General features: G+C 54.0%; 61 protein-coding genes and 5 pseudogenes (1 of these 66 only partly in view). 52 read left to right on the top strand and 14 right to left on the bottom strand.

Features of this window, described 5'->3' with window-relative positions; all coding sequences use genetic code 11:
• Positions 1-64 precede the first annotated feature (64 nt).
• The 15 genes and pseudogenes from IM304_RS12610 (at position 65) to dbpA (ending at position 15153) form a co-directional block, all read left to right on the top strand.
• Positions 65-700 (top strand): DUF6708 domain-containing protein, encoded by a 636-nt coding sequence (locus tag IM304_RS12610; RefSeq protein WP_370627940.1) that lies wholly within the window; start codon positions 65-67, stop codon positions 698-700.
• Between the two features lie 84 nt (positions 701-784).
• The gene (locus IM304_RS12605) at positions 785-2008 is read left to right on the top strand and encodes a hypothetical protein (RefSeq protein WP_193355261.1); all 1224 of its coding nucleotides are present in this window, start codon (positions 785-787) and stop codon (positions 2006-2008) included.
• A pseudogene (locus tag IM304_RS12600) lies at positions 2005-5474 on the top strand (ImcF-related family protein). Before IM304_RS12605 ends, IM304_RS12600 begins: the two are co-directional and overlap by 4 nt.
• 219 nt (positions 5475-5693) lie before the next feature.
• Positions 5694-5975 (top strand): annotated as a pseudogene (locus tag IM304_RS12595) (type VI secretion system domain-containing protein); the annotation flags it as partial.
• 27 nt (positions 5976-6002) lie between these two features.
• Positions 6003-6275, top strand: a pseudogene (locus IM304_RS12590) (PAAR domain-containing protein); the annotation flags it as partial.
• A gap of 105 nt (positions 6276-6380) precedes the next feature.
• A complete protein-coding gene (gene tssF / locus IM304_RS12585; RefSeq protein WP_193355259.1) occupies positions 6381-8135 on the top strand; it encodes a type VI secretion system baseplate subunit TssF in 1755 nt (584 codons plus the stop codon).
• Positions 8099-9184, top strand: a complete 1086-nt coding sequence (tssG, locus tag IM304_RS12580) for a type VI secretion system baseplate subunit TssG (protein WP_193355258.1) — start codon at positions 8099-8101, stop codon at positions 9182-9184. Before tssF ends, tssG begins: the two co-directional genes overlap by 37 nt.
• Positions 9162-9707 (top strand): type VI secretion system lipoprotein TssJ, encoded by a 546-nt coding sequence (gene tssJ / locus IM304_RS12575; RefSeq protein ID WP_193355257.1) that lies wholly within the window; start codon positions 9162-9164, stop codon positions 9705-9707. Before tssG ends, tssJ begins: the two co-directional genes overlap by 23 nt.
• 37 nt (positions 9708-9744) lie before the next feature.
• Positions 9745-10026 (top strand): annotated as a pseudogene (locus IM304_RS12570) (type VI secretion system baseplate subunit TssE); the annotation flags it as partial.
• A 23-nt stretch (positions 10027-10049) separates the two neighbouring features.
• Positions 10050-10274 (top strand): hypothetical protein, encoded by a 225-nt coding sequence (locus IM304_RS12565; protein ID WP_193355332.1) that lies wholly within the window; start codon positions 10050-10052, stop codon positions 10272-10274.
• A 14-nt stretch (positions 10275-10288) separates the two neighbouring features.
• A complete protein-coding gene (locus IM304_RS12560; RefSeq protein ID WP_193355256.1) occupies positions 10289-10777 on the top strand; it encodes a hypothetical protein in 489 nt (162 codons plus the stop codon).
• A 313-nt stretch (positions 10778-11090) separates the two neighbouring features.
• Positions 11091-12221 (top strand): methyl-accepting chemotaxis protein, encoded by a 1131-nt coding sequence (locus IM304_RS12555; RefSeq protein ID WP_193355255.1) that lies wholly within the window; start codon positions 11091-11093, stop codon positions 12219-12221.
• 90 nt (positions 12222-12311) lie between these two features.
• Entirely contained in the window at positions 12312-13295 is a 984-nt protein-coding gene (gene zntB, locus IM304_RS12550; RefSeq protein WP_148419714.1) for a zinc transporter ZntB, read from the top strand.
• A 280-nt stretch (positions 13296-13575) separates the two neighbouring features.
• Positions 13576-13722, top strand: a complete 147-nt coding sequence (locus IM304_RS12545; RefSeq protein ID WP_274857168.1) for a hypothetical protein — start codon at positions 13576-13578, stop codon at positions 13720-13722.
• Positions 13723-13779: 57 nt separating this feature from the next.
• A complete protein-coding gene (gene dbpA, locus IM304_RS12540; RefSeq protein WP_193355254.1) occupies positions 13780-15153 on the top strand; it encodes an ATP-dependent RNA helicase DbpA in 1374 nt (457 codons plus the stop codon).
• Between the two features lie 43 nt (positions 15154-15196).
• Here dbpA and ttcA read toward each other — a convergent pair whose 3' ends face one another.
• The 10 genes and pseudogenes from ttcA to IM304_RS12495 form a co-directional block, all read right to left on the bottom strand.
• A complete protein-coding gene (gene ttcA, locus IM304_RS12535; RefSeq protein WP_193355253.1) occupies positions 15197-16132 on the bottom strand; it encodes a tRNA 2-thiocytidine(32) synthetase TtcA in 936 nt (311 codons plus the stop codon).
• A gap of 49 nt (positions 16133-16181) precedes the next feature.
• On the bottom strand, positions 16182-17420 hold the full coding sequence (locus tag IM304_RS12530; RefSeq protein ID WP_063149584.1) for a site-specific integrase: 1239 nt from the start codon (positions 17418-17420) through the stop codon (positions 16182-16184).
• A gap of 1 nt (position 17421) precedes the next feature.
• Positions 17422-17634 (bottom strand): excisionase family protein, encoded by a 213-nt coding sequence (gene xisR, locus IM304_RS12525; RefSeq protein WP_022651304.1) that lies wholly within the window; start codon positions 17632-17634, stop codon positions 17422-17424.
• Between the two features lie 64 nt (positions 17635-17698).
• Positions 17699-17941 (bottom strand): DUF4060 family protein, encoded by a 243-nt coding sequence (locus IM304_RS12520; RefSeq protein WP_020882485.1) that lies wholly within the window; start codon positions 17939-17941, stop codon positions 17699-17701.
• Between the two features lie 38 nt (positions 17942-17979).
• Positions 17980-19065 (bottom strand): RecT family recombinase, encoded by a 1086-nt coding sequence (locus IM304_RS12515; protein WP_193355252.1) that lies wholly within the window; start codon positions 19063-19065, stop codon positions 17980-17982.
• Positions 19066-19074: 9 nt separating this feature from the next.
• Positions 19075-22212 carry a RecE family exodeoxyribonuclease gene (locus tag IM304_RS12510; RefSeq protein WP_193355251.1) on the bottom strand — a complete coding sequence of 1046 codons (3138 nt, stop codon included), beginning with the start codon at positions 22210-22212 and terminating at the stop codon, positions 19075-19077.
• A 140-nt stretch (positions 22213-22352) separates the two neighbouring features.
• Positions 22353-22517 carry a YdaE family protein gene (locus tag IM304_RS12505; RefSeq protein ID WP_193361517.1) on the bottom strand — a complete coding sequence of 55 codons (165 nt, stop codon included), beginning with the start codon at positions 22515-22517 and terminating at the stop codon, positions 22353-22355.
• Positions 22510-22664, bottom strand: a pseudogene (locus IM304_RS22275) (hypothetical protein); the annotation flags it as partial. The gene IM304_RS12505 and the pseudogene IM304_RS22275, both read right to left, overlap by 8 nt.
• 308 nt (positions 22665-22972) lie before the next feature.
• Entirely contained in the window at positions 22973-23872 is a 900-nt protein-coding gene (locus IM304_RS12500; RefSeq protein WP_193355250.1) for a hypothetical protein, read from the bottom strand.
• A 220-nt stretch (positions 23873-24092) separates the two neighbouring features.
• Positions 24093-24473 carry a helix-turn-helix domain-containing protein gene (locus tag IM304_RS12495; protein WP_126287727.1) on the bottom strand — a complete coding sequence of 127 codons (381 nt, stop codon included), beginning with the start codon at positions 24471-24473 and terminating at the stop codon, positions 24093-24095.
• A gap of 104 nt (positions 24474-24577) precedes the next feature.
• Here IM304_RS12495 and IM304_RS12490 point away from each other — a divergent pair, with 104 nt between their 5' ends.
• The 4 genes from IM304_RS12490 to IM304_RS12475 all read left to right on the top strand — a co-directional run bounded on the left by IM304_RS12490 (position 24578) and on the right by IM304_RS12475 (position 27044).
• Entirely contained in the window at positions 24578-24805 is a 228-nt protein-coding gene (locus tag IM304_RS12490; RefSeq protein WP_114519031.1) for a YdaS family helix-turn-helix protein, read from the top strand.
• A 2-nt stretch (positions 24806-24807) separates the two neighbouring features.
• The gene (locus tag IM304_RS12485) at positions 24808-25359 is read left to right on the top strand and encodes a toxin YdaT family protein (RefSeq protein ID WP_193355249.1); all 552 of its coding nucleotides are present in this window, start codon (positions 24808-24810) and stop codon (positions 25357-25359) included.
• An 84-nt stretch (positions 25360-25443) separates the two neighbouring features.
• A complete protein-coding gene (locus IM304_RS12480; RefSeq protein ID WP_193355248.1) occupies positions 25444-26361 on the top strand; it encodes a replication protein in 918 nt (305 codons plus the stop codon).
• Positions 26358-27044, top strand: coding sequence for a replication protein P (locus tag IM304_RS12475; RefSeq protein ID WP_193355247.1), 687 nt, complete (start codon positions 26358-26360; stop codon positions 27042-27044). Before IM304_RS12480 ends, IM304_RS12475 begins: the two co-directional genes overlap by 4 nt.
• A gap of 84 nt (positions 27045-27128) precedes the next feature.
• Here the strand turns inward: IM304_RS12475 and IM304_RS12470 are convergent, their stop codons facing one another.
• Both IM304_RS12470 and IM304_RS12465 read right to left on the bottom strand, forming a co-directional pair.
• On the bottom strand, positions 27129-28022 hold the full coding sequence (locus IM304_RS12470; RefSeq protein WP_193355246.1) for a dihydrodipicolinate synthase family protein: 894 nt from the start codon (positions 28020-28022) through the stop codon (positions 27129-27131).
• A gap of 20 nt (positions 28023-28042) precedes the next feature.
• A complete protein-coding gene (locus IM304_RS12465; protein ID WP_193355245.1) occupies positions 28043-28738 on the bottom strand; it encodes a B3/4 domain-containing protein in 696 nt (231 codons plus the stop codon).
• Between the two features lie 43 nt (positions 28739-28781).
• Between IM304_RS12465 and IM304_RS12460 the strand changes: the two genes are divergently transcribed.
• From IM304_RS12460 to IM304_RS12405, 13 genes are all read left to right on the top strand, one after another.
• Positions 28782-29384, top strand: coding sequence for an XRE family transcriptional regulator (locus IM304_RS12460; protein WP_193355244.1), 603 nt, complete (start codon positions 28782-28784; stop codon positions 29382-29384).
• Between the two features lie 76 nt (positions 29385-29460).
• Complete coding sequence (locus IM304_RS12455; protein WP_193355243.1) at positions 29461-29922, top strand: GNAT family N-acetyltransferase; 462 nt, start codon at positions 29461-29463, stop codon at positions 29920-29922.
• A 1131-nt stretch (positions 29923-31053) separates the two neighbouring features.
• Entirely contained in the window at positions 31054-31266 is a 213-nt protein-coding gene (cspA, locus tag IM304_RS12450) for an RNA chaperone/antiterminator CspA (protein ID WP_064910676.1), read from the top strand.
• A gap of 488 nt (positions 31267-31754) precedes the next feature.
• Positions 31755-31979 carry a DinI family protein gene (locus IM304_RS12445; RefSeq protein WP_193355242.1) on the top strand — a complete coding sequence of 75 codons (225 nt, stop codon included), beginning with the start codon at positions 31755-31757 and terminating at the stop codon, positions 31977-31979.
• A gap of 106 nt (positions 31980-32085) precedes the next feature.
• Positions 32086-32328, top strand: coding sequence for a hypothetical protein (locus IM304_RS22270; protein WP_224065701.1), 243 nt, complete (start codon positions 32086-32088; stop codon positions 32326-32328).
• Positions 32329-32367: 39 nt separating this feature from the next.
• The gene (locus IM304_RS12440; protein WP_193355241.1) at positions 32368-32970 is read left to right on the top strand and encodes a DUF1367 family protein; all 603 of its coding nucleotides are present in this window, start codon (positions 32368-32370) and stop codon (positions 32968-32970) included.
• Positions 32971-32974: 4 nt separating this feature from the next.
• Complete coding sequence (locus IM304_RS12435; RefSeq protein WP_193355240.1) at positions 32975-33181, top strand: hypothetical protein; 207 nt, start codon at positions 32975-32977, stop codon at positions 33179-33181.
• On the top strand, positions 33178-33540 hold the full coding sequence (gene rusA / locus IM304_RS12430) for a crossover junction endodeoxyribonuclease RusA (RefSeq protein ID WP_193355239.1): 363 nt from the start codon (positions 33178-33180) through the stop codon (positions 33538-33540). The genes IM304_RS12435 and rusA overlap by 4 nt, the downstream gene beginning before the upstream one ends.
• The gene (locus IM304_RS12425) at positions 33537-34370 is read left to right on the top strand and encodes an antitermination protein (protein WP_193355238.1); all 834 of its coding nucleotides are present in this window, start codon (positions 33537-33539) and stop codon (positions 34368-34370) included. Before rusA ends, IM304_RS12425 begins: the two co-directional genes overlap by 4 nt.
• 731 nt (positions 34371-35101) lie before the next feature.
• Positions 35102-35302 carry a hypothetical protein gene (locus tag IM304_RS12420; protein ID WP_193035758.1) on the top strand — a complete coding sequence of 67 codons (201 nt, stop codon included), beginning with the start codon at positions 35102-35104 and terminating at the stop codon, positions 35300-35302.
• A 287-nt stretch (positions 35303-35589) separates the two neighbouring features.
• Entirely contained in the window at positions 35590-35814 is a 225-nt protein-coding gene (locus IM304_RS12415; RefSeq protein ID WP_176610207.1) for a class II holin family protein, read from the top strand.
• Positions 35792-36286 carry a lysozyme gene (locus IM304_RS12410; protein ID WP_193355237.1) on the top strand — a complete coding sequence of 165 codons (495 nt, stop codon included), beginning with the start codon at positions 35792-35794 and terminating at the stop codon, positions 36284-36286. The genes IM304_RS12415 and IM304_RS12410 overlap by 23 nt, the downstream gene beginning before the upstream one ends.
• A complete protein-coding gene (locus IM304_RS12405; RefSeq protein WP_176610209.1) occupies positions 36283-36660 on the top strand; it encodes a DUF2570 domain-containing protein in 378 nt (125 codons plus the stop codon). The genes IM304_RS12410 and IM304_RS12405 overlap by 4 nt, the downstream gene beginning before the upstream one ends.
• A gap of 933 nt (positions 36661-37593) precedes the next feature.
• Here the strand turns inward: IM304_RS12405 and IM304_RS12400 are convergent.
• Both IM304_RS12400 and IM304_RS12395 read right to left on the bottom strand, forming a co-directional pair.
• Positions 37594-37902: a hypothetical protein gene (locus IM304_RS12400; RefSeq protein ID WP_193355236.1), complete on the bottom strand. Its 309-nt coding sequence runs from the start codon at positions 37900-37902 to the stop codon at positions 37594-37596.
• Positions 37874-38461, bottom strand: a complete 588-nt coding sequence (locus tag IM304_RS12395; RefSeq protein WP_193355235.1) for a hypothetical protein — start codon at positions 38459-38461, stop codon at positions 37874-37876. Before IM304_RS12395 ends, IM304_RS12400 begins: the two co-directional genes overlap by 29 nt.
• A gap of 72 nt (positions 38462-38533) precedes the next feature.
• Between IM304_RS12395 and IM304_RS12390 the strand changes: the two genes are divergently transcribed.
• The 20 genes from IM304_RS12390 to IM304_RS12295 form a co-directional block, all read left to right on the top strand.
• Positions 38534-39037 carry a DUF1441 family protein gene (locus IM304_RS12390; protein ID WP_193355325.1) on the top strand — a complete coding sequence of 168 codons (504 nt, stop codon included), beginning with the start codon at positions 38534-38536 and terminating at the stop codon, positions 39035-39037.
• Positions 39038-39040: 3 nt separating this feature from the next.
• Positions 39041-41158, top strand: a complete 2118-nt coding sequence (locus IM304_RS12385; RefSeq protein ID WP_193355234.1) for a phage terminase large subunit family protein — start codon at positions 39041-39043, stop codon at positions 41156-41158.
• Positions 41155-41370 carry a hypothetical protein gene (locus tag IM304_RS12380; protein WP_048221188.1) on the top strand — a complete coding sequence of 72 codons (216 nt, stop codon included), beginning with the start codon at positions 41155-41157 and terminating at the stop codon, positions 41368-41370. The genes IM304_RS12385 and IM304_RS12380 overlap by 4 nt, the downstream gene beginning before the upstream one ends.
• An 8-nt stretch (positions 41371-41378) precedes the next feature.
• Positions 41379-42899 carry a phage portal protein gene (locus IM304_RS12375; RefSeq protein WP_193355233.1) on the top strand — a complete coding sequence of 507 codons (1521 nt, stop codon included), beginning with the start codon at positions 41379-41381 and terminating at the stop codon, positions 42897-42899.
• Positions 42847-44949, top strand: a complete 2103-nt coding sequence (locus IM304_RS12370) for a ClpP-like prohead protease/major capsid protein fusion protein (RefSeq protein WP_370627125.1) — start codon at positions 42847-42849, stop codon at positions 44947-44949. Before IM304_RS12375 ends, IM304_RS12370 begins: the two co-directional genes overlap by 53 nt.
• Before the next feature lie 70 nt (positions 44950-45019).
• Entirely contained in the window at positions 45020-45355 is a 336-nt protein-coding gene (locus IM304_RS12365) for a DUF2190 family protein (protein WP_193355232.1), read from the top strand.
• Positions 45355-45711, top strand: a complete 357-nt coding sequence (locus IM304_RS12360) for a hypothetical protein (RefSeq protein ID WP_193355231.1) — start codon at positions 45355-45357, stop codon at positions 45709-45711. The genes IM304_RS12365 and IM304_RS12360 overlap by 1 nt, the downstream gene beginning before the upstream one ends.
• Before the next feature lies 1 nt (position 45712).
• Positions 45713-46375 carry a hypothetical protein gene (locus tag IM304_RS12355; protein WP_193355230.1) on the top strand — a complete coding sequence of 221 codons (663 nt, stop codon included), beginning with the start codon at positions 45713-45715 and terminating at the stop codon, positions 46373-46375.
• An 8-nt stretch (positions 46376-46383) separates the two neighbouring features.
• Complete coding sequence (locus tag IM304_RS12350) at positions 46384-46938, top strand: hypothetical protein (protein WP_193355229.1); 555 nt, start codon at positions 46384-46386, stop codon at positions 46936-46938.
• Positions 46931-47554, top strand: a complete 624-nt coding sequence (locus IM304_RS12345; RefSeq protein ID WP_193355228.1) for a phage baseplate assembly protein V — start codon at positions 46931-46933, stop codon at positions 47552-47554. Before IM304_RS12350 ends, IM304_RS12345 begins: the two co-directional genes overlap by 8 nt.
• 38 nt (positions 47555-47592) lie before the next feature.
• The gene (locus IM304_RS12340) at positions 47593-49062 is read left to right on the top strand and encodes a phage tail sheath C-terminal domain-containing protein (protein WP_193355227.1); all 1470 of its coding nucleotides are present in this window, start codon (positions 47593-47595) and stop codon (positions 49060-49062) included.
• Positions 49059-49565, top strand: coding sequence for a phage major tail tube protein (locus tag IM304_RS12335; RefSeq protein ID WP_193355226.1), 507 nt, complete (start codon positions 49059-49061; stop codon positions 49563-49565). Before IM304_RS12340 ends, IM304_RS12335 begins: the two co-directional genes overlap by 4 nt.
• Positions 49566-49621: 56 nt before the next feature.
• A complete protein-coding gene (locus tag IM304_RS12330) occupies positions 49622-49909 on the top strand; it encodes a phage tail assembly protein (RefSeq protein ID WP_193355225.1) in 288 nt (95 codons plus the stop codon).
• 114 nt (positions 49910-50023) lie between these two features.
• Positions 50024-51883 (top strand): hypothetical protein, encoded by a 1860-nt coding sequence (locus tag IM304_RS12325; RefSeq protein WP_193355224.1) that lies wholly within the window; start codon positions 50024-50026, stop codon positions 51881-51883.
• Complete coding sequence (locus IM304_RS12320; RefSeq protein ID WP_193355223.1) at positions 51880-52350, top strand: phage tail protein; 471 nt, start codon at positions 51880-51882, stop codon at positions 52348-52350. The genes IM304_RS12325 and IM304_RS12320 overlap by 4 nt, the downstream gene beginning before the upstream one ends.
• Positions 52325-52540, top strand: coding sequence for a tail protein X (locus IM304_RS12315; RefSeq protein ID WP_193355222.1), 216 nt, complete (start codon positions 52325-52327; stop codon positions 52538-52540). The genes IM304_RS12320 and IM304_RS12315 overlap by 26 nt, the downstream gene beginning before the upstream one ends.
• A gap of 1 nt (position 52541) precedes the next feature.
• A complete protein-coding gene (locus tag IM304_RS12310; protein WP_193355221.1) occupies positions 52542-53660 on the top strand; it encodes a contractile injection system protein, VgrG/Pvc8 family in 1119 nt (372 codons plus the stop codon).
• A 38-nt stretch (positions 53661-53698) separates the two neighbouring features.
• Complete coding sequence (locus IM304_RS12305) at positions 53699-54061, top strand: GPW/gp25 family protein (RefSeq protein ID WP_193355220.1); 363 nt, start codon at positions 53699-53701, stop codon at positions 54059-54061.
• Entirely contained in the window at positions 54036-54950 is a 915-nt protein-coding gene (locus IM304_RS12300; RefSeq protein ID WP_193355219.1) for a baseplate J/gp47 family protein, read from the top strand. The genes IM304_RS12305 and IM304_RS12300 overlap by 26 nt, the downstream gene beginning before the upstream one ends.
• On the top strand, positions 54943-55468 hold the 5' portion of the coding sequence (locus tag IM304_RS12295) for a phage tail protein I (RefSeq protein WP_193355218.1). 26 nt of this gene lie beyond the right edge of the window; only the first 526 of its 552 coding nucleotides appear in the window; the start codon lies at positions 54943-54945; the stop codon falls past the right edge of the window. Before IM304_RS12300 ends, IM304_RS12295 begins: the two co-directional genes overlap by 8 nt.

Here is a 55468-nt window from a genome sequence, read left to right as displayed (position 1 = left end):
CCGCGCCACCGCCCCTCCCCGCCCCGCCGCCCAGCATCCGGGCCCCACCCCCTCGGGCCGCGTCATAGCTTTATCTATAACCATTTATGCAGTAATCCTTTCATTGCTCATCGGTGGAGATGCAATAGCATATTCTGAAACTGTGTTTGGCAAGTTGTTTAATTTTTTTGCTTTTCTGTTTTTAGATTTTTCCCTCGTTTCGATGACCTTTTCATTTTTTAAAATTTACTTTGCTGAATCTAGAGATCAGCCTATTCGTCTGAACAAAAAAAGGCAGAAGATCTACACCTTTGACTATAAAAGAAAATGGTGGAATCCCTGGGCCAGATGGCCGACGACCATCAAAGCCCATCACTGGGCAGATATTCACGGCGAGATGCGTTTTTCCAGCGACCGCTATACCGGAGGTTTTCAGCTGTTTGCTTCCGTCTGTCAGCCAGGAACGCTGAACGTGGTGGAACGCTTCCAGATTGCCAGTGGCTCTCCTGCTCAGTTGCAGCAGCTTTGGAGCTATCTGTGCCTGTATATGCAAGGTGAGCCCGTGCCGGATGAGGCAGTGAATAAAGGTCGCCCTGATTTCTGGTGCCCGCGTAAAGCCGATAAGTGGCCTGAGGCAATGGAGCGGGAATCGACGACTACACCAGGTGGCGAACAACCATTCGTTTCACGCCAAAAAATATTAACCGACTCTGCAAAATAATCCCTGGCAGGCATTTGTGAGATCGCTCATAGAATGCAGCCAGCCTGCTATTCATTACCGTTTCCTCAAAACAAGAACCGTACTATGCCTGTCGATCTAAAAAACATGCCTGATGTCAGCGCCAGGCCTGCATCCCCCAAATTAGCTCGCTGGATGATGGTGCTGATGATCCTGATTGGATTCAGTATCGTCATTTCCCGTCTGGTGACGGGCAAAAATAACGTATTGCTGACCGTGGGCGCTCCAGCGATTATGCTTGGTGGGTTGCTGTTTATTTTCTTCGTGATTTATCTGCTGCGCGCAATTTCCGCCAATGCCCGGGACAGGGAGCGGGAAAAGACGATCCTCAAAGAAGTTCGCCGGGGCAGACGAGCGCTGCAAATTCTGGCGGCTGAATGCTGCACGGCACACTCCTCTGCGAATAAACCGTTCACGGCAATTGGCAGCAATCTCGTGAAGAATGAGAATGTCTTTTATCCCCAGCAATCCTGGCGCGGGGAGGAAAATACCCGTCTGAGTCAGATAGCCCGTACCGGGGGAGCCAAAGAAGAGCAGCATCTTCAGGCATTATTCAGGGCACTAACCCGCAAACTGGCGCAGCCGCTGTCTTTTCTGCCAGCAGACAAGTCCGTAATGGTGCTTCTGGAGCACTCCTCATCTATATCTGAGGAAAAAGCCTTCTCCCTTTTTGGGGACGCATTGCGGCAGTCAGGTATTCAGCAACCTTTTTCTACCCTTGCCGGGAGTGGTGCGCAGGCGATTGATTACTGGCTCGACCATCATATCCGCAGCGAGGCTGTCCTTCTTGTGGTGTCGTGGCAATACGCACCGCTCAATACCGCAATGTCCGCTGAAGCTATAAGCGGAATACTGCTGGGGAACCGACTGACGCAGGACATCCTTCCGCCGCTGGCCTTTCTTCACCGCCCTGAAGCCGGAGAAGGAGAGCCTGACGCGTTGCACTATGCCATTACTCAGGCGCTCGATTGGGTGCCGGTTGGTGCCGAAAAGCAGGAGCATCTTTGGCTTAGTGGGGTTGATGCTGAAACCGAAGCGCATGCCGCTTTGATGAAAGGCATTAGTGCTACAGGTCTGAAAAATGTCGACCCGCAGGTGGGTTTTCATAATTTTAATGATTTTCTGGGTGATCCCGGTAACGCATCACTCTGGCTTGCCGTGGCAGGTGCCACACAATCAGTACAACAACAACCGGCACATCACTTACTGATTAGCCGCGATCAACAAACTGGAAAGGTCTGGAATATGGTTGTATCCCCTGCGTCTTCACCTAAGGAGGGCGAAGCATGAGGCGCTTCCTCTCGCTGTTTAAAAAACCGGAAATTGTGTTCTGGCTTGTGGTGTTAATTGCGCTGGTTTGCAGCCTTGTCGTGGTGAGTATCGTCTACTGGCTGCCTGAAAGGCTACAGCTCATCAGGGAAACCTCCGCCTGGTATGCCTGGCTGAGCGGCTCTGTGGCAGCAAGTATTGCACTGGCCATAACTGGAGTATTTCTTTTCTTTGGTGCGCGAGCTGAAGGTAAACGCAGCTTCAGTAAAGAGCGGCAAAATGCGCAGGGTGATGATGTTAAGACGCCACGAAAGGAAGATTTAACTCCTGTATCTGCTGCAGTGACGACCAGTCAACAGATTCTCAACCACCTTCGTCGTCGCTACCACCTCTTATGGCACCGCAAAGTCCGTTTTCTGCTTGTTACCGGCGATGAGGTGGCAATCGAACAACTAGTACCCGGCCTGCAACAGCAGCAGTGGCTTGAAGGCAACCGCACCGTGCTGATTTACGGCGGCAGCCTGGCATCGGAGCCTGACCGTGAAAAATACATCGCGCTGCGTAAACTGCGTCGCGGTCGTCCCCTGGATGGAATTATCCGCGTCGTACCGCAGTCGCTTAACCTCACCCCTCAGATTAGTGACAACGATTTACGCGGCCTGGAAAAAATCAGCGAACTGCTGCGCTATTCCGCTCCGGTCTGGCTGTGGCAGCTGTGCGACAGCAACTGGTCGCAGGGTACGCGTCCTGAGCAGACGGTAGGGGCAAGCTTCCTGCTGCGTGCCAAAGCTGGAGATATTACCCGTCAGCTTGAGTTGATGTTACCTGCATTGCGGACGCAGGGGATAAGTCAGGTCGTTGAAAACAACAGCCACGACTTCCTGTTGCGCCTTGGTCAGCATCTCCAGGACGGCGGTATCGTCCGCTGGGCTCAGCAACTGGTGCCATGGCTCTCTGTTTCTCAACAGCGCGTTCCGCTGCGGGGGCTGATGTTCAGCCTGCCGGAGAAGAAAACTGCCGGTACGTCAGCGAGCACAGCCGACGCTGAGCGGTATATTCCGGGGTCACAGCGTCATGCACTGACCCTGCCGGCAACCTGGCAGGGTATCGTTGACGACTGCACCCGCGTGCGTGGCCGCCGTGTCGGTATGGCGTGGGAGCAGACGCTTGCCTGGACGCTGATGGCCATTATCGGTCTCTGGGGGGCGGGAACACTGCTGTCGTTCGCGGTTAACCGGTCCCAGATAGTCTCTGTTGCGCAGCAGGCGCATGCACTGGTGGAGCACCCTTCCGTATCGGATTACCAGCTGACGGCCCTGCATACTCTGCGCAATGATGCCGGCCGCCTGCAGCACAGTATCCAGGACGGAGCGCCCTGGTATCAGCGCTTCGGCCTCGACCATAATCAGCAGCTGCTCGACGCGATGCTGCCCTGGTACGGCGTGGCAAACAACCGCCTGATACGCGATCCGGCAAATGAGGCGCTTAAGCAGAAGCTCAGCGTACTGGCAAATTCTGTCCCAAACAGCGACCAGCGTGCGCAGCTGGCCAAACCGGGCTATGACCAGTTGAAAGCCTGGCTGATGATGGCCCGTCCGGATAAAGCCGATGGCGCATTCTTCGCACAGACCATGAAAACCGTGCAGCCGACGCGGATGGGTATTTCAGTCGGCCTGTGGCAAAGCCTGTCACCGGATTTGTGGGCTTTCTATATATCCGAAATGCCAGCGCAGCCACAGTGGAAAATCACGCCGGATGCGCAGCTGGTCAGCCAGGGCCGCCAGGTGCTGCTGCAGCAGATAGGACGGCGCAACGCGGAAAGCACGCTGTACGTGAACATGCTCAAATCCGTGCGCCGTAACTTTGCCGATGTGTCTCTGGAGGACATGACCGGTGGTACCGATGCCCGTCGCCTGTTTACCACCGATGAGGTGGTACCGGGAATGTTCACCCGTCAGGCCTGGGAGGGGGGATTCAGCAGGCTATCGAAAAGGCCGCAAATTCCCGCCGGGATGAAATCGACTGGGTGCTGAGCGACAGCCGAAAAGCCGTCTCCTCAGACCTGTCGCCGGAAGCCCTGAAAGCGCGTCTGACACAACGCTACTTCACTGACTTTGCCGGCAGCTGGCTGAGCTTCCTCAACAGCCTGCAGCTTAATCCGGCAAATAATATTGCAGACGTTACCGACCAGCTGACGCTGATGAGTGATGTCCGCCAGTCACCGCTGATTGCCCTGATGAATACCGTCGCCTGGCAGGGACAGACCGGGCAGCAGCGCGAAGCTCTTTCGGACTCTATCATCAAATCGGCTAAAGACCTGGTGGGCGGGCAAGACAAACCGGTGATTGACCAGTCAGCGGCAGGCCCGCAGGGGCCGCTGGATAACACCTTTGGCCCTCTGCTTCAGGTTCTGGGTAAAAACAAGGGCAGCAACGTCATGTCGGCTGACAATTCACTGAGCCTGCAGACGTATCTGACCCGTATCACGCGCGTGCGCCTGCGCCTGCAGCAGGTGGCAAGCGCCTCTGACCCGCAGGCGATGATGCAGACCCTGGCGCAGACCGTATTCCAGGGTAAAAGCGTGGACCTGACCGACACCCAGCAGTACGGCAGTCTGATTTCGGCAAGCCTTGGCGAGGAGTGGAGCGGTTTTGGCAGCACGATGTTTGTACAGCCGCTGACTCAGGCCTGGGAAACCGTGCTTCAGCCGTCGGCGGCGAGCCTCAATGACAAGTGGAGCCGCTCCGTGGTGACGAACTGGCACACGGCATTTGACGGACGTTTCCCGTTTGCCGCGAGTAAAAGTGATGCCTCCCTGCCGATGTTGGCTGAATTTGTGCGTAAGGACAGCGGACGTATTGCTCGCTTCCTGACGACAGAGCTCGGTGGTGTTCTGCACAAGGAGGGCAGCCAGTGGGTGCCGGATAAGGTCAACAGCCAGGGGCTGAGTTTTAACCCGGCCTTCCTGCGGGCGATAAATCAACTGAGCCAGCTGTCGGACATCCTGTTTACCGACGGCAGTCAGGGCATCAGCTTTGAGCTGCAGGCGCGCCCGGTACCGCAGGTGGTGGAGACGCAGCTGACCATTGATGGACAAAAGCTGCACTACTTCAACCAGATGGCTGACTGGCAGTCCTTCCGCTGGCCTGGTGACACGTACAAGCCGGGGACGATGCTGACCTGGGCCACGGTCAACGCTGGTGCGCGTCTGTTCGGGGATTACAGCGGGACCTGGGGCTTTATTCGCTGGCTGGACCAGGGCAAGTGTGCGCAGCTTGACCGCAGTCAGTGGATGATGAGTTTCACCGCGCCGGATGGCCGCACCCTGCAGTGGGTGCTGCGTTCACAGCTGGGCAGCGGGCCGCTGGCGTTACTGGCACTGCGCGGCTTCACGCTGCCCGATCAGATTTTCAGCGTCGACAGCGTGGCCACGGCGCAGGCGCTGATGGCCAGTACGGAAAGCAGTGATATGGACGAAACTGAATAATGGATATTTAGCAGAATCTGGTTGCCGCCTGTCAGGCGGATGAAACCCTGCTGTGCCAGCAGGCGCAGACTCGTACGGAACGCTGGCTTGCCCCGACCGGTGCTACCCGTCCAGCGGGTGAAGTCCCGGGATATGGCGATGATTTCCAGCGCATTCGCGAGGAGGTCAATAAGCTTTCCGGCATCGATACCGGGCTGATTTGCACGCTTGCCGAAAAACTGGTTGCTGCGCCTGCTGATGACCCGCGTGGCCGATCAAAAGGGCAAAAATGAACTGGCCCTGCATCTGCTGGGTGAACTTGACGGTGCAGCGCAGGTCATCCCCCTCACGCAGTGGACGCCAGCGCTATTGTTTGAAGTGAAATCGCGCCGTCTCAGGCTACTGTGCATGAAAGCCGCCCGCAGTGAAACCGATAAGTCAAGGCTTCAGCCAGAGCTGGACCAGCTTCTGGCCGGTCTGATTGCGCTCGATCCGACAGGCAGTGCGGTGCTTTGCGGTTGAATTGTTGATGAACTAAGGATGTGAAAAATGGCGAAAGGTTACTATCTGGTAAAGGGTGACATGACCACTTGCGGTGGAAAAATCCTTGAAGGTGATCCGACCGATACCGTCATGGGGATCCCTGTAGCCCGGGAGCAGGAGAATGTGACCTGCGGAAAACATGCCGGCACGTACAAAATAGTGGGACATATTCCGAACAATAATGCCAAGGGCCGGAAATATGCTGGTTCGCTACATAGCATCAGCAGTTGCCCCTGCGGCGCAAAGTTTATCCCTTCCCGTTATGAACGTACTTATGATGGCTAACGACAGTATCTGCCATCGTTATGTTTTTTCACCTTATGCTGAAGATACTACAGGGCACAGTTGTGCTCTGAATCCCACGAAAACAAAGCAAAAATAACTATGGACGACTTAACCCTGCGTTATTACGACGCTGAAATGCGCTACCTGCTGGAAGCCGGCGAAGAATTTGCCCGCGCTCACCCCGAGCAGGCAGCAATGCTCAATCTCGATAAAGCGGGCGCGCGCGACCCGTACGTGGAACGCCTGTTCGAGGGCTTTGCCTTCCTGATGGGGCGCCTGCGCGAGAAGCTCGATGACGACCTGCCGGAACTGACCGAAGGGCTGGTCAGCCTGTTATGGCCGCATTACCTGCGTACCATTCCGTCGATGTCGGTTGTGGAATTCACCCCCGACTGGCGTGAGATGAAAGAGCCGATGCGTATTGACAAAGGCTTCGAAGTGAACTCGCGACCTATCGGTGAGAAGGGTACACGCTGCCGGTACACTACCACCAGAGAGATAATCCTTCAGCCACTGGCTCTGGAGCATGCCCGCCTGTCGACCGATCCGGACGGGCGTTCGGTCATCAGCCTGCGTATTAACTGCAGCCATCTTGCTGACTGGAGCCGTGTCGATCTCTGCCAGATCCCGTTCTATTTCAACGCTGACGCGCCGCTGGCCTGCGCTATGCATGAAGCCTTTACCATGAACACTGCGCGTCTCTGGCTGCGGCTGCCGGGTGACACGGACAGAAGGCCGCTGGACGGGTATTTCACCGCACTGGGGTTTGGTGATGATGACAGGCTGTGGCCGAAGGGTGACAGCAGTTTCAGTGGTTATCAGCTGCTGCTGGAGTACTTCACTTTCCGCGAGAAATTCATGTTCACGGGGCTGTGCGGACTGGAGAGCGTGGTCTTCCCGGCTGAACTCCCCTGGTTTGAAATCGACGTGGTGCTGGCGGAGCGCTGGGAGCATGACTTCAGCTTTACCGAAAAGCATCTGCGTCTGAACTGCGCTCCGGTCATTAATCTGTTCCCGCTGGAATCCGACCCGCTGACGCTCAATTCCCTGCAGACCGAATACATGCTGCGCCCGATGCGCGTGCAGGATGGCCATACCGAGATATACACCGTGGATACGGTGATGTCATCGAGCCAGCATACCTACGTACCGTTTTCCAGCTTCCGCCACAAGGGTGGGATGATGCGCCATGAAGCCCCGGAATATTACTACCACACCCGCGTGCGCCGTGGCCCGTCAGGTCTGCATAACACCTGGCTCATCCTCGGTGGAGAAGCGTTTGATAACCATACGGTGCCGGAAGATGAGAGCCTGTCGCTGACGCTCACCGGTACCAACGGCCAGCTGCCACGACGTGCGCTGCAGAGCACCGTGCTCGATACGGTGATGAAAACCACCTCGGCCAGTATCGCCGTGCGCAACCTGTGTGCGCCGACATTGCCCTGCTATCCCCCGGCGCAGGACCGTTTTCACTGGCGGGTACTGAGTCACCTCGGCAGCAGCTTCCTTTCGATGATGGATAACGCCGACGTGCTGCGAGGCACCCTGGCGCTGTATGAATGGACCGACAGCGAGATGAACCGCCGTCGCCTGGAGGCCATCATTGACGTGAAGCACAGTGAAACCGAACGCTTTGAGCAGGGCTATCTGGTCCGTGGCGTGCAGATTGAGGTGACGCTCGACAGCCATGGCTTTGCCGGGCGCGGTGACATCTGCCTGTTTGGTGAGATGCTGAGCCGTTTCTTCGCGCTCTATACCGACATCTATCTGTTTAACCGCCTGATTATCATCCTGCAACCGACCGGAGAACGCCTGGAATGGGAAGAGAAGCACAACCGCCGTATTCCCGGCTGACCCCGCGGCTGGAGGCTGACGTTAACCGGATAAACTTTTACCGTTTCTGCCAGCTGCTGGAGAAACTGAATCCGGACCGGCCGCTGATGGGCTCAACGAGTCATCCTGGTGACGACCCGGTGCGCTTTGCGCCTCATCCGGGGATGGGATTTCCGGGAAGCGAACTGAAAGCCGTTGAGTATGACGAAGAGGATGACAGCAAACCACCGCTCATCCGCGCCACGTTTATGGGGATGTACGGCGTGGATTCACCACTGCCAACCGCCTATCTTGACGACATCACCCAGCGCCGGGAAGGGCATGACGCGCTGCAGGGCTTTCTGGATATCTTCAGCCACCGCATCCTGACGCAGTTTTACCGAATCTGGCGTAAGTACTCTTACCCGGCCACCTTTGAGCCGGGCGGGACCGACAGCACTTCGCAGTCGCTGCTGGGCCTGGTGGGGCTGGGTATTCCCGGTACCGCGAACCACATTGCCACACCGATGTCCCGCTTTCTGGCTCTGCTTGGTGTGCTGCAGCAACCGGGGAAAACCCAGGAGGGGATACAGGCCCTGGTGAGCCTGCTGGCCCCGGATACCACCGTGACGGTCAGCCCGTACTGCCTGCGTCCGGTGGAGGTCACTCGGCCGCTGGGTTTTTACGGTGATGACGACTTTCTGCTGGATGGCAACACGCCACTTGGCGATGAAGCAATGGATGCCAGCAGCCAGCTGCTGATTGCCCTCTCCACCGAAAACGAACAGGAATCGCAGGGCTGGAAACCGGACGGTCTGCTGTATCAGGACTTTCTGGTGATGCTGCGGGTTTATCTCGGCTGGCGCTTCAAGGCAAAGATCACCCTGACCACTCTGACCACACTGCTGGCCGCTCCGCCGCTCGGCGAAGAACCTTTCTGGCTCGGCATGAATGGCGTGCTGGGAGCGGAGGAGAGGACCTTTGCGGCCGATATCCCGCCGTCCTTTACGACGGAGCTGGGCTATTACACCGGCCTGCAGCCTGCAGTACCACAACAAGGAAACCGACGTGTTACGTACAAATTTAACTAAACCCGCATGCTGGCTGCCTGCACTGCTGGCGTTAAGCCTGACGGGCTGCGGGGTGACGCAGGGTATCGCCGATGGCACCAAATCGGCATTTAACGCTGTGTTCTACAAAAAGATTAAGGTGCTGCATCTGGATTTCACCGCCCGTGAAGCGCTGAACACCGATTCCCGCGAGAGTAACTCACTATCTGAACCGGTGGTGGTTCGTGTCTACCAGCTGAAAGACCGCAAGACCTTCGACAAAACGGTCTATCAGCAGTTGCTCAAGGACGGCGACACGATCCTGAAAGCCGATCTGCTGGCGACCCGCGAGGTGGTGGTAAAACCGGGCGGGGATGCGAATCTTGATATGCCAATGGAAGAAGGCGCGCAGTTTGTCGCGGTGGTGGGGCTATTCCGCCATCCGGACATGGTCAACAACACCTGGAAGCAGGTTCTCAGACGTGAAGATCTCGATCCGGATAACCCCCGTATTCTGGAAGCCGGGAATAACCATCTGACATTACAACCGCTGAAGGATGACTGATGCCACAGGGACACAGCGCGGTATCGCTGTATGGAATGGTCTGCCGGATATGACTAAAATCCTGCAGGGAATGCCGGGTACGGCCCATGAACTGGTGGGGGCGTTATCGGCTGTATTACTTAAGTATGAGCCGCGGCTTAAGAAAATCGATGTGGTTCTGCTTGAGCAGACTGTACCGGGAGAACTGCGCTATGCCATCGACGCGGAGCTCAAGGGCATCGGACTGGTGCGCTACGGTACTGAATTTAAGCCGGAGGGCAGGGTGTTAATCCGTCATCTGAAACAGCAGAAGTATCTTGATACCCGCGCTGTACTTTGATCTCTAATCAGGCCGAAACCATCATGACAACACAATACGAACGCCACCTCAGAGCCTGCAGCGATCCGCAAACGCTTGTGGATTATGCCGTCCTTCGCGATGAGATGAACAAACTCCACCAGCTCAGGGCATTACCGGATGGGCAACTCCTGCCTGCGGCTCAGCAAATCCAGACCGAACAACATCTTCAGCAGTTGTTTGTAAGCTATGCTCTGCAGAAGTGCGAAAAGCATCATAAAACCATTTAATACAGGGAATTAACGTGTCAGCAAGAGAGCGTTTTTTTAAGAAAATACAGCAGAATAAGAGTAATAAACCGCTAATTATAAATACGGCTGAGGACGAAGTCAGGGCATTCTGTGAACGGATGGAGGACCTCGCGCAGCAGATTATCACCTGGTTCGAGGGTTCTGGTATTGATGTCGTGTTATCGAGGAAACATATCAACGATTTTAGTACCGTTGGCTACAGCCTGAGTAGCGGCATATGCCGTTATGATATTACGACGCTCATACTGCAAAATGGAGACCGCAGCGTCAGTATTATGCCAGAACGGCTGATGAGTGGTTCAGAAAAGGGATGTATGACGATGCGTATTACTGCTCCCGGCAGCAGTTCAGGGACGCAAAATTTTCAATTATGTATGGCCCCTGAAACAGGCTGGTATATACGACGTGAGCATCAAAGCGCAAAAGAGAATGTAGTTATGACAGAAGATTATTTCTTCAAGATCGTTGACTGCCTTGCCTGAACGCAGGCCTACGAAACTGCCATAAAGTCGCCCATAAACAAGATACAGAACCAACGATAATTTATTAAGCCTCGCTTAACAATTTTGCATTGCGGTATTCTCCCTTAAATATCCGGCTAACCATATTTATGAAGGACTAATAACCACATTAATGCCTTTGCATTTGCGCCTGGCTGCACTTTTTCTGCGCCTTAAGCGAAACTTTTGAGGTTATACTGCAAAACGATAATCCGGTCACGAACCTGAGGACAAAATTACCCGGCAATGCTATAACCCTTATTGCCAACCCAAATATAAAGCCGCAGGAAGATGTATGCTAAGAAATATTAGTGTCAGGACGTTTATTACCTATTTTCTTTTATGTGTATTTTTGGTAAGTGATGGAGTGATAACAATATTCTCAGGCAGCTTGTCGCTTTTTATTGCTGTTATTATTGTTCAATCTGTCGCCTTATTTTTACTCTGGGCGTACATGACAAAATACCTTGTGACGCCGATCAATACGGTGAAAAAAAGTATTGAAGAAGTCACGTCGGGTAACCTTGGGGTGTCGATTCCCGAGTTCGGTAACAACTGTGCGGGGCGGCTGATCCCGGGAATTAATAGTCTCTCCAGCAATATCGCAACGCTGGTGCGCGAGATCCGCGCGTCGTCGCACACTGCCATGACGCTTTCTGAACAGCTCTCTTCCCGCAGCGCGGAGCTTTCCGTCAAAACAGAACAGCAGTCAGCCTCTCTGGTCCAAACGGCGGCCAGCATGGAACAGATGGCTGCGAGTACCAAAAATAATGCAGACAATACCCGTTTAGCCAGCGAGCAGGCGAATGCTGCGACTATGCGGGCGCGTAAGGGCGGGGAGTTAATGGGGCAGGTTGCAAACAATATGCAATCGATAACCGAATGTGCCCAGCAGATGACGGAAATTATCTCGATGATTGACGGTATCGCTTTCCAGACCAATATTCTGGCGCTTAATGCCGCTGTGGAAGCGGCAAGAGCGGGTGACCATGGTAAAGGGTTTTCCGTCGTGGCCGGTGAGGTCCGAAGCCTGGCGCATCGCAGCGCCGAAGCGGCAAAAAACATTAAATCATTAATAGAAGTCACCAGCCATAACGTGACCCAGGGCGTCACGGTAGTATCGGAGGCGGAAAAAAATATGCACGACATCGTAGCCGGCTCGGGCAATGTCAGCAGACTGATGGATGACATTTCCGCCTCTACGTCGGAACAGGAAAAAGGCATTTCACAAATAACTCAGGCACTATCAGAGCTTGAGCGCGTCACGCAGAGCAACGTCTCGATGGTAGAAGAACTTAATGGTTCATCAGACGTGCTGCGCAATCAGGTGATTGAACTACAAACGCGAACGCGTAACTTCCGCCTGAATAATGAATACCCGCCTGACGATGCGCTAAAGCGCCGCAAGTGGGCGGTGAATTCCTGAGCATATTCAGGACCATGCCTCACATAATTATTGCTTAACCCTCGGCGAAAGCTAGACTGACACCGGAAGAGTTAAAACGGTGGAGGCGCTGTGGAAAGCATAAAAGGGTCTGAGGTTAACGTTCCTGACGCAGTTTTTGCGTGGGTGTTTGATGGACGTGGTGGCGCAAGACCGCTGGAAGATACGGATGAAATCGACAGTGAACATCCATGCTGGCTGCATCTCAACTACACCCATCCAGACAGCGCAGACTGGCTCGCATCCACCCCGCTGTTGCCTAATAACGTCCGGGATGCGCTGGCGGGAGAAAGCCTCAGGCCGCGCGTCAGCCGGATGGGTGAGGGCACGTTAATTACGTTGCGGTGTATTAATGGCAGCACGGATGAACGTCCGGATCAGCTTGTGGCAATGCGTGTATATATGGATGAACGCCTGATTGTCTCCACCCGCCAGCGAAAGGTGCTGGCGCTGGATGACGTTATTAACGATCTGAAAGAGGGCACGGGACCAACGGATTGCGGCAGCTGGCTGGTTGATGTATGCGATGCGTTGACCGATCACGCCAGCGAGTTTATTGAAGAACTCCACGATAAAATCATCGATCTGGAAGATAATCTTCTCGATCAGCAAATCCCCCCACGAGGCTTTCTGGCGCTGTTGCGTAAGCAACTTATCGTCATGCGCCGCTACATGACTCCGCAGCGCGACGTTTACGCGCGTCTGGCCAGCGAACGCCTGAGCTGGATGAATGACGATCAGCGTCGCAGAATGCAGGATATCGCTGACCGGCTCGGCAGGGGGCTGGACGAGATCGACGCCTGTATCGCCAGAACGGCGGTCATGGCGGACGAAATAGCCCAGGTGATGCAGGAGTCTTTGGCAAGAAGAACGTACACCATGTCGCTAATGGCGATGGTCTTTTTACCGAGCACGTTCTTAACCGGGCTATTTGGCGTCAATCTCGGGGGGATCCCCGGCGGGGAATACCATTACGGCTTCACCACGTTTTGCGTCATGTTAGTGGTTTTAATTGGCGGTGTTGCGTGGTGGTTGCATCGCAGTAAATGGCTGTAAATTTACGCTTTTATGATGCATTGTCTGCTTCAAAACGACATTTTAATTGAGCGAAGTCAATAAACTCCGACCCTCTAAGGTGCAATATTACTCCCGCAGGTGAATGCAACGTCAAGCGATGGGCGTTGCGCTCCATATTGTCTTACTTCCTTTTTTTGAATTACTGCATAGCACAATTGATTCGTACGACGCCGACTTTATAGTCGGCTTTTTTTTGCCTCCTGTTTCTCAGCGTCTACCCTTTAGGGGACAACACCAAAACCTGGAGGAAAAGATGAGTATGCTACTTACCCTGCACCTGGTGAATACGCGTCAGTCCGATCCGGTGCCAACCGATCCGACCCCAATGCCTGACCCCATCCCCCGTCCGCAGCCGATGCCGGACCCGCCACCGGATGAAGAGCCGATTAAATTGTCGCATCGTTAGCGGAGATCTGCGAGGATACGCGCCATCTGACCGTAATCTTTACCACGAGAGTATATTGTGACCGCTTTTTCCACGCTGAATGTTCTGCCTGCTGCCCAACTCACTAACCTGAATGAGTTGGGCTACCTGACTATGACACCTGTTCAGGCCGCTGCCCTGCCAGCCATCCTCGAAGGCCGTGACGTGCGCGTGCAGGCTAAAACCGGCAGTGGTAAAACGGCTGCATTCGGTCTTGGCCTGTTACAGCACATCGATGTAACCCTGTTTCAGACCCAGTCTCTTATTCTCTGCCCAACGCGCGAGCTGGCCGATCAGGTGGCGGGCGAGCTGCGTCGCCTGGCGCGCTTTTTACCGAACACCAAAATTTTAACGCTATGCGGTGGACAACCTTTTGGTGCGCAGCGCGATTCTCTTCAGCATGCGCCGCATATCATTGTGGCGACGCCGGGTCGTCTGCTCGATCATCTGCAAAAAGGCACCGTTTCACTTGATGCGCTGCAAACGCTGGTGATGGATGAAGCAGACCGCATGCTGGATATGGGATTCAGCGACGCGATTGACGACGTGATCCGCTTCGCGCCTGCCTCTCGTCAAACGCTGCTCTTTTCTGCCACCTGGCCCGAGTCGATTGCGGCGATCAGCGGGCGCGTGCAGAAAGATCCGCTTACCATCGAAATTGATACCGTTGATGCATTGCCAGCAATTGAACAGCAGTTCTATGAAACGTCGCAGCAGGGCAAAATTCCGCTGCTGCAAAAATTACTGAGCCAGCACCAGCCCGCGTCCTGCGTGGTGTTCTGTAACACCAAAAAAGATTGTCAGGCTGTGTGTGATGCCCTGAATGAAGCCGGGCAGAGTGCGTTATCGCTGCACGGCGATCTGGAGCAGCGCGATCGCGATCAGACCCTGGTGCGTTTCGCTAACGGCAGCGCTCGCGTGCTGGTTGCCACGGACGTGGCGGCCCGTGGGCTGGACATTAAATCTCTAGAGCTGGTGGTCAATTTTGAGCTGGCATGGGATCCAGAGGTGCATGTACACCGTATCGGACGCACGGCGCGTGCCGGCAACAGCGGTCTTGCTATCAGCTTCTGCGCGCCTGAAGAGGCTCAGCGCGCCAACATTCTTGCAGAAATGCTGCAAATGAAACTCAACTGGGTGAGCGCACCAGGCCACACCAGCGTTGTTCCGCTTGTGGCGGAGATGGTTACCCTTTGCATCGACGGCGGTAAGAAAGCCAAAATGCGTCCGGGTGACGTTCTGGGCGCGTTAACAGGGGATATCGGTCTGGATGGGACAGATATTGGTAAAATTACGGTTCATCCGGCACATGTCTACGTGGCGGTTCGCCAGCCGGTTGCTCACAAAGCCTGGAAACAATTGCAGAACGGGAAAATTAAAGGGAAAACCTGTCGCATTCGACTGCTGAAGTAAGCTGAAGAAGCGTCTCAGAAGCGGTTTCTGAGACGCTGTAAGGTTATTTTACTTCCACCACGTTCAGGCGTAGTTCATCGAATTGCGCATCATCTTCTTCCGGCTGCCAGCCGGCAGGCTGCATCGGGATCTCTTCGCGGTCAAACGCCAGGTCGCCACCGTTTATTACTTCTGAACCATGGTTGATGCCTTTAAAATCGAACAGCTCGATGTCGGCCAGGTGCGAAGGAACCACGTTCTGCATGGCGCTGAACATCGTCTCGATACGACCCGGATAGCGTTTATCCCAGTCACGCAGCATGTCGCCAATCACCTGACGCTGCAGGTTAGGCTGAGATCCGCACAGGTTGCATGGAATGATAGGGAAGGCTTTGGCCTGTGAGAAACGCTCGATGTCTTTCTCGCGACAGTAGGCGAGCGGGCGGATGACGATGTGTTTGCCGTCATCACTCATCAGCTTCGGCGGCATGCCCTTCATTTTGCCGCCGTAGAACATATTCAGGAACAGCGTTTGCAGAATGTCGTCACGGTGGTGGCCCAGCGCGATTTTGGTTGCGCCCAGCTCCGTTGCTGTACGGTACAGAATGCCGCGGCGAAGACGGGAGCAGAGCGAGCAGGTCGTTTTGCCTTCAGGGATCTTCTCTTTAACAATACCGTAGGTATTCTCTTCTACGATCTTGTATTCAACGCCCAGTTTCTCCAGGTACTCCGGCAGGATATGCTCCGGAAAGCCCGGCTGTTTCTGGTCGAGATTGACCGCCACCAGGGAAAAGTTCACCGGTGCGCTTTGCTGAAGATTGCGCAGGATCTCCAGCATGGTATAGCTATCTTTACCCCCTGACAGGCAGACCATAATACGGTCGCCTTCTTCAATCATGTTGAAGTCTGCAATGGCTTCGCCCACGTTACGGCGCAGTCGCTTTTGCAGCTTGTTCAGGTTGTATTGCTCTTTTTTGTTAATTTCTTGATTTTCTTGCATTTATTACTACCTTCGGAGCCAATAGGGGCATAATAGGGGCAAAAATTTTTCAGCGTGCCAGCTTATCGTTAAGCATCAGCACCTGTTCGCCATTCATTTCTTCAATCCACGCACCGTAGACTTCATAAACCATTTGCGCGTTTTCATGCCCCATCTGGCTGGCTATGAAAGACGGGTTAGCGCCGGCAGATAAAAGCCAGCAGGCAAAAGTATGCCGCGTATGGTACGGATTCCGGCGGCGAATACCAGCACGTTTTACAGCTGCGTTAAATCTGGAGCCGATACTCGATAAAGAGTAGTAGGCCTTCTGTATGCCCTTGCGCATCCTGGGCATGAAAACAAATCTCAGGTTTTGATATTCCATCGCACCATACTCACGGTGATGAAAAACAATCTCGGTTTTGGGCTGTAACGAAGTCAGCGTACGCTGTGCCTTCAAGGCCTCTAGTGCTGGCTCTAATAGCGTGATAACTCGATCACCTGCATCGGTTTTGGGTGGGACGAACATTCCTAGCGCATTAAGGTTGCGCTGTATATGAGCCGTACCTTTTTCCCAGTCGATATCTTCCCAGGCAAGAGCTGCAAGCTCTCCATGACGGACACCAGTATAAACTGCGAACGTCCACATATTGAGGCTTTGGCCACGCTCGGATTCCGCAAGCAAACTAAACTCCTGCTTCGTTAAAGGATCCGGTTTTACTTTCCCTTTGTGTAGTTTCTTGATCCCTTCAAAGGGTTTGCCACTGATAAAGCCAGATTTGTGTGCAAACCGAAGAAGGGAGCACAGAAGCGATATATAGTTGTTCACGGTACGCACAGTGCGTCCCTGTTTGTTACTTCTGGGATTTGCCAGGTAAAGTGTCTCACCGTTCAACAGCTCCTTTCTGTATTTCAGAATGTCGCTGTGGCGTATAGTTGAAACAGGCGTATCTCCGTTAATGATGTGCATTAACGTACCGAGTTGTGAGCGAGTCTTACGCATGGTATTCGCGCTAATTTCGGTTTCTTTAATGCTCGTCCACAGTTCACACAGCTCTGAAAAGGTTTGAACTGAAACAGTGGTTACGGTTTTTTTTGCTCTGGACGATGAAGGAAAGCGCTGGTGGTAATCAAACTCTCCAAGGTTGATCTCACTAACGATCACAGCCCGAAGATTCCCGGCTTTTTTGATGTTCGCCGGGGTGTTAATCCAACCTTTGAGGATTTCTCGGCAACGCTTTCCCCGGTACATAAACCAGATACAAATCTTATTGTTTCTGATTTCGACACCTGTAGGCAAAGCTGCCATCTTACGCATCCCTTATTAACTGATTAATTCTCGGATAGTTGTACCAGGTTGTGCCACGCAAGGTTTTTTCCCCAGAAGGCGATATCCGTTTAAAATGGACACCTTCTACCCAGCAGCCCTGGCGATACTTCTCAATCTGTCGTTGGGTCAGGCCTGTTTTTTCTGTGAGCCTGGCGCCAACAACCCATTCTTCGTTAAAAATTACCTGCGACATGGTTCACCTCAGGTAACCGGCATGAGTATAGATATGCCGGTCTTCAGTCGTTGATATTTCAGTTTCAGTTTGCCTGGCCGGGCAGGGAGCGCAGTCGGCGCATGCCGGTCATTGCCGTGGCCACGTAGCTTGCCTTGCAGTTGACCACTTCAACCCAGACCTTCACGCCTTCCACTCTCACCGTATAGGTCTCTTTCATCTTGCTGCGCCCATAGTCGCCGTATCTTTGCTGGTGGGCTGCGAGTGCGATTTCACATGCCTGGCGAGCCAAAGGGGATTGCTTACTGCCTCGGTTAATCAGTCGCATTTCTTCTCCTTGAGGGAGGGTTTCCCCTCCCGATCTCGTTAGTCCACGTATTCCGGTTTCATATCCGCCAGGGTGATGCTGAATTGACCATGCAATTCGTCACCCAGATGGCGTTTGGACGCTGCAAGAACTCGCTCTACCTCTGTGAACCGCGCAGCTGCGTCGGGCTCATCTGAAGGTGGCAAGGAATTGATAGCTGCTTCGACTTTGTTCCGTGCATCAACCAGGTAGTAGCGCTTCACGGCCTTGTTTTTCAGCTCAGTGAACAGGGCAGAACCCAGCGTTGCTTTCACGGTTTCAATATCAGCGCGCAGAGCTTTAGCGCTATTCACATCCTGAGCCGCCTCGATGCGACCACGGAAATCATCAGCAAGTGCATCGATGTTTTGAGCTGATTCCTGAGCCGTTTGAGTCGTAGTGACGTTGTCACCTGAAATGTCTGCAAGGCTAACGTGCTGAGCCGGTGCCGGGTTTACCTCTCGTTCTTCACGACGATCATCGAGCTCATCCGGGGTATAAACGCCCAGAATCACATCCGGGCAGAACAGTCTCGCCCAGCGTTTTACGGCCAGGTACGCCAGCTGCTGGCGAGGGTCATCAGCCCAAAGGGTAGAATTTCGGGTACGGGCCTGAGCCAGCAGCAAATCGAGTTCTCTAGGCTGATCTTCACCTTTAAGCGTTGCGCGGATAATGATGCCGATCCCGGCTTCATCAGCCAGGGTCCAGCCTGGGACCCGGTACTCGCCTTTGTCGCCTTTACGGATATGGAATTTTCCAACGACCTTTTCCCATGGCCCATACCATTCATAATCAAATCGGCTGGCCAGTACCCCGCTGCGTGAAATGACGGCATTAACGAGCTGCGCTTCATACCCGAGCACACCGTTAATCAGGTGCGTCTTCTGCGCCACAGCAAAGGGATTCATCTGCCACTGTGCCGCTTGCATCGCTACAGCCATGCAGTCGGCTTGGTTGCCCTGCAGGTGTTTAGGAACAGTCGCGGTGCCTTGCGCCATAATCTGCGCGAACGTGCTGATGGCGTTCAGATATTGGGAATCGAACAAAGCCACGTTGGAGTTAATAACGGTGTTCTGGTCAGCAACGGTAACGTTAGTGTTATGCATAAATCCCCCTTAAGCCTGAGCGCGCAGCGCTTCGAGGCGGCGCAGGTCGAAGTCGTTCAGTTCGTCGGTGTAATCGTCGATGATTGGCGCTGGCCATTCCCCTGTGTCGAAGCCGGTTGCTATAGCGCGCATTGCCTTTCGGTACTCGAGCATGCCCAGTTCCAGAAGGTCTGCGGATGCCTCGATGATGGCGATCCAGTGGTAGCTCTCGTCTTTGTTGACGAAAATCCAGAAGAACTGGTCCAGCGCCGCGGTCTCGCAATACATAGCCGCACTGAGGTGGTAGTCCCGATCAATGATTTCCCGGTGCAGCCTGGCGCGCAGGCTTTCCTGCTTCACATTCCACATGCTGATGGTTTTCAGGTCAGCACCGATGCGCACGCCGTCCAGTTCAATCTCGAGATCGGGGCGTACACGCACTTCTAATCCGGTTTCGTCGTCAAAACCGAAGTAACTCACTTCAACGGCGCGGCTTGGATGTGTCAGCAGCATGCCGGCGGTCGGGTGCCCTAGGAGTGCAGACTGAATTGCCCGCGCTGTGGCCAACTGCTGGCGGGTAACCAATATCTTTTCGCCAGGGTTGTTGCGCCAGGCATCCAGCAGTTCGTCGGCGAAGATGGCATCGGGCTTAACTGATTTAACTGCCTGGATCATGTCTGCTTTGGTACCGGACACTTTCAGCGGTGTCGGTTTCTGCGCTTCTTGCGCCACCAGGTCTGGATTGATGATCGCTAATTGCTCGAGTAGCGCATCACGGCTGCCGCTGGTTTTAACCGGCACGGGCAGGGTGGCGTTGTACTCTTTGATGCATGCCTTCATTGCCGTTGCTGTCTGCTTCTGACCTTCTTCAATACGCTGGTACTCAACAGGGAGAGCCATATAGCTTTGAGCCGTTTCTTCCAGGCTGGCGCCAAGCGGCACTGGAGCGGGAAGGGATGCGTTATGTTCTTCAAGCAACGCTTTAATCTCGTCTGCACTCAGCAGCGCCGGCAGGCTGGCGTTGTACGCGTCGATGAACTCGCGCAGGGTTGCGGTGGTGGTGAAAGCACCCTCCGGGATCTCTGGTTCTACGCTGAACTCTGCTTCGAGGTTTTCCGGCTGCAATGCAAGGGCGTGCACCAGGTTTCCCATGTCCAGCACTTTGGATGTTGTGCGAGGGATAGTTTTAGCTACATGGCGCGCATTGAAGTACATCAGGCTGACGCGGGCATCTTTCACCTGAGTTGAGCTGATGCCGTTTGCTGCGTGATAAACATCATTCGGCAGACCTTCGTAGCGGCCAGGTTCGAAGTAGGCCGGGTATTCGATTACTGGCTCTGACTGTTGCTCTTCCGGCGCTATGGAATCTGTCTGCGTATTAGCTGCATAAGCGCCTTCGCCTGGTTGTACCGAATCAACATCTTCGTCTTTCTCTGGCTTAGCCGTTTCCATCTGCACATCGCTGGTGGTCTCCGCTGTGTATTTCGTGTTTTCGACTTCATTTGAGGAGGTATTGACGACCGGTTCGGTATTTCCACCCATCAGGCCATCGATGGAGAACACGCCGCTGCCGAGATTTTCAACCTGCGGTTGTTCAGCTGGGGCTTCAGTCTCAACTACAGGAGTCGGCAACGGCAGTAATTTCACAGCAGAGTTAAATTCAGCCGTCATGGTTTTATTCACAAACTCAAGATGAGCCGCTGGCGTGTGGTGGATGTTTTCTGGCGCGATGCGGATCAAGTTGAAGATTGCCGCACGGTTAACCGCCAGTATGCCGGGCTGATTACGCAGGATGGCGCTCCATGATTTCCATGGTTCTTCTTTCTTCGCCACGATTTCTTTGGCACGTCGTAACACGCTCGAAGGAATTTCGAAGTGGTGGAAGTCCATAGGCAGTAGGGCGCATGCGATCTCAAGATCGAGAGTGTCCAGAGTGTGATGCGCGCCTTCTCCGCGATCCGTTACATAGCCGCCGTCGGCATTGGTACCAGAATCGGTGCGCTGAACATTACTAATGCGGTTACCGGCTGCCCATTCGCGAACGAGAATGCCGCGGTCAATGTAATCAGTCGCAGCCCAGATTCTGGTGAATCGGAGAACCAAAGCGAGTTCGTGACGCTTCTCCTGGCTGAACACTTTGCGAATGGCGTCGGTGTAGCGCCACAGGTCTTTGGTATCGTAACCCTTCACCTCTTCGCAGTTTTCTGCCGCCAGCAGCAGGTTCTGGACATAGCTGTTATCAGTGTCCATCTCCAGAGCGCTGATACCTTCGTATTCTTCGCGGGTTAAGTGGTGGCGCAGTTCTTCGGCGGTGAACTGGGCGAGGAGCTGCTTGCGGAAGGGCATACTAACGACTGGATAACGAGTGGTTTCGTCATCATTCTCGTCAATCTGGATACCGTTATCAGGTTCTGGATCCTGATCGGTTGTAACGCCGGTCTCGCTGGTGCTTTCTGATTTGAGAAGTGTAAGCTTTCCGCTTCTCCACTCTCTAACTAACTCATTGCGGTCACCTGCATCTACCCTCAACCAGTCGGCCATGAAAGCAGCAAGTAGCTTTACTTCGTGCTCTTCATCTGGCGCAAATACCTGCTTAATCGCCTGAACCAGTTTCCACTCAGCGTTCAGGCTGAGTTCGTCAACTTCAGGGATATCGTTCTTCGCCTGTAGCAGGTTTTGGAGATAGGTGTTGCCTTCATCCAGTGACATTTCGCTGGCAGCCAACTGCTGCTCTTTAGTGATATTTGACTGGTATTTGTCGCTGGTCAGATGGACGGCAAAACGGACCGCTGGAGTGCGGTTTTCAAGCGGGACACTTTCGACGGTGGTTTCGACATTAACGGTCGTCTCCGGTGCGGCAGTGTTGTCCACGGCACTAGTCGACTCATCGCCAGCCTTTGGCAGCCAGATGCGTCCATCGTCCTGCAGTTCGTAGCGTTTGCACCAGGTGTAATCCACGGTGTTTTCTTCCGGGAGGTCGTTATACACCGGGAAATCGGTGCGAACCGGTTTGGCGTAATCCTTACCGCGTCCGGTTTCAATACCAGCATCTTCCAGCTCAACATCGAGCTGCAGGTTGGCACGGGCTTCTGATTTCGCAGTGAACCAAATCACTGCGTCTTCTTTGCCTGATTTATGCGTAGCCTTAACTACATAGAAAAATTCCATGTGAGATCCTCTTTTTTGGATGTAAGATCCCCGGGCCAGAGATAGCGCCCATTGGGTGAACTTTGGTTTTTTAAGTAGTTTTCCGGTGTAACTTTGGTCGGGAGCACCGGACGTACGGGCCGCCTTGCGCGGCTTTTACGTTATGCCTCGTGGGCCATCTGGTCGTACGAAGCACAACGTTCAGAGCAGTATTCTTTTTCTTTGCGCGCCAGCTGTGAGCCGTTGCGGTAGAGAAGGGTACTTTTGACTACTTCCCCCGGTTTAACCGGCTTGCCGCAGTACCCGCATTTCGTTGAGTTACACATCTGGATTCCCCTTTTGCGCCAGCAGGTAGCACAGGCGGCGAAGAATCACCTCGAAGAAGTTAAGTTTCACGGCCTGTTGCCGTCCTGGTTTGCGTGCGAAATCAATCATTCTCACCTCGTTTGCCTTATCGCCGGCCAGCGGAACGTTTACACCTGATGCGCGTTAATCTCTCCACCTCATCCGACTCTTCATATGCCGTCGGCGGCTACTTCGTTGGCGTCCTGCCTTGGTGGTCCGTAGTACATCGAAGTGATTTCATATTAAGCTTGGGGCTTAATTAATGTCAAGTCTTGGGCGAATTTAAGGGTTAAGTTTCAGACTTAGTTGTGATGTTTGATGGACTAGAAGGTAAAAAACCCGACGCTATGGTCGGGTTCGGTGAGGTCATATTGAGAATGGTCGGAGGCGCTGATGTGTTAGTGCATTGAATACAAAGCGCTGAAGTTGGTTAAGGTTATTTGATTATTTCTTTGATAAATACTTCTTTCGGCTGGTATTTCTTATCAGACGATTTGAGTTGATAAGTAATTGTAATATCAGCCCTTACAACGAATTTCCCAGCAAAGTCTGATGGTTTTACATTAGGACCAAGTACTATATTTACTCTTCGGTCTATAAGCCCTGGGATTACTGCGGCCCAGCCTTTCTCGGGATTATCGAGGTCTAATGCACGGATTTCAACATCCACATCAGAGTGATCCTGTGTATAAGATTCTGGCGTGAATACAACTTCAGTTGGAGCTTTTTTGATGGTGTCAGCTGGAATTGTAACAGTGCCGCCACCTGTGCCAATGACCATTGTAGCTTCATCATCTGCTCTTGCTGGCGCAAGCGTCTTTATGGAACTCTTTGCAAGAGTCTTCTTGTTGGTAACAGTGCTTTCGATTATAGCCTGAAGACGTTCTGGTGAAATGTTGGCCTCACCTGCACCAATATTAATAATCGTATTGTTATTAGCTTCAAAGTGGGAGGTATTGTTAGGAGCCATCGCCTTAGTTGCAAGAACTAAGCCATATCCTACGAGACCTATCACAACAGCACCAACGAGAGCGTTTCTCATTTTCCCCTTTCCGAGCTTCGCATGTGCGGCAGCAAGAAACTTGTCCATTTCCTCTTGTGTGCCAAAGATAAGTTTAATAACAATATCTTCATACAGGCTTCCTGCTTCCAATCGAGCTACATGCACAGATATATCAAGAATGTTAGCACCGGTCAGCTCCTGCAAAACTCCTTCAGATTGTTTTGCGATGCTTTCCCATCCCTGAAGGGAAGTGATTACATCTTTGATGCTTACAGGTTCTTTAGTTGAATAATATATGTTTTCGGTAAAGGATAAAGATAATTCTTGGGACATCCTGAGCCCTCGTCGTTTCAATTAATTTGCTGTATATGGTCAAAATTAAACCACCCTCGTTTACGGTGGATGGATCTGCGTAGGCTAACTGATCTGTCTTATGCGCTTGGTGCTGCATGATTATCCACCACAAACCACAACAGAAAGGCCTCCGCAAAATAGCTTCCGGAATGGGGAATGCAATCCCTTCTTGAAGTGGTTCTTACTTGCTAAGTCATTCCTAATCGCCTTTAATCCTGCGCCCCATGTACTTGGCATACAATTCGTCGAGTTCTTTTAGCCGTAGTGACACGATCCGTAACATGTTTTGCTGCTCTTCTTCTGGCAACTGGCGATAGAGCTCCAGTAGACGCTGCTCGTCAGGCTTAAGACCGTCTTTTTCGCCAACGTCTTCACCGAGCAACCATGGCACAGATACACCAGCTGCGTCAGCAACTGCAAGGGCGGATTTCTTACTGATCACACCTTTCTTAAACCAGCCGTTTACAGATTGCGGAGTAACCCCAGCAACCCTAGCCATATCGGATTTAGTCATACCACGGCCATTCAGCTCTGAAAGGCGGTCGACAAGTAGTGGATTAAGTACGGTTTTCTCTTTCATGGTTAGAAGAATAAGCCTTTTGCTTAAACTTTAAAATTCGCCTCGGGCTTGACAATTGATTAAGCTCTAGGCTTAATTAAGCGATGTTCAATTCGGAGACAATGATGAACGGGTTAACTAAAGCTATTAAATCAGCTGGCACAGCAACAAATCTCGCATCCATGCTGGGTATAAAACCTATGTCGGTTAGTCGCTGGAAAAACCGATATCACGGTGTGGTACCTGCAGAACGGGTCCTGCCAATTTACTTAGTAACCGGCGTAACTCCTCACGAGCTGCGCCCAGATCTATACCCAAACCCCACTGATGGTTTACCTAAACAGGAGCCCTAACAATGCAAACTGTTTCATTTCAACAGAGTAGCAGAGCTTCCTCTAATCCACTGATATTCCCCTGTCATCAAAGCGAATCGGCAGCGCAGGATATTGATCATCGCGATATTTGTTCTGCAGTCCGGGCGTGGGCAGCGGCAGAAGGGCGTGTAGCTGTTGCGCTTCAAATCCAAGAAGCGGCGGAAGAACTTCAACTTGATGGCGTGGATTTCTCAGGCCAGGCCGATGTCTGGAACGTGAAGCTGTTCCGCTGGCTCGATAACAAAGAAGACTCCGCATCGTACCGAAAGAACGTCGAACAGTTGGTGCCAGCGATCATGTCCGTATTACCGCTTCGATATCGCGACCGTGTTGTAAAGAACGACTCGTTTGCGTATCGCATGGCCAGATTAGAAAAAGAGGTGAGTGAGGCGAAGCAAGCTCTGATGCTCGATGCACCGAAGAAGGAAAAGCTGAAGGAGTTATGCGAGGGTATTTTCGAAATGTTCAGGATCGATCCGGACCTTACGGCGCCGCTGCTGGCGATGGTCACTACCATGTTGGGGGCAATGTGAAGACTTCAGAAAAGGCGAAAGCCGGTCTGCGCTAACAGAACCGACTTTCAGGTGCAAAAGTGGCTAACGATTGCGGAGATAAGTATGTCAAACACAGCTGAAATTATCAATTTCCCCCACAGAACCGAACAACCGGGAGGTCGTATGGCCGACCTGTCGAATGGGTATACAAAGGTCGCTAACGAGATCCAACAGCTCAAGCCTCGTCTGAGAATGTCAGGCCGGGAGTGGCAGTGTTTTGAGGCGGTGATCTGGCTTACCTATGGCTGGAACAAGAAGCAGGACCGCGTTACGAACACGGTGATCGCCGAGCTTACAGGATTGAGTGATTCCCACGTTTCTGATGCGCTAAAATCGCTCGCAGAACGCAAAATCATCTTCAGTCAGAAGCAGGGCGTGATGAAAACGGTCGGTATAAATACTGACCTTTCCGCCTGGATTTTAGACAAACCGAAAACGGGAAAAGTCTTCCCGAAATCGGGAAAAGTGTTACCGAAATCGGGAAAAACCTTCCCGGAAACGGTAGACACCCAAGACTATAACAAGAACAATATTAAAATATCCTCGTCTCGGAATTCTGACGAATCCCGAAACCAGAAAACTCATAAGTTTCTCTCACGCCATCCAGAAGCTGCCGCCGGGATATACACCCCGGCAGGTAAATCATGGGGATCCGCTGACGACCTCAAGGCCGCACACTGGATTTACGACAGGCTTCTCACCGTCAACGCATCGCTATCCGAGCCAAACTGGGCTGAATGGGCAAACACCATCAGGCTGATGCGTGTCCAGGACAAGCGTACTCACTACGAAATCTGTGACTTGTTCCAGTGGGCTAACCGGGACGAGTTCTGGAAAGACAACATCCTGAGCCCCTCGAGTCTTCGCAAACAGTGGGATCAGCTCACCACGAAGCGGCTGCGCGCAACCGGAACGCCAAAACCTTCCCGCGGCGGCATCGACCTGCATAACACCGACTGGATTGACGGGGTGCTGGAATGAAAAACCTAGCCGAGAGCATTCGCAATTTTGACAGGGAACAGGCTCGCCGCTTGGCCCATAACCTGTCTGAGCAGTACACCGAACGCGAACAAACGCAGCAGGTGGCGCAGATTATCAACGGGCTGTTCGTACAGCTGGCCGCCGCGTTCCCCGCAAGCTTGGTTAATCGCAGTCAGGAGGATGTGAACGAGATCCGCCGACAATGGGTGCTGGCGTTCAAAGAAAATGGGATAACCACCATGGAGCAGGTTGAAGCCGGTATGCGCATGGTACGCCGCCAGGAGCGTCCGTTCCTGCCTTCGCCAGGCCAGTTCATCAAATGGTGCAGGGAAGGGCGATGCGTACTGGGGATCACCACCAATGAAATCATGGCCGAATACTGGAAGTGGCGTAAGCTGGTATTCCGGTACCCGAGCAGTGAGCAGTATCCTTGGCCGAAACCGGTTTTTTACCACATCTGCCTCGAACTGCGTCGCCGCGGAACCGATGTTCAACTGAGCCATAAAGAGCTCGAGCGTGAAGCTGGCGATATTCTGGACATGTGGGAAAAGCGGGTGCTGTCCGGGAAGCAGATTCCGCCTGTTCGACGGGCGTTGGCTGCACCAGTTGCTCCGAAGGGGCCGACACCGGCGGAGCTTTTGAAAGCTAAATATGCTCGCTTGAAAGCTGGTGGCAGGGCATAGAGATGCAATGGTCCGCTTTGAGCTAGAAGCGGACCTAAAGAGGTTGTTTCAAAAGGACCTGTAGCTGCCAGTCCTGCGGAGAGATCACTTCAGATCTAGCGTGCTTATCACATGGGCAATATCCGCGATGTCGGCAGCTGACAACGATTGCAGAGGTCGAGGCAGGCAATCCGTGTCGGTAAGCTCAAGTACACCAGCAGCAGCGGCAATAACGCGAATACTTCCGCCATGTTTACGGAACAGCGCCCACAACGGTTCAAGTCGCGCTGTCAGTGCAGTAACGCGTACATGATCCTGCGCTGCTGCTGCGTCAGTTATCTGTTTTGCTGTTTGCGGGAATAGACCGCCGCACACGGAGTACCAGACTTCACAACCCGCATTTAATCCGAGCCCGGCATAGGCATCGCCACTAATACCGATGGTTACATCAGGGCGCAGTTGTTGGCGCAACGCAGCCACTCGTTCCGTCGCTGCCTCCGGACTAACGGGGACACCGGGGATCTTAACCGAGCGAACGCCCTCAAGTGACGAGAGACGCCCGTGCAGTTCATCCGTAAAGGTAAAATGCGTGGTACCTGGATTATCATAGATACACACCGGTACTGACACGTGGTGGGTAACGGTCTCGAAGAGCGAGAAGACTTCGTCATCACGGAGTGTTTGATAGCAGACCGCCGGGAGTAAAAGGGCATTCGCGCCAGCTGCCTGCGCATCATCTACCAGATGCAGAATAGCGTCGGTACTGACCGCCCCCACACAAACCATCATTGGGATATCCCCGGCATGCTGTTTTGCCAGAGTAGCGATACGCTTGCGCTGCTCCCGGGTCAGATAGGCATAACTTCCGGTTGACCCCAGAATGCCTATAGAATCCACACGTGCCGCCGTAAGGCGGGTCAGAATATTAATGAACCCCTGCTCATCGACTCCATTGCCGGTGACTGGGGTTAACGGGAAAGCAGACAAGCCAGTAAACATTTTATTTCTCCTGAATGGTATTACTGGCATTGCTCTTCGATAAGAGCCACTTCAAACCACAGACCGGGCATCATTTTTTCCAGGCCGTCGGTCAACATCTTCCCGGCTTCGTGAAGTTTATCCAGCGGCATCTGCGGCAGGCTTTCCAGAATAAACCACATTTGTTGAGCTTCCACGCCTAAGCGAGTTCTGATCCCCTGTCGCCAGTTCCAGCGACGGCAGGTCACGCCAATATCATCACACCAGATAATCTCTCCTTGTGAAGGATATTCAACGGCCGTTTCCCCCTCTTTGACGGTATCAAAAGGCTCTGTTCCTTTTGCCACCCCCAGATGCGGCGAACCCTGATACGCAGCAATATTCTCTCCACCAACCGGAACGGCATAGCGGAGACTAACGGCATTATAAAGATCAACGATGGGATCGATCGCTGGCATCGTTCCGCCACGTAATACACGCTTGCGTAACGCATCCGCTGAGCAAGGGGTGCGCTTAGGTTTAGCTCCAAACTTTTGAAAAACGTCGGCCCATGCGATCAGATGAGATTCCGCCCATTTAGGCTCACCGGCCAGAACCGCTTCACAAGCTTCCCGCAGCGCCGTTTCTCCGATATCGAGGTTAAGCACTGGCGCAGCTTTTACGTAGATACTGAGTGCCCGAAAGCCGGGAGCAATGCGATAAATTTCAGGGGCAATTGACGGGGTGACTGTTAACACGAGATAATCCTTTAATGACCAATTTATTCCATGATAATGACCCATGACCAAAAAAGTCAATTTAATGACCGATGCAAATGCTATCGTCAACACCGTAAATGAAGCCGTATCTCAGCGGATTAAGCTGTATCGTAAGCAAAAGAAAATATCTCTCGATGAACTCTCCCGCCGGGCGGGCGTCAGCAAGGGAGCACTGGTTGAGATTGAGGGGTGCCGGGCAAATCCCAGCATAGCCCTGTTATGCCGTCTCGCCGCCGCGATGGGCGTTTCGGTGGCTGATTTTGTAGATGTCAGCTCCAAACCGACCGTGCACCTCATTGCTAAAGATGAGATCCCTGAATTGTGGGCTGGAGAAAAAGGTGGGAGAGCAAGGTTGCTTGCTGGTTCGGGTGGCCCTGATATGACCGAGCTCTGGATGTGGGAAATGCAACCGGGGGAAAAGTTTGCTTCGCCCGGCCACACGGGAGGGACGCTTGAGCTGTTATATGTACAGACGGGCACGCTCACGCTGGGTGTGAAGGATCACCTGTATCAGGTAAAAACTGGCTGTTCGGCAACAGCCAGAACGGACGTTCCTCATTTTTATGAGAATCAGGGGGAGTGCCCACTGGTATTCATCATGACAGTACATGAAAAAGCATCCTGAGCATGGCCCAATTTAGAAACCAGCCCTCGCCAGCAAGGTTTGTCTGTTCACAAGTAAATGCAGAAGGTGATGTTCAGTGAGTAATCAGCACCTGAATTTTACCAAAGACCAGTTTACTGTCACAACCGACCCTGCTTCTTTTCAACTGGAAGCCATTCACGATTACCTCTCGCAATCTTCCTGGGCTCCTGGCATTGATGCTGAAACGGTCAGGATTTCAGTCCAGAACAGCCTTTGTTTTGCGCTTCTGGATGGAACAAGGCAAATTGGCTTCGCCCGTCTGGTCACTGACTATGCCACTTTTGGTTATTTGTGCGACGTCTATGTGCTGGATGAGTATCAGAAAAGTGGTCTTGGTCGTTGGCTGATTGAATGCTGTCACGTTCATCCGTTGATCTCACGCCTGCGACGAATAATGCTGGTCACCGACAGCGCGCCCTGGTTATACCAAAAACTGGGGTATAACCCGTTGAACAGGCCAGACTTTGTCTGGCAGATCAATCGACCAGACATTTATCGTAAAACCGAAGGTAAGTGAATTCCTTCGGAGAGTAATGACAAATGTCAATCCGTAGGGCTGGCGCGTCTGATCCAGAAGAATTTGCCATATTCGCGAAGCAACTTTGCGATGTCCGCTTTTGGCACAAAGCTGACATTCCAGCCTGTGTATGACCGTAAAAACTACCTTCACGTGATAAGCCGCTTCGGGTAATGACGAGGCGCTTTTGTGACATGCTGGAAAACCAACTTAGATGTTCACTGAAAGCCCGGTTACCCTGGCTAAACGACCCTTAGAAAATTCTAAGGCGAAATATTCACATAATATTATCCATTGCGTGCTATAAACGAGGCTGCAAAAACGCCAAAATGGCGGTAAAGAGACATGGCATGAAATTACGAATCACAAGAGCAATTGGCCTCAGCAAGTTCTCGCCACGTTGGGTTAAGGTTATCTGTTTACGGTTAACTAAAAATGATATTGAGCGCTCTCTCAACGCTTTTCTGACAACAATTGATGAATCTGAACTCTCTCCGGAGCAAGTCAAATTGCTAAGAGAATGCGTTGACAGAATTAACTTGGCAAGGGGGAAGGGGATGAAGGCCTGATCCCCTAAAATGCTGACCTTATGATGATTTGAAGGCTTACTTCCTATTCTTCAATGATATTTGTCGAAATCTAAATTTTCTAAGCTATAGAATTTTATTAGGGATAATGATGGAAAAGGGCTTAAAGCCAGAGCAAATCAAAAGCTGGAATGATTTTAACAAGAAAGACAAACACTATATGCGTCATCGTTAGCGGTTTTCACAAGGTTGAAGCATAAAATGAATAGAGATGACAGGACACGGCATTTCTCCCGACAGAAAGAGTAACGTGTAAATTTGGTACTCTTCTCAGCAATTTTAAAATATCGTTGAATTGTAAATTTCCTCAGTAAATCGCTGACAAATCTAATCTTGCTTAATGTCTCATAAGGGTTCACTATGTGTCCTCGGTTTGGCATACAGACCTTATGAAAGCAGTTTTAGCAAAGCAGTCCTCATTTCAAGTGTTATCCATAGATACTCTTCTGCATGAGCCTTCTCCAAATTGCCCAGTAAGTCCTCATTTGCAATCAGGCCATGTTCGCCACAACTTGTGGCTCAAAAAAAATTAAAGGATGTATCTATGTCAAATAAAATGACTGGTTTAGTAAAATGGTTTAACTCTGAAAAAGGCTTCGGTTTCATTAGCCCAACTGATGGTAGCAAAGATGTTTTTGTACATTTCTCTGCTATTCAGAGTAATGATTATAAAACGTTGGATGAAGGCCAAAAGGTTGAGTTCTCGATTGAGAATGGCGCCAAGGGGCCGGCAGCTGCTAACGTTATTGCGCTGTAATACCTGAGAGTGACCTGAACACTTACGACAGCGATGACGGCATAAGCCTGAGCAGATAAGTGAAAGTCATAAGAAACCCGCCTTGAGCGGGTTTTTTTACGTTTCGTGCATGGCATGCTAAAGAGAACGATCATACTCTTTACTTCAACTGCTGGAGTGAAAATACGAAACCGAACAGTGCTAACCCAACGATTGTGACCAAAAGCAAACCAATTAGTAATTTCCAGCCTAACACCTTTCCTCTATCACTCTTCTTCATAACCTTGAATGATATTAATATTAATGTTCAAAGAACAACCGGAACGGACGATTTTCAGAGAAGGAGCCGAACAGAGCTTTTTAGCTGAATTAAAGCCAGCCTATGTTCGTTTAGGGGATTTGTACGGACCTGAGGTATGCATTTTGTGCTCGTAAAGCGTTGCAAAATCCGTGAGATACGTTTATAAATGAGCTGTATATACATACAGTAATTCATTGCGGAGGGAAAAATGAAAATCGTGTTAACCATTGATCGCATGAAGAAACTTCCTTATGGAGCTATACCTGCACTTGAGTCAGAACAGTATAAAAGACTCAGTAAGCAGTTCGATGATTGCCAGCTTACGATTATGCGTGCCAGTAATGATGGTTTGACTGTTTTCGGGGGCGACAAGAAAGAGGTCGAACATATCCTGCAGGAGACCTGGGAAAGCGCGGACGAGTGGTTTTATTAATCGCGTGAATTTCACTGGAGCAGTTTAAAAGAGTATCGCTGTTTGCGTTCCCCTGGCTGTTCCCGATTACTGTTTACCGCGTCAATAAGTCGCTCTGGGGGAAATAGTGTGTAGTGCAGATGCCTTTAATGCAGATGATCAATGGTACGACGTGGTCAGAAGGGCCGATAAAGCAGTTATCTATAGCTTCCCGGCGGAAGGGAGATATCTGGTTTATCGAGTAAATGGAATAGTTTCGTTACGACCATTACTTGAGGAGGAAGAAATATTCACTCTCAACGGGTTTATGCAGTTTGCAAAACGACTGGGGTACCGAGTAACACCACCGTCTGATATTATCCTTTCATAGGCCTGAACAACCTATACCTGATGCGCCACGGAGAGAACCATGGCGCTAGAATTACAACTTATCAAACACCATTCAGGAATACTGATCCCGGCAACGCCCGAGACCAGCGATATCCTGCAATCAAAAATCCGGCTCGGCGATGTTCTTGTTGCCGAGTTCAGGCGGGTACGAAACCCGGCATTTCACCGGCGCTTTTTCGCGCTTCTCAATCTCGGTTTTGAATACTGGGAACCAACCGGCGGGGCTATCTCGAGTAACGAGCGGAAGCTGATAACCGGCTACGCCAAGTTCCTGGCTTCGTATGGCGGGAATGAGGGCGCGCTGATCGATGCAGTTGAGCAGTATCTGGAACAGGTTGCTTACCGGCGCGTCACGAATGGTATTAGCCTGTGCAAATCCTTCGATGCTTACCGCTCATGGGTGATCGTCGAGGCAGGGCACTTTGATGCCATTCAGCTACCTGACGGCACACTCAAAAAGCATCCACGTAGCATCTCCTTCGCCAACATGGACGAGCTCGAGTTCCAGCAACTCTATAAAGCTGCGCTCGATGTCCTCTGGCGCTGGGTCCTGTCCCGTTCATTCCGCAGTCGCGATGAAGCCGAAAACGTCGCCGCGCAGCTGCTTGGCTTCGCGGGGTGATGGAATGAAGTTTTCCTGGTTCCACCACACCGATTGCAGCACCGAACAGGCCGAAGAACTGGTTAAGCGTTACAAAGCGCGCGGCGTGCGAGTTGAGCGCAGCCTTAATCAGGATTACGTGACCTGGACTGTCAGTGCATTCCTTCCGACCTCAAATACACCAGCGCGACCGGATAGCCGCTGGCGAAACCGGATGTGGGGGGGAACGTGAAGACATATCAAATCACTTTGCCCTGGCCGCCGAGCAACAACCGGTATTACCGGCACAACCGCGGGCGCACTCACATTAGCGCCGATGGCGTCGCGTACCGCTATGTAGTTGCCAGCGTCATTCAAAGCGCCCGGCTTAATATTCGGACAGCTGCACCACTCAAAATCCGAATTGAATGTCACATGCCCGACCGCCGACGCCGCGATCTGGATAACCTGCAGAAAGCTGCATTCGACGCTTTAACCAGGGCGGGGTTCTGGCTGGATGACTGCCAGGTTGTGGATTATCGCGTTGTGAAAATGCCTGTCGTTAAGGGCGGAAAATTAGAACTCACCATCACCGAGCTGGAGACCGCATGAATCTTGAAAGCACCCTCAAATATCACTTCGCCAAATCAACAATGATTAGCGACTCTCCGCGCGCTACGGCGTCAAATTCATTAAGCGGAACGGATATCATGGCCGCTATGGGCATGACACAGGAACGGGCCGCCATGGGTTACAGCGCTTTTCTCGGGAAGATGGGGATCAGCAACAATGACCGGAAGAGGGCGATCGAACTGCTGGCCCAGTACGCGTTGACTAAGTGCGATCGGGTGCCTGCGCTGCGCAAACTGGATCAAGGGGTTAAACCACTGGTGATGCATCAGCTGGCTGCCTTCGCGTTTGAAGACTATTCCCGCAGCGCTGCCAGCGTGAAGCAGTGCGATGGCTGCAAAGGGGAAGGGTTTATTGACGCTGAGGTTTTCAGCATGAAGTCTCACACTCCGGCAAGAGAGAAGAGGTTTGTGAAGATGTCTCTGAATATGGACGTCAAAGGCATTTGTCCTTCTGAGTATGAAGTACGCAGGAAGGTCAAGGAGGTGGCGCGCGTTCTGTGCCCTCAGTGTAAGGGCAAGAAGGTTGTAAGTTGTGCCTGTAGAGATTGCCATGGACGCGGGAAAGCCGTTAATCAGGTCCTTACTGAACAGCAGGGTGTGCCGGTTATGGCTGACTGTAAGCGCTGCAGCGGGCGGGGGTATGAACGAATTCCTTCCACTGAGGCTTACGCCGCGGTGTGCCAGATAACGGATGCAATCAGCCTCGATACCTGGAAGAAGTCTGTTAAGCCATTCTACGACCAGCTCATCACCAAGTTTGATATCGAAGAGGCGTGGGCTGATGCGCAGCTGAAGCAGATAACAAAATAGGGCGTGAATTTATCGTGAGCTATTTACTTTTCCCTAAACTGTGGTAATTTTGGTCTAACGATGGGCTTTATATATCCATAGTTAAAAATTCTGAACCTCGCCTCGGCGGGGTTTTTATTATTTTGTAAATAGTAAATTAAATGTATCTTTTAAGCACTATGCCACGTAGAGTGCTCGGGTGGTGAATCCCCCTAAGCGGTGGGGCGGCTAGGCAAAACCAGTCGGGTTTATGGAACGCGGTTCTGTGGTCTAGCGCAGAGTCACCGGGAGGCACCCGGCACCACAACTTTAATTTCTTTATTTTTAGGCTGCCCAAAGGCAGCTTTTTTGCTTTATGACCTACCTCTTGCACAACCAGCTCAACCTAGAATGAGCCTGTGTTTACGGTTGGGCTAAGAACTTTCTTAAAAAATTCGGGAAGCACAAACCATTTGGCATATGTTTCATCAAAGGAACTATCTTTTAATAGGCATTTGATAATGCTCTCGATACTGAAAACACTGGGTGGGGATACACCCGCTTCGCAGAGACAACTGCATGACCCATGACCAGCAGCTTATTGCTGGTCTTTTTTTTCGCCATCAGCTCAACTGGAAAGAACACGGAGCTGTGCTTATTGCTTGACACCTCGATGGCGGTCCAAGGAATTACTTAATTAACGATTTAGTATTTCTAACACCAACACTCACACCGCTGCCATATAATCAAATCCTCACACCGAGGAGATGGCAATGAAAGAAGGTTTCTACTGGATACAGCACAACGGCATAGTGCAGGTTGCTTACTACACCGCCGGTGTCACCGAGGACCTTGAAACGGGCCAGACAATAACTGGTGTCTGGCATCTGACTCGAGGTGATGATATTTGTCACAATGGTGAGGCAGAAATAATCAGCGGGCCGCTGCATGCCCCTTTAAGCACTGATTGCTAATTCCAAAAGCACTGACATCTATAATATTCCGCGCCACTGGCCTCGTCGCCAATGGACGGCGGTAAGTTGGAATTATCCGCGAGGTCAGTCCAAATCCCTCTAGCCCCGGCATAAAGCCGGGGCTTTTTTGTATCTGAGTCGTAGCTATGTGGACTTTGATGCGCTGATGCTGCGGCTTTTTTATTTCAGGCTCTTGGCCATCACACTCGACCATTCTTGTTGTTAGTACAAGCCCGAGAGCCTGATCGTCCCTATCAATAACACCTCGGGACTATCGGAGGTGAGAGATGTTACGAATGGATAAAATAACTACCGGCGCCGCTTACGGGGCTTCTGCGGGGAGCGTGTTAAACGGCATTCTGAACGCATACAGCCCTGAGCAGTGGAACGCCATAGGCGTGCTGGTGGGCATAGTTATCGCTGTACTTACGTATGTTACGAATTTGTATTTCAAGATCCGTGAAGAAAACCGCCGCAGCAGGAGCCGAGATGAACCCGACACTCAGAAATAAGCTGGTGGGTGCCATTGTTGGCGGATCCGGAGCAATCTCTATTGCAGCTGTCATGCTGGGCAATGCAGATGGCCTGGAAGGGCGACGATATTACGCCTATCAGGATGTCGTCGGCGTCTGGACTGTTTGCGATGGTCACACCGGCGCTGACGTTCGCCGCGGTCATCGCTACACCGATAAAGAATGTGACGCTTTGCTTCAATCCGACCTGCGTAAGGTGGCAAATGCTATCGACCCGCTGATCAAAGTTCGCATTCCTGAACCTACCCGCGCCGCGCTTTACACCTTCACCTACAACGTTGGCTCTGGTGCTTTCGCCAGCTCCACGCTGCTGAAGAAGCTGAACGCCGGTGACGTGTTGGGAGCATGCAAAGAACTGCAACGATGGACGTATGCAGGCGGCAAGCAGTGGAAGGGCCTGGTAACCCGGCGTGAGATTGAACGTGAAGTTTGCGAGTGGGGCCAGAAATGAGCCGATTTACAGCAATCATTTGCGCTGTCGTTATCTGTCTGCTGGTTTTCATGGCCTGGGCTATTAACCACTACCGTGGCAATGCGATTACCTATAGAGACCAGCGCGATAAAGCGACGGTCAGGGCAGATACATCAGAAGCGATCACCAACAACGTGATCATCGCAATGAACCTCATCCGTGACATTTCACAGGCAACTCAGAATGCAAAGAACGACTTGGCCCAAAAGGGCGAGACGCAAATTGTCTACATCAGGCAGGAGCTTGAAGGTGATCTGTGCGCTAAGCAGCTTGTTCCTTCTGCCGCAGCTAACAGCCTGCGGGAATACGCAGACAGTGTACGTACCGGCGCCGCTGGTACCGATAAGCGCTGACCTGACCGCAGATACCCCAATCCCCGGAATGGTGGTTCCGTTCACGTGGCAGGCGAGTCTGGAGTTAAACGCTCAGCTCATAACGGCGCTAGGGCAATGCAATCTTGATAAAGCAGCAATACGTAAAATTGAAAAGGAAAGGCAGCACGTAAAATAATCATTGTTCGCAGGGGGCGGCAACCCGACCGAATTCCAGCAGGACTGGGATAAGCAGACCGATGTAAAATAGAACCTCATCCATGAGGCTCTGACACAGTCTCTCCTCTGGACTTTAACCGTAGCAAAGTCTCACAACTCAGCACTCGATCGGCATTAATGTGTTACAGTTAGACCGTGGTGAATCCCCCTCAGCGGCGGGGCTAATTAACCTGACGACTCTTCTTCATGAGGGCATCGTGAATTTCTGGAGCAAGCGGGTCATGGTTGGTTAACCTAAAGGCTCACCGGGAGGCACCCGGCACCACATCTATACGAACCGCAGATCATCAACTGGTAGGCTGGATAATACTTATCGCGAATAAGTGATAAAAAATGCCCCCAACTAGGAGGGCAAAAGGAGTCTCAGTTTTACTTGCTCTTTTTATCGATGGTTCCCTGGAGTTGGCAATCTCCTCATCAGAGTCTTGAAGAGCTTGGCAGTCAGCCAGTAATCAACAAGCGTAAGCGTAAAGCATTAGGAATTTCCTTAGGTTAACGGTATTCGCTAGTTCTTACTTGTTCCATATGACTTACCTGACATCCCCTATAAACAGATTGCATTTCACTCGAAATTACATGCATTAAAAGGTATGGGTTGAACTGCGTTCTGCCATAAAAAATGCCCCTGGTGCGGGGCAATTATGAGTTGAATCTTTTGTTATGTTTTTAGTGTTTCTTGCTCTAAGGCTGGGGGACATTAACATCTTGCTCAAATAATGCAAACATAATGCACATTTAAATGTAAGGACATAAACCGACACGAGTGGATAACGACCTTTCTCCACAAGAAGGGATGGGCATTACAGCAGGCATCCAGTGAATACCTGCGATACTTCCTGTTTTAAAATCCAAATTCTGGGCGGCAATCTTAATACCTATTGCCAGTGCCTGGTTGGTCAGAAGTTTCAGGGTTTCTTTTGTGCCTGATTTGAGTGCCGCTGAGATTTGCTTACCCAGAGGCTGAGATTGCGAGTCAATCGCGCCCGGAATAGCTTTCATAACTTCCAGCCCCTTTTCAGTCAGAACCAGATTGAAAAAAATCATTACCGTTTCCAGCCTGCATGCTCAAATAGCCTGCGCTGGCGAGCCATTGAATGGTATACGATGCGATCTCACACTCAGTCACCATCTCGTCTGGTATACCGTGGTGCATGTACAAATCCTGTTGTCCGATAATATCTCCGATTGTTAAATCAACTGGGATTGGTAACGATTCGTAAAGCAGCGCAAATACCCTTCCTGCATATTCATCAAAACTACTGATATTGGACACGATTATGAATAACTCCCTGTATGAGAAGGAAGAATCGAAAGCAGCCCTGATCAAAGAGCTACGGGATGCTATTACAGCACAACTCACCGGAGATATGGACTGGGTGAGAACACGGGCATTCTGGGCCTCACGATTGCCATTAATCCCGCCGGAAGTGTTGGCTGAATCACTGGCAGCAGCTATCTGTAAAGGCGCATCTCTGCTGGCATCAAAGCAAAGGTGACAATTGCTATTATGTGTAAAAGGTACTTCCGGCAATTCTGGACACCGAGGGGGCGAGGACACGCGGAAAACGGCTAGTTTTTTGCATTTTATAGGTTTCATCATCATCCTTTTAACCTCTTGATATTTCAGTCCTGAGCATTTGCAGGATGTCGAAATGACTATTTTTTGTTCACCATCATGGATAACGAACTGAAAAATTTCCGGCTGAATATCACGCAGCTGGCAGCCATTACCGATCTGCACCGCCAGACGGTCGCAAGCAAGCTGGCAAATGTTCAGCCGGCACCGGGCAGCAATCCGAAACTTAAGCTTTATGCCATCACCGATATCCTCAAGGAGTTGCTGACGAGTACCACACCGTCGGAGCTGGTGGACGTCGACAAAATGCTTCCCCCCGATCGTAAAGCCTGGTTTCAGTCGGAGCGTGAAAGGCTCAAGTTTCAGCAGGAAACAGGGGAGCTAATACCGGCCTCCGAAGTCACCCGAGAATTTTCCTCCATGGCAAAAGCAATGGTTCAGGTGCTGGAGACGTTACCCGACATTCTTGAACGAGACTGCGCCATGACCCCTTCTGCAGTTGTCAGGGTGCAGCAGGTTATTGACGATCTGCGCGACCAGATAGCCCTCAAAGTTGAGCAGGCCGACTCACCGGAACAGGAGGATATGCCAGAAGAGGAGTAAATCATGCGACAGGCCACGGCAGCGGAAGTCAGGCGTAACGCTTCCGCCATTCTCAAAGCCCCGCGCCGTATGCCTGTGGCTGAGGCAGTTCAAAAATTTATGCGCGTACCTATGGGAGCCGGTAACTCGGTACCGTGGGACCCTGCTGTCGCTCCCTATGTGATCGAGCCGATGAACTGCCTCGCTATGCGTGAATACGATGCGGTGGTGTTTGTTGGTCCGGCACGAACGGGGAAAACGATCGGTCTGGTGGATGGCTGGGTTGTATACAACATTGTCTGCGACCCGTCCGATATGCTCGTCGTTCAGATGACCGAGGAGAAAGCCCGCGAGCATTCAAAAAAGCGACTGGCCCGAGCCTTCCGTGTCAGTCCTGAAGTGGCGAAACGCCTGAGCCCGTTGCGAAACGATAACAACGTGCATGATCGTACTTTTCTGGCGGGGAACTACCTCAAGATTGGCTGGCCTTCCATCAACATTATGTCCTCGTCAGATTTCAAATGTGTGGCGCTCACCGATTATGACCGCTTCCCTGAGGACATCGACGGCGAGGGTGACGGCTTTACCCTGGCTTCCAAGCGTACCACGACCTTTATGTCCGCCGGGATGACGCTGGTGGAGTGTTCTCCAGGGCGTGATATTCGCGACAGCAAATGGCGCCGTAAGTCTCCTCATGAAGCGCCACCGACGACAGGTGCGCTTTCTCTGTACAACCGCGGCGATCGCCGCCGGTGGTACTGGCCGTGCCCGCACTGTGGTGAATATTTTCAGCCAGCCATGGAGGCCATGACCGGCTACAGGGATGAACCGGATCCGGTTAAAGCCAGTGAGGCGGCACACCTGCTTTGCCCGCACTGCAGCAGCATTATCACCGCAGATAAAAAGCGCGAGCTTAACGGTGCCGGAGTCTGGTTGCGTGAAGGTCAGAGCATTGATCGTGACGGCAATATTTCCGGTGAGCCGCGCCGCTCCCGTATCGCCAGTTTCTGGATGGAAGGCCCTGCAGCTGCGTATCAGACCTGGGCGCAGCTGGTCTACAAGCTGCTGACCGCTGAGCAGGAGTACGAGGCCACGGGCAGCGAAGAAACCCTCAAGGCGGTTATCAACACCGACTGGGGGCTGCCGTACCTGCCGCGCTCGGCCAGCGAACAGCGGCGCGCCGATGTGCTGATGCAGCGGGCGGAGGATTACGGTAAACGCCTGGTCCCGCCTAAGGTGCGTTTCCTGCTGGCGGCCGTGGACGTCCAGGGCGGCAAAAAGCGCCGTTTCGTCGTGCAGATTATCGGTTATGGCGAAAACGGAGAGCGCTGGCTGGTGGATCGCTACAACATCCGCCAGTCGTTGCGCTGCAATGAGCATGGTGAGGCGGAGCCGATCCACCCCGGCGCGTATCCGGAGGACTGGCAGCTGCTGGTCTCCGATGTGCTGGAAAAAACGTATGCGCTTCAGTCTGACCCTACGCGGCGTATGCCGGTGCTGGCCATGGCCGTCGACAGCGGCGGTGAAGAAGGCGTGACCGACAACGCCTATAAATTCTGGCGCCAGTGCCGCCGTGACGGCCTGGGTAAACGTGTTTACCTGGTCAAGGGTGACAGCACAAAGCGGCAGAAAATCATCACCAAAACTCACCCGAATAATACCGAACGCAGCGACCGTCGCGCTGATGCGCGTGGCGAGGTGCCGGTGTATCTGCTGCAGACCGACCTGCTCAAGGATCAGCTCAGCAACAATCTGGACCGTGAGACCCCCGGTGCGGGCTATATCCATTTTCCTGACTGGCTGGGTGAATGGTTCTACGAGGAACTGACCTACGAAGAGCGCGGTGTGGACGGTAAATGGCGCAAGCCTGGCAAGGGCGCCAACGAAGCCTTTGACCTGTTCTGCTATGCCCATGCCGTTGCGGTTCTGCGCGGCTACGAAAAAATTCGTGACTGGGAAAAACCCCCTGCCTGGGCTGAGCCGCAGGATCTCAACCCAAATATTCATGAAGGGGAACGCCCACGGGAGATAACTGTGAAAAAAACAAAACCTGTTCAGTCGACTGTCCAGGCTGAACCTGAAAAGGGCGCCGGACTGTCCGGCAGCTGGCTGGGATCTTCCGGTAAGGGGGGCTGGCTGTGACGAAAGACGACATCTGGAGAACGCTGCTGATGGTGCGTCAGGCCTACCAGGATTCGCTGGATGGCAAGAGTATCTCCTTTACCGGCGTTAATGGTCGCGCCATTACCAACCACGACCCGAAAGCGCTGCGCGACGAGCTTGAATACTGGGAGCGTCGCTGGCGGGCGGTCAACAGCCGTGGTGGTTCGTACAAACTCGCTAACTTTCTGTAAGGCGTTCTATGGGCATTCTTGAAAGAACACTGGGGGCTATTTCCCCCGGGTGGGCAGCGGCGCGCGCACGGGACAGACTCCGGCTTAATGCGTATGAAGCGGCCAACCCGTCACGGCTGCACAAGGCCAAAAAGCAAAGCCAGTCTGCGGACACCTCGGTATTTGCAGCAGGCCAGTCCCTGCGGGAACAGGCCCGCTGGCTCGATGAAAACCATGACCTCGTGATCGGCCTGTTCGACAAAATGGAAGACCGGGTAATTGGCGCCCACGGCATCCATGTTGAGCCTCAGCCACTCGATCTGGAGGGTAATCTCCATTCCGATTTTGCCGGGCAGCTTTCGGCACTCTGGGCGGAATGGTCCGTGCGTCCGGAAGTGACCGGCATGTTTACCCGCCCGGAAGCCGAGCGCCTGCTGTTGCGTTCTGCGCTGCGTGACGGGGAAGTGTTCACGCAGCTGGTCAGGGGGAATGTGCCGGGCCTGCAGCATGCCACGTCGGTACCGTTTTCTCTGGAAATGCTGGAAGCGGATTTTGTGCCGTTCAACCTTAACAGCACCGCAGGTCAGCAGGTTCGTCAGGGCATCATCGTAAACGAGTGGGGACGTCCAGTCGGGTACCGGGTTTACAAATACCACCCGGCTAACATGACGCGCTTCAGCGCCGGACTGAAAACTGTCTCCGCTGACAACATGCTTCACCTGGCACAGCGCAAGCGTCTGCACCAGCTACGCGGTATCAGCCTGATCCACGGAGTCATTACCCGTCTTTCGGACATCAAGGATTATGAAGAGAGCGAGCGCGTGGCGGCCCGTATTGCCGCTGCGCTGGGCTTCTACATCAAGCGCGGCGATGCACAGTCACTTGGCGATGAAGGTGAGTTTTCAACGCCCGGCGGGCAGCGTCACTACGATATCGCGCCGGGCATGATTTACGACGAACTGCGGCCCGGCGAAGACCTGGGCATGGTGGAATCAAACCGCCCGAATGTTCATCTCTACGAATTCCGCAACGGGCAGATGCGGGCCGTGGCCGCAGGTACGCGCGGCAGCTATTCCAGCATTGCCCGGGACTATAACGGTACCTACAGCTCCCAGCGTCAGGAACTGGTGGAGAGCTTCGAAGGGTACAACGTCCTGCAACAGTGGTTTGTCGGCCAGCACAGCCGGCCCGTTTACCGCGCATGGCTGGCGATGGCCTTGCTGAGCGGCGTTGAAGTCCCGCCGGATGTGGATCCGAATTCTCTCTATAACGCGCTTTATCTCGGGCCGGTGATGCCGTGGATTGATCCGGGCAAAGAGGCGAACGCCTGGAAAGCCATTGTGCGCGGTGGTGCCGGCACTGAGGCGGAATGGGCACGGGCGCGGGGTAAAAACCCGCAGGAGGTTAAACGCCAGCGACTGCGTGAAACCGAGTTTAACCGTCAACACGGGCTGGTGTTTGATTCCGACGCCGCCAATGACAAAGGAGCGATGCCAGATGCAACGGCAAAACCAGACAATTCCCGGCGTGAGCCGGACGATGATGATTAACCCCCGCGCCAGCCTGGCGGGTGTCGATGCGGCAAGCGGTCAGTGCTGGTATGAAATCCGCGCGCTGTCCGCGGGACGTGTCGAAATCTTCCTCTATGACGTGATCGGCGGCTGGGGCATTACTGCCCAGCAGTTCGTCGCTGACTGTAAAGAGGCAGGGGTGTTTGAGGCCAGCGCCGTGGATTTGCATATTCACAGCCCCGGCGGCGATGTCATGCAGGGCTTTGCCATCTACAACACCCTGTCCCGGCTGAAAGCGAAAGTGGATATCTGGGTGGACGGCGTGGCGGCCAGTATGGCCTCGATGATTGTCTGCCTGCCCGGTGCCACGGTGCACATGCCGGAGAACGCCTGGATTATGGTCCACAAACCGTGGGGTGGCATTGCCGGTGATTCTGACGACATGCGTGATTACGCCGCCTGGCTTGATCGTAACGAAGCCCTGATGCTCAGCGCCTACATGAACAAAACCGGACTGGGGCAGGAGGAGCTGGAGGCGATGCTGAAAGCGGAGACCTGGCTTAACGGTGCCGAGGCGGTGGAAAAAGGTTTCGCCGACACGCTTGAACCTGAACTGCAGGCCGCGGCCTGTGTGAATGAAAATAAACTGAAGGACTATCAGAACATGCCAGAACAGATTAAATCCCTTTTCACGCCGCGCGCCGAAGCTCCGGTGAATCAACCACAGCAGCCCGCGCCGGTACAGGCAAACCTTACCCCGCCAGCACCACAACAGCCCGCGCCGCAGATGACAAACATCGATATCACCGCGCTGGCCCAGCAGCTGCAGCAGCAGATGCACACGGCGAACGCGGAGCGCGTGAATTCCGTCTCAGCCGTGTTTGAGGCTTTCCCGGCCTTCGCGACGCTGAAGGCGGAATGCCTGGCCGATTTCTCCTGCAACGCCGAAAAGGCCCGCGACAAACTGCTGCAGGCGCTGGCTGCAGGAACCACACCGAGCGCCGGTCCGGGTGCCATTCATCTGTATGCCGGTAACGGCAATCTGGTCGGTGATTCCATTCGCGCTGCGGTAATGACCCGCGCGGGCTATGCGCAGGCCGAAAAGGATAACGCTTACAACGGTTACACCCTGCGCGAACTGGCGCGTGCCTCCCTGGTCGATCGCGGCATCGGTATCTCCGGAGCAGGTACGGCACAGGCGATGGTCGGGTTGGCGTTCACCCACAGCAGCAGCGATTTCGGCAATATCCTGATGGATGTGGCGCACAAGGCGGCGCTGATGGGTTGGGATGAGGCTACAGAGACATTCGAACAGTGGACCCGCAAGGGCACGCTGACCGATTTCAAAACCGCGCACCGCGTAGGTCTGGAATCACTCGCATCGCTTCGCAAGGTTCGCGCCGGGGCGGAATATAAATATGTCACCATCAAGGATCGCGGCGAGCCAATTGCCCTGGCGACCTACGGCGAACTTTTCAGCATTGACCGCCAGACCATCATAAACGACGACCTGGACATGCTGACCCGTATTCCGCAGGCAATGGGGCTTGCTGCGCGTGCCACCGTGGGCGATCTGGTGTGGGCGGTGCTGACCAGCAACCCGAAAATGTCCGACGGTAAGCCGCTGTTCCATGCCGATCATGGCAACCTTGTCTCCGCCGATTTGAGTATCGAAGGCCTGGATACGGCGCGTAAGGCGATGCTGCTGCAGAAATCCGGCGATCGCCGTCTGAATATACGTCCGGCCTACATGCTGACACCAGTGGCTATCGAGTCACGCGCTAACCAGCTCATCAAGTCAGCAAGCGTGCCGGGTGCGGATGCCAACAGCGGTATCGTTAACCCGATCCAGAACTTTGTGACGGTGGCCTCTGAGGCGCGTCTGGATGACAGCAGCCAGACGGATTACTACCTGACCGCTGCGCAGGGACGCGACACTATAGAAGTGGCGTATCTGGATGGTATTGATACGCCGTATCTGGAGCAGCAGCAGGGTTTTACCGTTGACGGTGCCGCCTTCAAGGTGCGTATCGATGCCGGGGTGGCACCGCTTGACTGGCGCGGCATGGTTAAAGTCACGAAAAAATAACGACCGTCATCTGACGTTTTTTTTTATTACGGAGTGGCGCGTGCTGCTCCTTTTTTGTCTGGAGAGAAAAATGGCGAAAAATTATCAGCAGGACGGCAACACCCTGGATTTTCAGAATGCCGGTGCGACCGATATTCATTCTGGTGACGCCGTGCTTTCAGGGGAGGTGGTGGGCGTTGCTCACGATGACATCCCGGCAGGGCTGTGGGGCGTGCTGCACACCACGGGCGTGTTCGTTCTGCCAAAGGTGGCGGAAGCAGTCACTCTCGGCCAGAAGCTATATCTGGCTGACGGTAAGCTGACAGCAGAAGCGGGGGAGGCGGCGGCGCCGAACCCCCTGGTGGGTACGGCCTGGGCTGCTGCGGCGGCAGATGCCGAATCTGTTCCGGTCCGGCTTGGCTACTGATGAACCGCTTTCGTCAACGCCTGTTGAACGCGGATGCCCGGATCTCCCGGGCATTTGCCGAAGAGGTGCCTGCCGTCCTGTCTATTGACGCTGAGTTGCGTCCTGTTACCGTGATTTTCGAGACGCCGGATGCCCCGGTTGACGTGCCCGGCGGGGGGCAAATTCAGGATCGCTCTCCGGCCTTCAGCGCGATGACTGCCGATATCGCGGGGCTTGAGAAGCACCATGAGGTGGAAATTAACGGTACCGCTTACCGCATAACGCACATTGGTGCCGATGAAGAAGGGCGGACCCGCGTCACCCTGGCTTATGGTGCACCGGGAAAACCGCAGCCGGAAATCAACAAGTGGAGCTGATATGGCGCGTGTATCCAGACTGCGACGGGATTTACCCGTCGATATCGATGTGGATGCCATCTGGCGGATTGCGGAGCACATTGGTGCCACCCATAAGCAGTTTCGGGCGGCGTATTCACGCGCGCTGAAACGCACCGCTGCTACGCTGCGTAAGAAAGCGGTTGCTGACATGAAGGACGGTCTGGCACCGCGCAGTCTCGATATGGTGCGCCGGCGTCTGCTTTCCTTTCGACTCGATCGCAATTCTCAGTCGAACCTGGATAACTTCCGGCTCTGGTTCGGCCTGAACGCCATCAAGGTAAAAGACCTGAAAGGCCGGATTAACGGGAGGTTGAGGCCTCACCATACCCGGCGGGATAAATCCACCGGACGGTTTATTAAGGCGCGGCGCCAGGCAGAAAACGCGGGTTTTACCCCAAAAGGGAGCCTGCTGTCACCGCGCACGTATGAAAACGGGGAGGTGGCGCGATCCCCTCGGGAGAACCGTCGGACGGTGGTTATTCGCGATCCTGACACCCGACGGACCCGCGAGGCTGAAGTCGATATTTATGAGCCGATGCTGAACTACATCGAGGATAACGCCTTTGCCGAGGCGATGGAGATTTTCATGCATCACTTTGAAACCGATCTGCGCGGGCGCGTGAAAGCCCGTATTTCTGTCTGAGGTAAACCATGGCCGAGCCATTGTTGCTGGGGCAGTATCACGATGCTGTTACCGGCGCGCTGAAAGAAATTGACTGGGTGCGCGACGCCGATGCCTATCCGGAAAAAAATGTCCCACGCTTTACCGGGCTGACAACACCGGCGGTGTATTTCTCCATTAACGGCTGGGAGCAAGGCGGGGGCAATGAGGGGCAGCTCAACGTTACTCTGTCCTGCGATTTGTTCGTGGTGGTGGATGCGGCCGGCGCGGGCGTCAGCCGACCGGAAATTTTTCTGCGCACGGCGGCCGCAGATATCACCCAGTGGATTGATGGTCAGCTGTTCGGCCTGACCAGTCTGGAGCCTGCCGTGTTTATCGATGCGTCACGCGATGAGTTTGATCCGCGCATGGATGATTATCTGGTCTGGCGTATTTCCTTCACACAGTCAGCGGCTTTTGGTGCGGATCCGTTTGCGCAGCTAAATGCCCCGCTGAATGCCGTCTGGCTCGGTAAGGCGCCGGATATCGGCCGGGCACATGTGGACGATTATAAGCTGATTTACGAGGCAAAATCCGATGAGTGATATCGAGGGCGATTTACAGCGCCGCCTGGCAAATATTGTCAGGCGCGGGGTTATTCATTCTGTTAAGCATGACGGCATACCGAAGTGCCGGGTGGACCTGGGCGACATTACCACCACCTGGCTACCGCTCTGCCAGGGCTTTTCGGGGACTAACCGGGCTGACTCCAATCCGTATGCAGTCGGGGATGCGGTTACGGTACTGTCGGAGGCGGGCGAGCTGAATAATGGCCGGGTGTTTCCCGGCTGGAATACCGGCGGTCTGCCGGTGCCGGAGGGCAGCGACAGCGAGCATATCACCCGCTACGGTGATGGTACCGAGATCCGCTATGACCGTGCCGCGCATGCCCTGACTATTACCCTGGCGGAAGGCGGGACCTACAAAATTATCGGGAAAGGCACGCTGGACGGTCCGGTGGAAATCACCGATACCCTGACCGTACAGGGGAAAACGCAGATAAACGCCGACACGAACGTGGCCGGAAATATCGGTGCGACCCAGGAGATTTCAGACGGTGCCGGGAAAATGAGCGGGATCCGCGAAACCTATAACCGCCATGATCACAAAGAAAATGGTGACGGCGGTGGTACCACAAATCCCCCCAATCAAAAAATGTGACCTGCCGCGGCAGGTTTTTTTATGTCTGGAGAAAATGAATGGCGAATTTACATGGTGTGGAAACGATCGAACTGACATCCGGTACGGTCGCGGTCACGACGATCCAGACGGCCATTATCGGTCTGGTGGGTACCGCGCCGGATGCCTCAGCCGGAACGCCGGCAGCGGGTACCGTTGGGACGCCTATTCTGGATAACGTTGTCGAGTTTGCCGCGACGATCGCCGGCAGGGCGGGCAATGTCCTGCTGGCTGAGGCGGTAGCCGGTGTTCCTGATGCAGAAAATCCCGCCGCGGTGGATACAACGGCTGTGTGGGACGCAACGGCTTTAACGCTGACCATCACGCTGGGTTGTGACGACACCGGAAAGCTGACGGCAACCCCGGCAGACGTTGCTGCTGCCGTCGGCACGGTGGCGGATGTGAAGATGACTGCTAAGGGGAGCGGCAGCGGTATCGTCACGCCGTTCAGCCTGCAGTTGTCCGGTGGCGAGGATGAGCCGTTCCCGCTGAATACGCCGGTGGCGATTGTCGGTACCACGATGCTTTCCCGTCTCGGTGATAAAGGTACGCTGAAACAGGCGCTGACCGAAATCAACGACCAGCGAAATGCACTGACGGTGGTGGTTCGTGTGTCGGAAGAAACCGACGAAGCGAAACAGCGTACGGCGGTGCTGACCGGGATCGGCTCGCTGTCATCTGCTAAATCGGTGACGACGTACCAGCCCCGAATCGTCATTGCGCCGGGGTTCAGTGAGGATGACGCCGTGGGCAAGGCACTGGAAACCGTTGCCGGCAAGCTGCGCGCAGTGGCGTATGTAGACTGTGAATCCGGCGCCACGCTGCAGGAAGTGGTTCAGCGTCGCCAGTCTTACGGTACCCGCACCGAGCTGCTGCGCCCGCGCGTTCAGGTCAGCAGCGCCGACGGTCAGCTGGTGTATCGCCCTTATTCTGCGTTTGCGGCGGGGCTGCGCGCCCGTATCGACTTTGAGAAGGGCTGGTGGTGGAGTAAGTCCAACCAGGACATTAACAACATTCTCGGCGTGGAGCAGATCGACGAGTTCATTCTCGGCGATGAAAACTGCGATGCAAACCTGCTCAACATGCAGAACGTCTCCACCATCATCCGCCGGGCCGGGTTTAAGCACTGGGGCAACCGTCTGTGTGGTACCAACCCGCAGTGGCGCTTCGAATCGGTTCGCCGGACCGCTGACGTCATCGAGGACAGCATTCAGGAAACAATGCTGGAATACGTTGATCGTCCGCTGGACCGGGAAAACGCCGACGACATTATCGGCACGATCAACGCCTATATGCGCCAGCTGGTCGGGCTTGGTGCCATCTTCGGCGGCCGCGCCTGGCTGGATGAGGAGCTTAACACCGCTGAGAGCATGGCGGCGGGCGTGCTGTACATTAACTATGACTTTGGTCCGAAATCGCCGACTGAGCTTATCAGCCTGCGCGTCCGGGTGAATAACAACTATGCGCTTGAGGAGATGCTGGCAGCATGAGCGAGAAAAACACGTTACGCGTCTGGACCTTTTTCCGGCAGGGGATCCGCATTCAGGGCGCGCATGAATTCACGCCGCCGGCACTGTCCATCGTCAAAACCGATCTGCGCACCGGCGCGCAGGACGCACCTTCTCCCGTCGATGATGGTATGGAGGCACTGACCTGCCAGCTGAAGTTTTACGGGGTGGACGTGGACATGCTGACCGCCTTCGGTTTTGTCAGCGGCAGCCGTCCGCGCTTTACCGCGTATCAGGGCTATCTGGCGAACGGTACGGCCCTGGGCACCATTGAGGAGATCGAGGGCTTTGTGCAGACCGTCACGCCCGATGCGCGGGGCAAAGACAGCCTGTCGGAAAACGCCGTCACGGTGGACATCGCCGTGAGCTATTACCGTCAGACTAAAGACGGCCGCGAGCTTTTTGAAATTGATACTGAACGCTTCTCGCGCCGGGTGAATGGTGTGGATGTGTTATCCGGCCTGGCGGCTAAAGTTCGCCTCTGAGTCTGACTTCCTTTCTATAACGGCCTGCGGGCCGTTTTTACTTTACGGAGAGTGTTATGGATTTTCCCGGTGAAACCCGCGTTATTAAACTGTATTCCCCTGTTTCCGTTGAGAACGGCGGCCTCCTCGAACAGGTGACGCTGCGCGAGCCGCTTGTGCGTGACCGCATCGCCTTTTCCAAAGACCGCGGCAGTGAGGAAGAAAAAGAAGCGCGCATGATTGCGCTGCTGTGCAACCTCAGCGAGCAGGATATCTGGCAGCTGACGGCGGCGGATTATGCGCAGCTGCTGGACGCGTTCAATGTTTTTATGCTCCCGCCCGCGGAGCGACCGAAAGAAGCCTGATCCGGGCGATACGCTTTCTCGGGCGGCGCCTGCATTTTCCCTTGACGGAATACCTGGATATGCCGTTCAGCGTGTTTTCTGATTTTCTCACCGACGAAGTGGAGGCGGTAAATCGTGGCCGGATTAAGCCAGAACCTTAAGGCCGTCATTACCTTTGGCGGCAATATCGACAGTTCATGGAGCCGTTCAGCAAACGGCCTGCAAAAGAGCCTGAAGGACGTCGGGAAGCAGTCAGAAAAACTGTCGAAAGACCAGACTAAGCTGGCGGCGGAAATCAAGCGGGCAAAGCTCGCCGGGCAAAGCCTGGGCGACCTTAAGCGGCGGTACAGTGACGTGTCCCGTGAAATCCGCAAAACCGAAGCCGAGCAGCAGAAGCTGAACCAGCAGATGCAGAAGGCACAGCGGCTGTCGGCATTCAAGGGTGCCGGTAAAGGTCTGTTTCGCCGCGGTCTGGGTATCGCCGGTCAGCTGGGCTCTATGGTGGCGCCGGGGTTGGCGATCGGCGGCGGCGGGGTGGTGGCTTCCGCCCTGGGCACCCTGATTGCCCCGGCGGCCACCAATGCGGAGACGGCCCGGCGTGCCGGCGTGGCGAAAAGCTATGGCGTGGACATTCCGACGTTTGATGCCTGGGACACGCTCGCAAAACAGTACGACATGAACGGGGAGAACATCGGCGATCTGTTCGAGGAGTATCTGCACAAGGCGGGGGAGTACAAGCAGAACGGCAAGCAGGGATCGCTGCAGGACGCGTTTGAAACGCTGGGGTTTAAGGCGGGAGATTTAGCCGGCCTCAGCGATATGGCGCAGTTTGAGAAAATCGTCGAGCGCGCGCTCAGCCTGCAGGATGAATCGAAAGCCTCGTTTGCGCTGGATTCGCTGTTTGGCGGCGAGGCCAGCAAGCTGCTGATGCTTCTGAAGCAGTCCGGGAAAAGTTACCGCGATCTGATGGACGAGCAGCGCCGGTATAACCTCGTCACGAAAGAGGGTGCTGAAGGCGCAATGGAAGGCAACCGTGCCATTACGAATCTGCAGACCGTCTTCTCTTCTGCGTTGGCGGAAATCTCCGGCCAGCTCGGTAACGAACTGGCGCCGGATATCCGCCGTCTGACTGACGATATGGCGGAGTGGTTTAAAGGCGGGGGGATAAAGCGCATCGTCAGTTTTCTGCGTAATGACCTCTACCCCGGCGTGCTGACGTTCGGTCAGGGGATCGTTTTCGTCGGAAAGGTGGCGTTCGCGCTGGCGAAAAAACTGTCCTGGCTGCTGCCGGATGAGCGAAGCGATCAGCGGGATGTGCTCAAATCGCTGGCGATGACCGGCTCGGTCGATATTGCGCGCATGACGGCGCAGCGCAACGGTCAGGGAGAGTGGTTTGAACAGCAGCTGAAGGAAAAGCCGGATCTGCCGGACGATGTGAAAAAATCCTACCGCGATACGCGGGGATTTTTCCGTGATGACGAGGAGACATTCAACACAACCCTCGATAAGTATATGACCCCCGAGAACAGCGGCGGACTGTTTGGGCCGGATGGGTTGATGAAGCCGGCACTGCAGCCTGCCATGCCCGGTAACGGACCGACGGCATGGGATAATTATCCCCGGACCCTGCTGGCGCCATTACCGCCTGAAACATCCCTGCAGGTGGTACCGGTCATAACGGAGCCGGACACGCTCCGGCAGACTCCGGTACCGCGTACAGTTCCGCTTTCCGCTAATGCTGATGATGGCGGGGGGAATGCCGGTACGGATGCGGTAGGGCGCTGGGATATGTTGTTGCAGAAACTGGATGCAGCGGACGCCGCACCCGCGCCCCGGCAACTGACAGACAACCGCCGGTTCGAATACCGGTTTGAAATTCACGGCGCACCGGGGCAGGACGAGCGGGGGATTGCTGATGAGGTGGAGGCTGTGACGAAAAGCAGCCCGGCTTTTAGGGGTGACAGCAGCATGATGGACGGAGGGCAAATCTGGTGAGTGAAATCATTCCTGTCTTTGAAGAGTTCGGGCAGGCAGGGGCCAGCGCGGCGCGTGGTGCACAGGCCGCCCGGGTGATGATGATGCTGGGCGATTTCGCCTTTTCCATCGATACCACGGCCTATAACCAGCTGACCCGTGAGGCCAGCTGGCGATGGAGCGAGCAGGAGCGCATCGGCAAACAGGACCTGCTGCAGTATACCGGCAAGCCAGGGCGAACCATCCGGCTTGAAGGTGAATCGCATGCCTTCTTCCGTAAGGGGGTGGATGCCGTTAACGATCTCTACGATCTCGCCGATCAGAACAAGCCACAACAGCTGGTCAGCGGTGAAGGGGATGTGCTGGGCTGGTGGGTGGTGATCGACTTCACCGACACGACAAACCGTTTCCTGCCCGGTGGCGGCCACCGAAATAAAAACTGGACAATGACGCTGAAACATTATGCCGACGACATATCAAACCCGTGACGGTGACGTGCTGGATGCTGTCTGCGCTTTGCATTACGGCACGGAAAACCTGTCTTATATCGTGACGCAGGTGCTTGAAGCGAATCCTGGGCTGGCTGATGCCGGCGCGGTTTACCCGTCAGGTATCTTTATCACCCTGCCGGATCTTGCACCGCCGGTTCAGGACTCCGCCTTCAGCCTGTGGGATTAATATGACTGAACAGATTGTTAACCCGGAATACGCGCCGGCGTTCAGCGTCAACGCGGAGGGTAAGGATATTACCCGCGCGCTGCAGCAGAGCCTGGCAGAGATGAAGCTGACCGATTACGGCGGCGCCACGGCAAAAGCGGATGAACTGAAAATCACGTTACTCTCAGAAACCCTCCCCTTGCCGACAAAAGGCGCGCGGCTACGCGTGGCGCTGGGCTTCAACGACCAGCTGGTGGATAAGGGCTGGTTCGTGGTATCCGGCGTCGGCAGCAGTGGTCCGCCACGGCGCCTGGAAATTTATGCCACGGCCGCACCCATGAACGCGCAGAAACAGCCCGGTGATGTGCTGAGCCAGAAGACCCGAAGCTGGGATAATCTGCGGCTGGCGGATCTGGTTAAAACCGTGGCCACCGAAAACGGTCTGGTACCGAAAGTGGCCACGGAGCTTGCGAATATCCATATTGACCATGTTGATCAGGTTGCAGAGTCTGATGCCAACCTGCTGACCCGACTGGCCCGGACCTGGAACGCGGTCAGTAAACCCTCCGGCGGATACTGGCTTTTTCTCCGGCAGGGCACAACGGCTAACGCCTCAGGTGAGCAGGCCGGGGAACTGGTTATCACCCCGGAGGAAGTCTCAAACTGGTCATACAGTGAGGGCGAGCGGGGGAGTTCGACGGGGAAAGCCACCGGCAGCAGCGGTAAGTCATCGGGTAAAATCGGTGTGCGCTATTACGATGAAGCGGACGGGAAGACCAAAACCACTACGGTTGACCATGACGGCCCCTCGATGGCGAATCCCTATACCCAGCCTGCAAAGGCCACTGCTGACCAGCAGGCCAAATCGAAAAAAACGCAGGCCCGGCGCAATCAGCAGAAAATGACGGTGACGGGACCGTGCCGCCCGAAGCATGTCCCGCTTACGGCAGAATCCGGCGTCTCCACGTCCGGCTTTGGGGAGCGGGAAGATCGTGCCTGGGTGGTGGAATCACTGGTCTATTCCCTGACGCCTGCCGGGTTCAGCTATACGTACAACCTGGTGGTTGACATCCGCAAGCCTGCGAAATCCTCTAAAAAATCTGGCAGCAAGGATAAAACCGGCCCGGATTATTTCGGTTAACTCTCCGCCGCCTGGCGATCCACATACGGAAAAACATTATGAACGGTGTAAACAGCCGGACCGGGAAACGCCTGTCCGGCAGCGATCATTTGCGCCAGTCCGTCAGCGATATACTCTCCACGCCGCTCGGCAGCCGCGTGCTGGTGCGTGATTACGGCAGTGACCTGTTTTCGCTGGTGGACAACCCTCGCGACGATCTCACCCGGTTGCAGATTATCGCGGCCACGGCCTCAGCGCTGGCACGCTGGGAGCCCCGGTTGAGGGTTACGCGTGTGATGGTGACTTTCCCGGCCGATGAAACAGGGTGTGTCGTCGATATCGAGGGGATAAACAAAGAGAATAATCTTACCGTCAGCACCGGAGGCATACAGATTTATGGCACGCAGTTACGACGTAATTAACCTGTCCGCGCTGGCGGTACCGGATGCCATTGTGGTACCGGATGCCGTCGATATTTTTACCCGCTGGCTGGCGCGCCTGCGCGAACTGGAGCCGGAATTCGACGCCCTGGTCGAATCAGACCCGGCGTATAAACAGGGGGAAATCAACGCCTACCAGCTGACGCTCGCGTTTCAGCGTGTCAACGACGCGGTAAGAGCCGTTTTTCTTGCCAGCGCCAGAAGGGCCGATCTCGACCAGCTGGGCGCGGCCTTCAACGTTTCCCGCCTGGTGATTGACCCGGGCGATCCGGATGCGGTACCGCCTGTCGAACCTGTCTATGAAAGTGATGATGCTTTTCGCGAGCGTATCCAGCTGTCGTGGGCACAGCTGAACACCGCCGGCGCGCGCAACGCGTACCGTTTTCATGCTAAATCGGCAGATAACGATGTTCTGGATGCGGACGCTTACGGACCGGAGACGCATAACCGGCCGGGGGAAGTAGACGTCTACGTTCTGTCGCGAACCGGGAATGGTGAGGCCAGCCCCAGCCTGACAGGAAAGGTGATGAGCGAACTGAGCGCCGATGAGGTCAGGCCTCTGACTGATTTTGTCAGCGTCAAAAGTGCCACCATTGTCAGCTATGCGGTCACGGCTGAACTGGACATACCTGACGGACCGGATGCGCAGACGGTGCTGGAGAATGCCATCAGCACGCTGACGAACTACACCCTGCTATCCCATCGCATTAATGCCATCGTGCCGCTCTCTGCGATATACGCTTCCCTGCAGCAGCCGGGCGTGGCCCGGGTCAGGTTGATCAGCCCGACGGCAGATCTGGAAGCCTTAGCGGGCCAGGCTCCGTGGTGCAGCTCTATAAACGTCACGCGTAAAGGGGGCTCAGGTGGATAAATTTCGCTCCCTTCTTCCTCCCTCTGCCATACACCCGGAACGGGCTCTTGAGCAGGCCAGCACTGAGCTGATTGTTGCCCTTGATACTGACATGGTGCGTAAGGTGAAAAATCCTGACACCTGTCCGGCTCATCTGCTGCCCTGGCTTGCCTGGGAATTTGCGGTGGACTCGTGGGAGGATGCCTGGACGGAGAAAGAAAAACGGCAGGTGATTAAGGATGCCGCCTACGTACATCAGCATCGCGGTACGGCCGGTGCGGTCAGACGGTCACTGAGTGCCGTCAGTCTGCCGACGACCGTCGTGGAGTGGTGGGAGGATAAACCGCGCAAAGACCCCTATACCTTCCGGGTGGAGGTCTACAGCCTGCAGGCCATTGATGAGGCGCTGTATCAGCGCATACGCCGTCAGGTGGATAAAGCCAAAAACCTGCGCAGCCTGCTGACCACCATAGACGTGATCGCCGATCTAGGCGCTAAGGGAACCTATTACACGGGCGGTGCTGTCACCGCCTGGATAG

Origin of the sequence: Enterobacter cloacae complex sp. P40C2 (genome assembly GCF_014930695.1) — a bacterium.
In the GTDB taxonomy this organism is placed as follows: domain Bacteria; phylum Pseudomonadota; class Gammaproteobacteria; order Enterobacterales; family Enterobacteriaceae; genus Enterobacter; species Enterobacter pasteurii.
This window is presented reverse-complemented; position numbering and strand designations above follow the sequence as displayed.

Excerpts from the sequence above, each read along its gene's own strand:
- IM304_RS12375 (WP_193355233.1), top strand. The coding sequence starts at position 41,379 with ATGGGCATTCTTGAAAGAACACTGGGGGCTATTTCCCCCGGGTGGGCA.
- IM304_RS12415 (WP_176610207.1), top strand. The coding sequence starts at position 35,590 with ATGTTACGAATGGATAAAATAACTACCGGCGCCGCTTACGGGGCTTCT.
- IM304_RS12355 (WP_193355230.1), top strand. The coding sequence starts at position 45,713 with ATGGCGCGTGTATCCAGACTGCGACGGGATTTACCCGTCGATATCGAT.
- IM304_RS12330 (WP_193355225.1), top strand. The coding sequence starts at position 49,622 with ATGGATTTTCCCGGTGAAACCCGCGTTATTAAACTGTATTCCCCTGTT.
- IM304_RS12420 (WP_193035758.1), top strand. The coding sequence starts at position 35,102 with ATGAAAGAAGGTTTCTACTGGATACAGCACAACGGCATAGTGCAGGTT.
- IM304_RS12485 (WP_193355249.1), top strand. The coding sequence starts at position 24,808 with ATGCAAACTGTTTCATTTCAACAGAGTAGCAGAGCTTCCTCTAATCCA.
- IM304_RS12515 (WP_193355252.1), bottom strand. The coding sequence starts at position 19,065 with ATGCATAACACTAACGTTACCGTTGCTGACCAGAACACCGTTATTAAC.
- IM304_RS12370 (WP_370627125.1), top strand. The coding sequence starts at position 42,847 with ATGCAACGGCAAAACCAGACAATTCCCGGCGTGAGCCGGACGATGATG.
- IM304_RS12400 (WP_193355236.1), bottom strand. The coding sequence starts at position 37,902 with ATGATTTTTTTCAATCTGGTTCTGACTGAAAAGGGGCTGGAAGTTATG.
- IM304_RS12460 (WP_193355244.1), top strand. The coding sequence starts at position 28,782 with ATGACCAAAAAAGTCAATTTAATGACCGATGCAAATGCTATCGTCAAC.
- IM304_RS12340 (WP_193355227.1), top strand. The coding sequence starts at position 47,593 with ATGGCGAATTTACATGGTGTGGAAACGATCGAACTGACATCCGGTACG.
- IM304_RS12310 (WP_193355221.1), top strand. The coding sequence starts at position 52,542 with ATGACTGAACAGATTGTTAACCCGGAATACGCGCCGGCGTTCAGCGTC.
- IM304_RS12555 (WP_193355255.1), top strand. The coding sequence starts at position 11,091 with ATGCTAAGAAATATTAGTGTCAGGACGTTTATTACCTATTTTCTTTTA.
- ttcA (WP_193355253.1), bottom strand. The coding sequence starts at position 16,132 with ATGCAAGAAAATCAAGAAATTAACAAAAAAGAGCAATACAACCTGAAC.
- IM304_RS12315 (WP_193355222.1), top strand. The coding sequence starts at position 52,325 with ATGCCGACGACATATCAAACCCGTGACGGTGACGTGCTGGATGCTGTC.
- IM304_RS12425 (WP_193355238.1), top strand. The coding sequence starts at position 33,537 with ATGAATCTTGAAAGCACCCTCAAATATCACTTCGCCAAATCAACAATG.
- IM304_RS12345 (WP_193355228.1), top strand. The coding sequence starts at position 46,931 with ATGAGTGATATCGAGGGCGATTTACAGCGCCGCCTGGCAAATATTGTC.
- IM304_RS12495 (WP_126287727.1), bottom strand. The coding sequence starts at position 24,473 with ATGAAAGAGAAAACCGTACTTAATCCACTACTTGTCGACCGCCTTTCA.
- IM304_RS12500 (WP_193355250.1), bottom strand. The coding sequence starts at position 23,872 with ATGTCCCAAGAATTATCTTTATCCTTTACCGAAAACATATATTATTCA.
- IM304_RS12385 (WP_193355234.1), top strand. The coding sequence starts at position 39,041 with ATGCGACAGGCCACGGCAGCGGAAGTCAGGCGTAACGCTTCCGCCATT.
- IM304_RS12505 (WP_193361517.1), bottom strand. The coding sequence starts at position 22,517 with ATGTGTAACTCAACGAAATGCGGGTACTGCGGCAAGCCGGTTAAACCG.
- IM304_RS12405 (WP_176610209.1), top strand. The coding sequence starts at position 36,283 with ATGAGCCGATTTACAGCAATCATTTGCGCTGTCGTTATCTGTCTGCTG.
- IM304_RS12480 (WP_193355248.1), top strand. The coding sequence starts at position 25,444 with ATGTCAAACACAGCTGAAATTATCAATTTCCCCCACAGAACCGAACAA.
- IM304_RS12530 (WP_063149584.1), bottom strand. The coding sequence starts at position 17,420 with ATGGCAGCTTTGCCTACAGGTGTCGAAATCAGAAACAATAAGATTTGT.
- tssF (WP_193355259.1), top strand. The coding sequence starts at position 6,381 with ATGGACGACTTAACCCTGCGTTATTACGACGCTGAAATGCGCTACCTG.
- IM304_RS12435 (WP_193355240.1), top strand. The coding sequence starts at position 32,975 with ATGAAGTTTTCCTGGTTCCACCACACCGATTGCAGCACCGAACAGGCC.
- IM304_RS12410 (WP_193355237.1), top strand. The coding sequence starts at position 35,792 with ATGAACCCGACACTCAGAAATAAGCTGGTGGGTGCCATTGTTGGCGGA.
- IM304_RS12300 (WP_193355219.1), top strand. The coding sequence starts at position 54,036 with ATGGCACGCAGTTACGACGTAATTAACCTGTCCGCGCTGGCGGTACCG.
- IM304_RS12445 (WP_193355242.1), top strand. The coding sequence starts at position 31,755 with ATGAAAATCGTGTTAACCATTGATCGCATGAAGAAACTTCCTTATGGA.
- tssG (WP_193355258.1), top strand. The coding sequence starts at position 8,099 with ATGGGAAGAGAAGCACAACCGCCGTATTCCCGGCTGACCCCGCGGCTG.
- IM304_RS12475 (WP_193355247.1), top strand. The coding sequence starts at position 26,358 with ATGAAAAACCTAGCCGAGAGCATTCGCAATTTTGACAGGGAACAGGCT.
- IM304_RS12395 (WP_193355235.1), bottom strand. The coding sequence starts at position 38,461 with ATGATGATGAAACCTATAAAATGCAAAAAACTAGCCGTTTTCCGCGTG.
- IM304_RS12360 (WP_193355231.1), top strand. The coding sequence starts at position 45,355 with ATGAACCGCTTTCGTCAACGCCTGTTGAACGCGGATGCCCGGATCTCC.
- IM304_RS12470 (WP_193355246.1), bottom strand. The coding sequence starts at position 28,022 with ATGTTTACTGGCTTGTCTGCTTTCCCGTTAACCCCAGTCACCGGCAAT.
- IM304_RS12510 (WP_193355251.1), bottom strand. The coding sequence starts at position 22,212 with ATGGAATTTTTCTATGTAGTTAAGGCTACGCATAAATCAGGCAAAGAA.
- IM304_RS12440 (WP_193355241.1), top strand. The coding sequence starts at position 32,368 with ATGGCGCTAGAATTACAACTTATCAAACACCATTCAGGAATACTGATC.
- cspA (WP_064910676.1), top strand. The coding sequence starts at position 31,054 with ATGTCAAATAAAATGACTGGTTTAGTAAAATGGTTTAACTCTGAAAAA.
- xisR (WP_022651304.1), bottom strand. The coding sequence starts at position 17,634 with ATGTCGCAGGTAATTTTTAACGAAGAATGGGTTGTTGGCGCCAGGCTC.
- IM304_RS12565 (WP_193355332.1), top strand. The coding sequence starts at position 10,050 with ATGACAACACAATACGAACGCCACCTCAGAGCCTGCAGCGATCCGCAA.
- IM304_RS12490 (WP_114519031.1), top strand. The coding sequence starts at position 24,578 with ATGAACGGGTTAACTAAAGCTATTAAATCAGCTGGCACAGCAACAAAT.
- IM304_RS12365 (WP_193355232.1), top strand. The coding sequence starts at position 45,020 with ATGGCGAAAAATTATCAGCAGGACGGCAACACCCTGGATTTTCAGAAT.
- IM304_RS12605 (WP_193355261.1), top strand. The coding sequence starts at position 785 with ATGCCTGTCGATCTAAAAAACATGCCTGATGTCAGCGCCAGGCCTGCA.
- IM304_RS12305 (WP_193355220.1), top strand. The coding sequence starts at position 53,699 with ATGAACGGTGTAAACAGCCGGACCGGGAAACGCCTGTCCGGCAGCGAT.
- IM304_RS12545 (WP_274857168.1), top strand. The coding sequence starts at position 13,576 with ATGCTACTTACCCTGCACCTGGTGAATACGCGTCAGTCCGATCCGGTG.
- IM304_RS12390 (WP_193355325.1), top strand. The coding sequence starts at position 38,534 with ATGGATAACGAACTGAAAAATTTCCGGCTGAATATCACGCAGCTGGCA.
- IM304_RS12520 (WP_020882485.1), bottom strand. The coding sequence starts at position 17,941 with ATGCGACTGATTAACCGAGGCAGTAAGCAATCCCCTTTGGCTCGCCAG.
- IM304_RS12335 (WP_193355226.1), top strand. The coding sequence starts at position 49,059 with ATGAGCGAGAAAAACACGTTACGCGTCTGGACCTTTTTCCGGCAGGGG.
- IM304_RS12350 (WP_193355229.1), top strand. The coding sequence starts at position 46,384 with ATGGCCGAGCCATTGTTGCTGGGGCAGTATCACGATGCTGTTACCGGC.